Origin of the sequence: Marinobacter sp. EhC06 (genome assembly GCF_001650915.1) — a bacterium.
Classification (GTDB): Bacteria; Pseudomonadota; Gammaproteobacteria; order Pseudomonadales; family Oleiphilaceae; genus Marinobacter.
Genome location: NZ_LXYO01000003.1, coordinates 111889 through 169559, shown reverse-complemented (window position 1 = coordinate 169559; position 57671 = coordinate 111889). Strand labels below are relative to the sequence as shown.

The following is a 57671-nucleotide window of genomic DNA, read 5'->3' as shown; positions in this document are numbered from 1 at the left end:
GGGAATGCAACGCTCACAGTGGATCGCGCTGATCCTGATTCCGGCGCTGACCTTGGTTTTATTGCTGACACCGTTAGCCGGCTGGTTCGATGGGAAGCAGCTAATCACATCTATTCTGGTCATGACCGGCCTTGTGCTGTTCGCAACCGGAGCGCTCCCGGAGTTTGTCTCTGCCTTATTGGTGCTGACCCTCGCAATGCTATTGTCCCTGGCGCCCGCCGACGTGGTGTTTTCGGGGCTCACCTCTACCGCCTGCTGGTTAATCGTTTCCGGCCTGGTGATTGGTATCGCCATAACCGAAACCGGGCTTGCGCGGCGCATCTCCGACTTTTTCACGCAACATCTGGATACGAGCTACACCCGATTGATCGCCGGCACTGTGCTCATCGGTATTGTGCTGGGGTTTGTCATGCCCTCTTCGATCGGCCGTATTGTCCTTTTTATACCAATTGCTCTGGTCATCGCCGAAAATTGCGGCTTTGTACCCGGGAGTAACGGCCACAAAGCCGTGGGGTTGGCAGCTGCTTTCGGCAGCCACTTGCCGACGTTCGCCATCCTGCCGGCAAACATGCCCAATATGATCATGATCGGTTCTGCAGAAAACATTCACGGCTGGAGCCCGCTGTTCGGCGAGTATTTGTTGCTGCACTTCCCGGTGCTCGGATTACTCAAGAGCATTTTGCTGATTATAGTGATTGTTTGGCTATATCCGGATACACCACAGCGCAGTAAACAGACCAACCCCGTCCGTGATTTCGAATTCAAAGAAACCCGATTATTGTTGATCATGGCAGCAACCCTGGGGCTCTGGTTTACCGACTCACTGCACCAGATGTCGGCAGCCTGGATCGGACTGGCTGCAGCCACACTGCTACTCATCCCAGTAATTGGTATGGTGTCCACACAGAGCTTCAACCAGAAGGTGAACATCAGTTCCATCTTGGTGGTTGCCGGGTTACTTGGTATTGCCGGTTTGATCAACCACCAGAACATCAGCGGTGTCATCGGTGCTCATATGCTTTCCTGGTTGCCCCTGGATACCGGCCAGGATTTCAGCAACTTCATCGTCCTGTCACTTGTCGCGACGGCCACCGGGATGATGACAACTCTGGCCGGTATTCCCGCCACCCTGACGCCGTTGGCCGAACCTCTCAGCCAACTGACCGGCTTCAGCCTGGAAGCCGTACTGATGACCCAAGTTCTTGGCTTTTCGACGATCGTGTTTACTTACCAGTCGGTTCCTTTGATGATGGCCATGCCGCTGGCCGGAATCCCCATGAGGCACGCTGCCCGGCTCTGTCTCGTTCTGGCCGCTCTTTCCGTTTTGATCCTGTTTCCGCTTGATTACTTCTGGTGGCAGTTTCTGAAGTGGATTTAAGGTTATACTAGGGCCGGGCCACAACGAACACAGCCTTAGATTCTGCATCTTCACCCACTCCTTGATATGGGTCCGTCAGCCCGAAACCCGTATGTCCTCAAGATGTCGGCCATGAGTGGTCAGCACTATATCTCGTCCGGCTTCAGCGAGTTCCGCCGATGGCACCCATCATGAGAATAGTGAAAGAAGACATTGGTACCTCTTCGCGAAGCCCGATTACAGGAGACACGAAATATTAACAGAAAAAAGAACCGTCCGTGGTTAGAGTTCGTCGACTAATTCCGTCAACTAATGCAGCCACAACCGTTGTTTGTGGCTGGTGGAGACAACGTTAGAGTTCTGGATTTTGGAGTTGCTGACACCGGCGATAAAGCGGCCAGACCAATTTGCCAATCACTTTCAGGGACAGACCACTCCGGGGCCGGATGCAACAGGCCATTACCCGCCTCTGGACAAGCGCTTCGTCATCAATATGCGCATTACTCATCGACCGATTATCATATTCACCCTTTACCACTTGGATCTGGCAGACTCCACAGCCACCACGACGACACCCAACCGAGGTACCGGGGTACCGTTTTTCCCTGCTCCCATCATGCACTCAAGCACCTTTCGTCGAGCGTCACAGGTGAAATCAAGATTCAGCTCGTCAAGACGTATCCAATAGGACATACCAACTTCCTCCACCTGTTATTGCCATTGTTGGCTTACCGCACTGTGAGGGTTGGGATCATCAGGTCATCACCGTCAGAAAACTCTCCCGCGGTATATTGTCCTGCGAAAACTGGAGAGGTCCCATGTGGGAGGTATCCCAGGTCAGGGTTGGAGTATCCGGGTAATGCACGTAGCCACCGGAGAAAACCTCGTTGCGGTTCCCTGAAGGATCGAAATAGTAGATCGTGTTTCCGCGGGTAACACCATGGCGATTGGGCCCCACATCCACGGGAATGCGATATTTGCCGATCAGGTCTGCCGCGTGAATGACATCCGTCTCCGATTCGAGCAGGAATGATACGTGATGGAATCGACCGGGCTCTGGCTGAGACACAAACGCCACGTCGTGGGGTTTGGTGGAGCAGGTTAGAAACAGCGCGAGCGAATCACGGCTGTCTTCATCCTCAACCCGTTCACTCAGATCGAAATCGAAAACTTCCTGAAATAAACGACTACTTTCGTCGATATTCGGCCCACCAAGCAAGCAATGATCCAGTCGATTAATACGGAACCCCCGGATCACTCCTTCATCTGGCATAACGCCCGGATTACGAGTTCCCAACGTGTTGCCGACCTGTTCTTTCTCGGCATATAGATGCATTTTGTGGCCGGAGGGCAATATAAATTCGAGCCTGCGGCCACTTTTTGGGTAAACTCCGGCAGCAATGTGTGTCACCTCAAGGCCGAACGCTTCAATCTTCGGTTCCAGATCGGTTAGGGTCTTGTCGTCATAGACTTTGAACGCGACATAATCCAATCCTGCCTCATCGGCTTCACGGAGAATCACCGAGTGGTGGTCGTGCTCATCCCACGCCTTGCAATAAATTTTTCGATCCTTGTCGTCATACATAACCTCTATGAGGCCCGTACGTTCTACATAATGAGCGCGGGCCGCATCCAGATCGAGGACACGTATACCTACCTCTCCGAGTCGAAGAACTCCCCTGAGTGCCATGTTTCACCTCTCGTAATGAGTGTTGGTAGATTCGGTGACAAATAAAGCCTGAAACCAGGCCCTCAACTTGCCACCGCTTTCAGCAAGCCTCGTCCCTTAGCCATAGTCATCGCGGTATCGTCGATCATGTCTTCCTGACCACCAATCATCTTCTTACGCCCCAGCTCGACCAGAATGTCACGTGCCGGAACACCGTAACGCTCTGCTGCGCGTTTGGCTGGCAGCAGGAAGGTGGAGTATACGCCGGCGTAACCCAGCGCCAGGGATTCACGGTCAATCCGGACAATGTGATCCATCATCGGCACAATGATTTCCTCAGCTATGTCGGCCAGTTTGAAGACGTTGACGCCAGTTTTGATGCCCATCCGTTCGCATACCGCGGCAAACACCTCCAGTGGCGTGTTTCCTGCACCAGCGCCAAGACCGGCCACCGATCCATCGATGCGTGTCGCTCCGGCGTCAATGGCTGCAATGGAGTTCGCGATACCCATGCCAAGGTTGTGATGACCATGGAAGCCAATCTCGGTTTCGGGTTTGAGCGCATCCCGAAGTGCTTGTATCCGGTCTTTTACATCTGCCGGCAACATATAGCCGGCGGAATCCGTGAGGTATACGGTATGGGCACCGTAGGACTCCATCAGTTTTGCTTGCTCAGCGAGCCCCTTGGCGTCATTGAGGTGAGCCATCATCAGGAAGCCCGTGGTATCCATTCCCAGCTCCCGGGCACAGGCAATGTGCTGCGGGGAGGTATCGGCTTCTGTGCAGTGCGTCGCCACATGAACACTTCTGGCGCCAGCCTTATAGGCCGACTTGAGTTCCTTCATGGTGCCCAGGCCCGGAATTAGCAGGACCGACACTTTGGCCTGTTTCATCCGTGACGCCACCGCACTGATATATTCTTCGTTGCTGGCTATGGCAAATCCGTGTTGCAGGGAATTTCCACCCAGACCAGCACCGTGGGTCACCTGCAGGTATGGCACACCCGCGTCGTCCAGAGAGGTCGCGACCTTCACCATCTGATCGACGGAAATCTGCTCGCGCTTGGCGTGCATGCCATCACGCAGGCACATGTCATGCAGGATTACCTTCCGGCTCCTTCTGTCACCAGAGATCATTGAGTCTGTCATTACGCCACCTCCACAGGCTGAGGGTTAAATGTACCGGCCAGAATCTCCTGGGCAAACATTTCCGCCGTCCGGGTCGCAGCAGCGGTCATGATATCGAGGTTCCCGGCGTACTTGGGCAGGTAATCCCCCAGCCCCTCTACTTCCATAAATACAGTAACGCGCTTACCGTCGAACGCAGGGCCATTTACCAACCGGTAACCCGGCACGTATTTCTGAACTTCCTTGATCGTTGCCAACACCGATGCGGTAATCGATTCCTGATCCGGCTCCTCGTCGGTGATGCAGGAAATCGTGTTACGCATGATCATGGGGGGATCTGCCGGGTTGATGATCGCCAGGGCCTTGCCCCGCCGGGCACCACCCACCTTGGTAATGGCATCGGAGGTGGTGTAGGTAAACTCGTCAAGATTGGCCCGGGTACCGGAGCCAATGGAAAGGGACGACAAGGTGGCCACTATCTCTGCGTAATCGACCGTCTGAACATTGGACACCGCCCAGACGATGGGGATAGTCGCCTGACCCGCACAGGAGATCATATTTACATTCATTTCATACTTGTCGGCATGTTCCCTGAGATTGACAGGTGGTACGCACAGCGGGCCAATAGCCGCGGGTGTCAGGTCAATCATCAGCACTCCAAGCGCATTCAGTTTTCGACTGTTCTCCGCGTGGACATAAGCACTGGTCGCATCAAAGGCGATCTGGATTCCATCCGCCTCGACATGGGGCAGAAGCCCATCAACGCCCTCAGCTGTGGTCTTCAGTCCCATTTCCTGGGCGCGCATCAGGCCCTCAGATTCCGGATCAATGCCGACCATCCAGACCGGTTCCAGGTACTCACTGCGCTGGATCTTGTAGATCAGGTCGGTACCAATGTTACCGGACCCGATTAGTGCACATTTGATTTTCTGCATGGATTAATCCTCCACCTCTTTCTGGCCAGCCAAGCCGGCCTGCTGAGTTTTAAGGGCTGGTGCGACACCTGCTACGTAAAACTCGGCACCACGATGTTCAGTGATAAGAACCCGTACGGATTCTGCCGGAACACCCAGGCTGGATATCACGGCGCTAGTAATAGCTTTCGCGGCACTGGACTTCTGCTCCGTGGTGCGACCTTCCATCAAGTGCATCTCGATAATGGGCATATCCTGCTCCTGTTGTTATTCGCCGAACCGCACGGAGACGCTGCCGAGGTCTTGGTAACGGGCAATTACATGGTCGCCCGGTGCTACGGCAACGGCTTCGGTGATACCGCCGCTCATGACAAAGCTGCCTGCTGGGAGAGTCTCCCCCAAGTCGTGGAGGATATTCACCAGCATGGCGACAGCTTCCGCCGGGTGACCGAGCACAGCGGCTGACGCACCCATCCCGACAATCTCACCATTCTTTTCCATCACTACTCCGAGCGCGCGAAGGTCGAGATCCTTCGGGTACCGAGGGCGGCCACCGCCAACAAACCGGGCGGACGACCCGTTATCAGCAATCACACTTTCGAGGTCGAACTTGAAGCCGGAAAATCGCGAGTCGATGATTTCAATCGCTGGTAACACATAATCTGTCGCATCAAGAACATCCTGTGCGGTGATTCCAGGACCAGCGAGGTCCTTACCAGTCACGAAGGCCACTTCACATTCCACCCGCGGATGCACCAGATCAGAGGTAGATACCACCGAATTTTCGGGTCGGGCCATCCGGTCCGTCAGGAAGCCAATGGATGGAACGTTCACGCCCATCTGTTCCATTTTTGCCTTGGACGTCAGACCCGCTTTCCAGCCAACCAGCGTGTGCCCGCTCTCAATGAAGCGCCGCCGCAACTCTGATTGGACGGCATATCCGTCATCAATAGTCATACCGGGATATTCGTTGGTCAGTTTGGGTATGGCGTAAGCGCGGGTCTGAGCCCCTTCTACCCGCTCGCAAAGGCGCACAATATCTTCCCGAGTCAGTGTGATGCTCATACTGCGCTCCTCCCTTCAAAGCGGACCTTGCAACTTCCTACACCACCAATCGTGCACACCAACTCATCCCCGTCAGTAACCTGCACCAGGTTGGATTGAGAGCCTGATAAAATGACTTCACCGGCCTTGAAGGGAATCCCCAGTTCGCCCAAAGTGTTGGCGAGCCATGCCACAGCGTTGGCAGGGGAACCCTGAACTGCTGCCCCTACACCGGTCGAATAAAGCTCACCATTTTTCTCCAGCACCATACCCGCGAGGGTGATGTCAACTTCACGTGGATCCACTTTGCATGAACTAATCACGTAAACCCCACAAGAGGCGTTGTCAGCTACCGTGTCCTGGATCTTGATCTTCCAGTCGCGAATACGTGAGTCGACGATTTCAAAGCAGGGAGCCACATAATCGGTCGCACGGATCACGTCCATGGCTGTGATGCCAGGCCCCTTCAAGTCCTCTTTCAGCACGAACGCCAGCTCTGCTTCGGCCTTTGGCTGAATCAAGTCGTCAAGAGCAATGACATCACCTTCCTGGTAAACCATTTTTGAGGTCAACTGCCCAAAATCCGGTTGAAACACACCCAAAAAATCCTGCACGGCTTTGCTGGTCACACCGATTTTCTTACCAACCACCGTTTCGCCTGCATCCAAACGTCGCTGGATGAATCGCAGCTGGATTCTGTAGGCATCCTCAAGACTGATGTCCGGATCTCGCTCAGTGAAAGGCGCGATGGTCCTGCGTTCGACAAACGCCTGATAGAGCTCGTCGCCGTATTGATCAATTATATTCTGGTCCATATCAGCCTCACATTTTGATGCAAACGTTGCGCATCTCGGTGTAGAACTCCAAGGAGTGCACACCACCTTCACGACCGATGCCCGAAGTTTTGGCACCTCCAAAGGCGGTTCTCAGATCCCGGAGGAACCAGCTATTAACCCAAGTAATCCCAACATCGACTTTGGCCGCAACGCGATGCGCGCGTGTGAGGTTGTCAGTCCAGATCGTGGTGGATAGTCCGTAATCGGAAGCATTAGCTAACTCGATGACTTCCTCTTCGGTGTCAAAGGGCCGGATATGACAGCAAGGGCCGAAGATCTCTTCCTGAATTACAGCGGACGACTCCTGAAGATCCGTCCAGATTGTCGGTTGAACCCAGGCACCTTCGGCAAGCTCACCAGGCATTTCCGGAACACCACCGCCAGTTACAATCGTGGCTCCATCTTCTTTAGCCTTGGCGTAATAGGATAAAACCTTCTGCCGATGCTCTTGGCTGATCAGCGGCCCGTAATTCACACCATTGTCGGTGGGTCGGCCAAACTTGACGTTTTCAACCTTTTCTTTGAGGGCGGCTACGAAACGATCAAAAGCTGGACGCTCGACATAGACCCGCTCAGTCCCAAGACATACCTGACCGGTATTGAGGAATGCCGACCGGAAAATGCCGTCAATTGCCTTATCAAAATCACAGTCGGCGAACACGATTCCGGCATTTTTACCACCCATCTCAAACGACACGTCCCGAATGCCATCCGATGCGGCCTTCATGATCGCCGAACCGGTTCGTGTTTCGCCGGTGAAGGTGATGGCATCAACGTCCTTGTGGCGGGTCAGAAACTCGCCGGCGGAGTCTGGACCAAATCCGTTAATGACGTTGTAGACGCCTTTGGGGATGCCTACCTTGTTCATTACCTCACCCAGCAGCGTTGCGGTCAGAGGAGATTCTTCCGAAGGCTTAACCACTACGGTATTCCCACATGCCAGGGCGGGGCCAACTTTCCAGGTCATCAGCAGAAATGGGGCGTTCCAGGGCGCCACTACGCCAATCACCCCCTTGGGAACGCGAACACCATAGTTCAGGGCACCACGACCGTCCGGAGTGTCCATGTGAAAACTCTCAGTCGGTACGTTCTTGATAATGTCCGCAAAGACCTTGAAGTTTGCGGCGCCGCGCGGGATGAATACTTGGCTCATAACGTGCTGAGGCTGCCCCGTGTCGGCCATCTCGGCGTCGACAAAATCGTCGAAGCGGCGAGTGATTTCATCGGCCACCTGGTAAAGCAGATCCACCCGTTCATTAGTGGCCAGCTTGCCCCACTCTCCGGTCAGTGCACGCTTTGCCGCAGTTACAGCCTGATCTACCTCTGGCTGCCCGGCCTCCGCAATCGATGCTATGACTCGGTTGTCGACAGGGGACCGCTTTTCAAACCGCCTGCCAACGCTAGAAGCGACAAATTCGCCGTTTATGAAGTTATCTATCTGGCGCATATTGGTTCCTGCTTGGCTTCTGCTTCCTATGGTAGTCTTCAGCGCCCTTGATAGGCGTTTTACTGTAGAGTTGTCCAAGTATAGGAATGCAAATTCATACCGTCTAATACCATTTGATAGTTCCGTGGTTACTGTTTTGGTATGAAAAGAAAGGTTCATCGCCATAGGAAAGCACCGCTATTTTGCTCTTCGTAACAGAACGACCTGTCAGCCGTAGCTGATCTCGGGCTTCGCTTCGTCAAACTTATACTCGATGCTTTTGACAAGGCGACGCCCGAACTCTGAGCTAAAATAACGTCGAAAACGCTTTTCTTGCCCCTGAAGTGGGTTTCATGCCGCAATAGAGCTCCCAACTTATTGAACTACCCGTTTTTTGGTCACCCAACCCCCGAGTTCATGCCATTCTGGCCGATAAGCGGAACTTGGCCTTGTTGTCGGCCTTGCAGGCTCTACTCGACTGGGGACTGACCTTAGCGGATGCTGATTGCCTGGAAGACGCCGTGCCGAAGCCCCGGCGGGTGTCGAGTGAAGATGCTACGGCGTTGCGGAGCGCTCGGCGCCAGTTTTTTAAGCCGGTGGCCGGTCCCGGCAGCAAGGGTGTCTATCAGGGCGACAGTACGTTGAAGGCCTCCTGTCTCTGAAGAAGCGGCAAGTTACCTGTCTCAGTGGAAGGAAAAGCGCCTTAGCTGGCCTCGGAATCCGCGTGATGTTGCCTATTGATCTGGTGCAAACCTGGCTAATGTGAGCTGACGCTTGTCTATATGATTAGCTTGCGATTTACTGTTACTGAATTGTCAATAGCAGGACAGTGATATGGACCCACAAACCTCTCGAGATCAGTTTCCTTTCGCCAATGCCCGGGTAGCAAGGCGCTGGCGCAAGTTGCTGGATGAGCGCCTGAAAGACCTGGGGGTTACCCAGGCTCGCTGGTTCACCATGATCTGCCTGCAGCGTGGTGGTGGAGGATTGACCCAGCGGGAGTTAGCCCACTTGATGACTATCGAGAATCCGACATTGGTCCGCCTGCTTGACAGCCTTGAGGAGCAGGGCCTGATTGAACGCCGGCATAGTGAGCGTGATCGGCGCGCCAGGCTGCTTTATCTTACCAATGCCGGTGAGCGCTTTATGAGCGATCTGAATGAGCGGGCGAATGTGTTGCGGGACGAGATGCTGATAGGCCTCGAAGACGAGGACCCGGAAGTCGTCCTGCGTGTTTTTGAGCAGGTTATGGAAAACGCGACCAGGAGGTGAAGCATGCTACCTAAGGATATCGTTGTCTTTCTTGAAGAGGCTCGACCCTATGACCGACGACTGGCGATCGCCGCTGACATCGCCGCGTGCTGGAATGCCTGTCTGATAGCGGTGTTTGTGGCAACGCCACTGAGAGCGATGCCTCATGCGTACGCTGTGGCCGGCCCTGCCATGCGCACCTTGCTCGATCAGCATCGCGTGCGTGTTCGGGACGCAGAGACTCAGGTCAGGGATCGCTTTGAGGCAATGGTTCGCGCAAGGGGCATTAGCGCAGAGTGGCGCTTGTCCGAGAGCGAGTTAGCGGAGGAATTAATGCTACACGCGCGCTATGCAGGGCTGGCGTTGGTCCCTCCCTTCGAAAGCTCCCCCGAACCTTCCATGACGGTCAGGATGGCCGAGCATGTTATCTTCGGCTCGGGACGCCCGACTATACTCATTCCGGACGAATGGGCGGCCGGACGGATTGGACGACGTGTCGTTGTCGGCTGGAACGCTAGCCGGGAGGCAACACGAGCGGTCGGCGATGCGTTACCCTTTCTGGCCCAGGCCGAAGCAGTGAAGGTGGTTTGTGTCTGCGATGAACCGGATGGCGAGCTGGAGTGTAGAGAGGATTTCGGCGCGGACCTGTGTCGCCACCTCGCGCGTTATGGCGTACAGGTAACACTGGAACAAGTCGACGGTGGTAAGGTCGGCCCAGTGTTACTCGAACAGGCGCGGGCGTTCAATGCCGACATGCTAGTGATAGGCGCCTATGGCCATACGCGGCTCACCCGACTGGTGCTGGGTAGCGCTACTCGAACTGTACTCTGTCAAGCGTCAATCCCTGTGCTGGTGTCGCGTTGACCATAAACGAGCGCGCTGGCGGGCTATTGACGGAGCCCTTCGGACGCTCTCTGCCGCCGAGACGTTGAACTGGTCTTCGTTTGCACGAACTCTCTGGCAATCGAACCGGAATCTGGTCAGTGACAGTCAGTGGTCACTGGCGAGTAACCTTCCGGTTCGAAGACGGAGATGCCGAGATTGTGAACTACGAGGATTATCACTGAGGTACCGCCAATGTTAATGCACAACCCTCCGCACCCGGGTGAAGTATTGCGAGAGCTTTGTCTTGAGCCTCTTGGCCTCTCTGTCACCGCAGCATCAGAGGCATTGGGCGTTAGCCGCAAAACACTGAGTGCCGTGTTGAATGGCAAAGCCGGTATAAGTCCCGAAATGGCAATCCGTCTCTCTATTGCTTTCGATACTTCGGCAGAAAGCTGGCTGAATCAGCAGTCTCAATATGAACTCTGGCACGCCGAACAACATCGCAAAGAACTTAACGTGAAGAGGCTTGTTGCGGCCTGAAGCAGCACTGCCATCCCAGTCAGCGCCGGTCATGGCGCTTTGCCAACTCACGTCGGCCAGAGACGTAGTATAGAGCAAACCCAGCAGCCTGTCGGACTTCACACCCCTACAAGCAGGGTTTCCGAGGGTCGGTTTACTTTCACCAAGTGGTCCAGCTCGGTGATATTCGCTTCCACCTGCGACCGGTCGGGCACATTCTCGGGGCGGCCTGCGTCATCATTGAGGCGGAAGGTAAGCATATCGGCTTTCCGGCGACCACGGTATATCCCACAGGGGATCATCCTGGAGATTTCACCCGGAGATTTGTTTGTCGACAAAAATGATGTGGGTCAGCCTAATTGCTGTGGTTCGTGCGTAAGGTACAGCTTCAGATGTGGGTCTACAAAGATCTCGCTCAGTCTCAATTCAATGATCAAGAATGAGTGAGCCAACTGGCGTGGAGCAATCCAAGACGTGAAAAAGTTCATTAAAGCAAGTATTCGAGGCATCGCCGCTGCGATTGTCATTGGGCTGGGCGTTTGGGCTTGGTGGCATTTTCAACCGCAGGACTTGCCAGACGGGTTCGCCGCCGGAAACGGCCGGATCGAGGCGGTCGAGATCGATATCGCGGCCAGGACCGCAGGCCGGATCCGGGAGATCCTGGTCAACGAGGGTGACTTCGTCCGCGCCGGCCAGGTCTTGGCGAAAATGGACACGGCCGTCCTGGAGGCGCAGCTCCGGGAGGCCGAGGCGCAGTTGCAACGGGCGCTCATCGGCATCGAGACCGCGCAAAGCCTGGTGACCCAGCGTGAGGCCGAGAGGCAGGCCGCCGAGGCGTTTATAGCCCAGAGGAAGGCCGAGCTCGACGCCGCGCAAAAACGGCTTGTCCGCACCCGGGAGCTCGCCTCAAAAAATGCCGCCTCCGAGGCGCAGCTCGATGACGACCGTGCCGCGGCCGCGGCGGCGAAGGCAGCGGTCGGTGCCGCGGAGGCGCAGGCGGCGGCCGCGCAAGCCGCCATAGGGCGGGCCAAGTCGGATGTCATTGCCGCGGAGGCCTCGGTGGAAGCGGCGCGGGCCACCCTCCAGCGCATTCAGGCGGATATCGACGACAGCGTGCTGAAATCGCCGCGTGACGGGCGCGTCCAGTACCGCGTCGCTCAGCCCGGCGAGGTTCTCTCCCCGGGCGGCGTGGTGCTGAACATGGTCGATCTCACCGATGTGTACATGACCTTCTTCCTGCCGACGGAACAGGCCGGGCGGGTCGCGCTCGGGTCCGAGGCGCGGCTCGTGCTCGACGCCGCTCCACAATACGTGGTCCCGGTCGAAATCTCCTTCGTCGCGGACGTCGCACAGTTCACGCCCAAGACGGTGGAGACGCAAGAAGAGCGCCAGAAGCTGATGTTCCGCATCAAGGCGCGGATTGCCCCGGACCTGCTCAGAGAGCACCTCCTCCAGGTCAAGACCGGCCTGCCGGGCATGGCCTATGTGCGGCTCGACCCGCGGGTGGATTGGCCGCCTGAACTGCAGACGAGACTGCCGCAATGAGCCGGGAGGAGCATGCACAGATCGAGGATGGCGGGGGGGCTGCCGCGCCGGTTGCCCGCCTGCGGGATGTGTCCCTGCGCTACGGCAAGGCGCGTGCCCTCGACGAGGTCACTATCGACATCCCGGCGAACTGCATGGCCGGGTTGATCGGCCCGGACGGGGTCGGCAAGTCAAGTCTGCTGGCGCTGATCGCAGGCGCCCGCGCGGTCCAGACGGGACAGGTCGCAGTGCTCGGCGGCGATATGGCCGATGCGCGCCATCGCCGCCGAGTCGGCCCGCGTATCGCCTACATGCCGCAGGGCCTGGGACGGAACCTCTATCCGACACTCACGGTATTCGAGAACCTCGACTTCTTCGGGCGCCTGTTCGGGCATGACGGCGGCGAACGGGAGCGCCGCATCGAGGCGCTGACCGGGGCCACCGGGCTTAAACCGTTTCTCGATCGGGCGGCGGGCAAGCTATCCGGGGGGATGAAGCAGAAGCTCGGCCTCTGCTGCGCGCTGATCCACGATCCGGACCTGCTCATCCTCGACGAGCCGACCACCGGTGTCGACCCCCTCTCACGCCGCCAGTTCTGGGGGTTGATCGCCGGCATCCGTCGTTCCCGGCCCGGCATGAGTGTGCTGGTGGCCACGGCCTATATGGAGGAGGCGGCACGTTTCGACTGGCTGGCGGCGATGTACGGGGGGCGGGTGCTGGCCAGCGACACGCCCGAAGGCCTGCTGCACAGCACGGGGGCGGAGTCGCTGGAGGCAGCCTTCATCCGGCTGCTACCGGAAGACAAGCGCCGGGATTATCGGGCGGTCGAGATTCCGCCGCGGCCGGAAGACGATGGCGATACCGCCATCGAGGCCCGGGATCTGACCATGCGCTTCGGCGAGTTCACCGCGGTCGATCATGTGAACCTGCGTGTCCCACGGGGTGAGATCTTCGGTTTTCTCGGCTCCAACGGCTGCGGCAAGACCACGACCATGAAGATGCTGACCGGCCTCCTGCCGCCGAGCGAAGGCCGGGCCTGGCTGTTCGGACAGGAGGTGGACCCGCACGACCTCGCGACCCGGCGCCGCGTCGGCTACATGTCGCAGTTCTTCTCGCTCTACACCGAGCTGACGGTGCGGCAGAACCTGGAGCTGCATGCCCGGCTGTTCCACGTGCCCGCTGCCGAGGTTTTAGGGCGCGTGCACGAAATGGTTGAACGCTTCGATCTGGCGGCTGTGATCGACAGCCTGCCGGGCCGGCTGCCCCTCGGCCACCGGCAGCGCCTGTCGCTGGCGGTCGCCATGATCCACAAACCCGAGATGCTGATCCTCGACGAGCCCACCTCGGGGGTCGACCCGGTGGCGCGCGACGCCTTCTGGCGCAGGCTGGTCGAGCTGTCGCGCCGTGACGGGGTGACCATCTTCATCTCCACCCACTTCATGAACGAGGCCGAGCGCTGCGACCGCATCTCGCTGATGCATGCGGGCCGGGTGCTGGTCACCGACACGCCGGCGAATATCGTGCAGCAGCGGGGCGCGGAGACCCTGGAAGAGGCATTCGTGGCGCATCTGGAGGAGGCGTCGGGGGAAAACGAAGCTAACGCGGGGCAAACAGCGTCCCTCGATACGGTTAACGCGTCGGCAGGCCATGGCGAATCCCAAGGCTGGCGGCGCATGTTCGATCCCCGGCGAATGATCAGCCACGCCCGGCGCGAAGGGTTAGAGCTGCGCCGCGATCCCATCCGGCTGACGCTGGCGCTGCTCGGCAGCGTCATCCTGATGTTCGTGATGGGCTATGGGATCAGCCTCGATGTTGAGGATCTCTCCTTTGCGGTGCTGGATCGCGACCAGACCACCGTCAGCCGCGACTATACGCTCAACCTCAGCGGCTCCCGGTACTTCGTCGAGCGGCCGCCGATCACCGGTTATGCCGATCTTGACCGGCGAATGCGCGAAGGCGACATCAGTCTGGCGATCGAGATCCCGCCGGGCTTCGCGCGCGACATCGCCCGGGGCCGGCGGGTCGAGATCGGCGCCTGGATAGACGGCGCCATGCCGACACGGGGCGAGACCGTCCGCGGCTATGTGCAGGGAATTCACGCCCACTGGCTGGCGACCAAGGCGCGCGAGGCCGGCTACGGCGAGGCTTTGGCGGGGCTCGTCAATATCGAGACCCGGTTCCGCTATAACCCGGACGTCAAGAGCCTGGTGGCGATGGTACCGGCGGTGATCCCGCTGCTGCTCATGCTGATCCCGGCCATGCTCGCGGCGCTCAGCGTGGTGCGCGAGAAGGAGCTCGGCTCGATCACCAACTTCTACGTCACGCCGACCACGCGGCTCGAGTTCCTACTCGGCAAGCAGTTCCCTTACGTGGTCCTGTCCTTCCTGAGCTTCCTGCTGCTCACGCTGCTCGCGGTGACCGTCTTCGGCGTGCCGCTGAAGGGCAGCTTCCTGACGTTGGCGGTGGGTGCGCTGCTCTATGTTGGTGCCGCCACAGCCGTGGGGCTGCTGATCTCCACCTTCATGCGCAGCCAGATCGCCGCGATCTTCGGCACGGCGGTGCTCACCATCCTGCCGGCGGCGAACTTCTCCGGCATGATCGACCCGGTCTCGTCCCTGGAAGGGATGGGCCGGCTGATCGGCGAGGTCTATCCGACCACGCATTTCCTGACGATCGCGCGCGGCACCTTCTCGAAGGCCCTCAACTTCTCCGACCTGCATGGCGCCTTTCTCCCGCTGGCGCTGGCCGTGCCGGTCCTGATCGGGCTGTCCGCCGCGCTGCTCAAGAAGCAGGAGCGATAGTCCATGCGCCTTGCCAATATTTGCCATCTCGGTGTCAAGGAGTTGCGCAGCCTTGTCCGCGACCCGATCATGCTGGTGTTGATTGTCTACGCCTTCACCCTGTCGGTCTACACGGCGGCCACGGCCATGCCGGAGACCCTCAACAAGGCGCCGATCGCGGTGGTGAACGAGGATCGCTCGCCGCTGTCATGGCGCATCGTCAGCGCCTTTTACCCGCCGTACTTTGTTCTCCCCGAGGTGATCGACCAGGCCGAGATGGACGCCCGCATGGATGCCGGCCTCGATACCTTCGCCCTTGACATCCCGCCGAACTTCCAGCGTGACCTGCTGGCAGGGCGGCGGCCCACGGTCCAGCTCAACGTCGATGCCACGCGCATGAGCCAGGCATTTACCGGCAGCGGCTATATCCAGACCATCGTCACCGACGAGGTGCGCGCCTTCGCGCAGCGTTATCGCGAGGTTCCGGAGTTGCCGGTCGATCTGGCGCTGCGGATGCGCTTCAATCCCCAGCTCAACAAGTCGTGGTTCGGCGCCATCATGCAGGTCATCAATAACGTGACCATGCTCTCCATCGTCCTCACCGGCGCGGCGCTGATCCGCGAGCGCGAGCACGGCACCGTCGAGCATCTACTGGTCATGCCGGTCACGCCTTTCGAGATCATGAGCAGCAAGGTATGGGCGATGGCGCTGGTCGTCCTTGCCGCCACCGCCTTCGCGCTCACCGCCGTCGTGCAGGGTTGGCTGTCCGTGCCGATCGGAGGCTCGCTCGCGTTGTTCCTGGTCGGGACCGCGCTGCATCTGTTCGCGACCACCTCGATGGGCATCTTCCTGGGCACCGTCGCCCGGTCCATGCCGCAGTTCGCCCTGCTGCTCATGCTGGTGCTGCTGCCGCTGCAAATGCTCTCCGGGGGCTCGACGCCGCGCGAGAGCATGCCGGAGGCTGTCCAGTACATCATGCTCGCCGCGCCCAACACCCACTTTGTAATGCTGGCCCAGGCCATTCTCTATCGTGGCGCGGGCCTCGCCACCGTGTGGCCGCAATTCCTGGCCATCACCGTTATCGGGAGTACCCTTTTTGGCTTGGCTCTGACCCGCTTCCGGCGAACACTCAGCACCATGGCCTGACGGACCTGATGCATGGCAGCGTGGAGTTGCGCCGGGCACACTCCGACTAGAGCCAGTTATTCAGCATAATCCCCACGCCAAACCGCTCGATACGCTCGTTATAATCAATCAGACTCTCCCCATACCCGTTGTAGTACTGGAAAAAGCCCTTCAGCGTATCCCCCATCGGGAAACTGTACCCGAACTCCACCGACGTCCGATTGGTAGAACGCATATTGTTCAAAAGCTTCAGCGAGAACGTGCGGTCCTCTGTCAGCTTGTAAACCGCGTGGTAACTACCATGTCCGAGATACTTCTCGATATCCGAGTTGTCGTCATCGCTGCCACTCTCCGGCAGCCGGAACCAGGGGTTAACCATAAACAGCCAGCGGTCATAGCTGTAAGCCGCGGTGCCCATGATCCGGTTCCAGCTGCGCGACCGGGGCTCTGATTGACCGTTAGACTGGTGATTGAAGCCCAGAGACACCGCACTCAGAGTGCCAGGCCCAATATCCCAATCGAGCCGGTGGCGGAAGAAAATCTCGGGCTCGTAGTTGGTTTCACGGAAGGGAGCGGAGTCTTTGGTGTTGTACACCTGCCAGTAGGACTGCTGGGTATAGCCAAACCAGAAGGTGGTTCGATCATCAAAAATGCCAGTCAGCAGTGGAATCTTGAAACTGATCTGATATTTCGCCTCTTCCTCTTCCAGAGCGAAGTCATAGCCGGCGGGGCCCAGTCTCGGGCTGGTGGGCCTTGGGTTAGGGTCGTCCACATAGGTGAATGGCAGGATGTAGTTGGGGCGGTGGGTCACAAAACTGCCGGTGAATGAAAAAATTGCCTTCTCCGCGGTCAGGTAATTATCCACCAGGGCTGCCATCAGACCGGTCTCTGAGTCGTCCTCAAGAGCATCGCTGACGATCTGCTCCCGCCGGGCATCATCAGCCACCGGAATAGCGGCTTCCTCATCAGCCTGCTGTAACGTGTCTTCGTCCGCCGCTTTTCTGGCGGCAATGGGGTCATTCTGGGCGTCATAGCAGGCAAGTCGCTGGATGCCGTCCCGGATCAACGCACAGTTAACGGTTTCTTTCTGTTCATCCGGTGCAGCCTGAGCTGCCACCGTGGGGCTGGCCGTCGCGAACATCAGCGTAAGCGCCCAGGCTGCTGAAAAACCGTAAGGATATCTTTTCATCGCGTCTTCTCAATTGGCAGCGGTCAGGCTGATCCAGGTGTTGGCAATGCTGCAAATCCGGACCCCAGCAGGCTCAATGCCAGCAGAAGAAAAATCAGCTTGTGCCGGATGTTAGCTTAACCGCTGGCTGACACAACCCAGCACAGGTACATAACGTCTGTTTCTTCGCCGTGAAGCAGGCTGCGAGCCTGGTGCATTTCCGGATCGCGTTTTCTGGCCCGGTTTTTCGTGGACGGCGATGCGGCAAGCAGCGCCGCGTCCACCACGGTGCCTTCGCGTAGCATCAGCCCCTGCCCAGCCAGATGAGCGTTGATCGCCTCAAACAGCTTGCCGGTGAGCCCTTCGCGCTCCAGCAGTCGGCGACACTTGAGCAAGGTGGCCGCATCCGGTGCTGACTCCCGGCCAAGGTCAATGCCAACGAAGCGCCGGATCGCCTGATTGTCGTAAATCGCATCCTCGATGCCTTGATCCGAGAAGCCAAAGCACTGTTGGGGCCACTAACATACAGCCGCAACATCCGTCCCAGGCCCATGGGTGGGCGCCCCCGGCCCACCGCCTTTGGGGTAAAACGCTTCCAGTTACGCTTCCAGCGCATCCCACGGAGGCCTGCACGGTCCCCAGTTTGAGCGAACCGGCAATGTGCATCATGTCATCCCAGTGCTGTTCGATCTTGTATTGACGCAACTGCGGGCCAGCTCATCAAAGAGTTCGACAACATGGGTGTGGCTATCCGGTTCCTCGACGATGGGATCAGCACCGAGGGGATCATGGGCAAGATGGTAGTCACCATCCTGTCGGCCGTGGCCCAGGCCGAGCGTCAGCGCATACTGGAACGCACCAACGAGGGCCGCCTGGAGGCCAAGGCCAAGGCCAAGGGGGTCAAATTTGGCCGTAAACCCACGGTGGACAAGGATAAAGTCCGTGCCCTGCACAGCCAGGGAGTGGGGGCTACGGAGATGGCCGGTCAACAGTCTATAAAATACTGGCATCTGACCAAACGCAGTGATTTTGCTAATGTCCACAGCAGCTTGACTGTATCGCATTTGAGATACACAATAGAGTTACGTATGACAATCGGAGAATTCATCATGGCTCACACTTCAATGCTGCACGTTCGTGTGGACGACGAGCTGAAGGCTGATGCAGCGGAAAAGCTTGCCAGCTTCGGCTTGACGGTATCAGATGCCGTCCGCATCCTTCTAACCCGCGTAACCAAAGAGGGCGGATTGCCCGTTGGGTTAACGGCTGATCCGGAAGCCCATGACGCCTGGTTCCGCGATAAAGTGAAAGAGGCCCTGGCTGATGCCCGACCTACCGTTCCTCATCAACAGGTAATGGATGAGGCACAAGCGTTGATCGACAGAAAGCGTCGCCGTGCCTGAACTGGAATGGCTGGAACTGGCTCGTACCGATCTGCTAGGGATTGTCGATTACATCTCTGATGACAATCCCGATGCAGCACAGCGCGTAAAAGATGATATCGAGATGAAAGCTGAAAAGCTGCCGGAGTTCCCCAAAATAGGCCGCCCTGGTCGGGTTGAAGGGACCCGGGAACTCGTCGCCTGGTCGAACTATATCCTCGTGTACCAGGAGGATGCCTTGACGGTACGAATACTGCGCGTGTTACATGCTGCGCAGCAGTGGCCGCCAACCGATTAACACCTGAATCAAGGGCTTTCTCCTCGGCCTAGCCGGCGAAGACCTTGATGAAGACCCTGCGACATATTCCTTGACAACTACCGGTCCGCAACGGCCACCAGCAGGCTGCATGGCGCGTGGGCGAGCAGCGAAGCGCCGACGGAGCCGTGCCACCACCGGGCCAGCGCGCTCTGTTTGCGGTGACCGACCACGACCAGATCCGCGCCGACCTCGTGCGCCATTCGGCCGATCTCCTCGGCGGGGTTGCCCGCGGCGAGGCGCGTGTCGACGGAAAGCCCCGCCCGCCGCAGCGATTCCGCGCCCTCCGTCAGCACGTGGCGCACTTCCTGATATTCTCGCTCCGGCAGGTCTGAGGGGGCCGCCGCTTCAGCGAGCGCGACACCCAGTTCATGGGCGACGACGGCGAGGAGATAGACACGAGCCTGGCAAAGCGAAGCCAGCTCGGCCCCCTGATCCAGCGCCTCACGGCCTTGCCGGCTGCCGTCATAGGCCAGGAGGATCGTCCGGTACATCGTGGTGCTCCTTTCTGTGATCGGGATGGAACGCCTTTCCCGGTCCTCTGCTCTAGACAGTGCAGCCTTCGGGGCCTACATCCCTCGCTATTTGATACATAGCTATCTATTGATTATAGTACAGCTACATAATGATGCAGGCAATGAGATGACGAAGCCCCTCGACGATCAGGAACAATTCGGCCTTCGCCTCGGGCTGGTCGCCCGGCTGTGGCGCGCCGAAATCGACCGGCGGCTGGCCACCTTTGGCCTCACCGAGTCCCGCTGGTTGACCCTGTTACATCTCTCTCGCCTGCCCCAGGCGGCAACCCAGCGTGAATTGGCCGAGGCGGTCGGGGTGCGGGGGCCGACCCTGGTACGCACGCTGGACCGGCTGGAAACCGAGGGGCTGATCGAACGCCGGACAGAAGCTAGCGACCGCCGCACCAAATCGGTTCACCTGCGCGCGGAGGCCGCCCCTGTTCTGGAACGCATCGAAGCAACCGCAGCGGCGGTGCGCGCGCAAATTTTCTCCGACCTCTCCCAAGCCGAGGTAACGACTTGCCTGAAGGTCTTGGAGCAGATCGCCGGCAAGCTGGGCGGCACGCCAAGGGCGATGCGGCTTGCGGACGAAGACCGATGAGGGGTAGGCCGTGGACCAGTATGTGACCCGTCTCGAACGCCAGGGCGACGATCCGGAAACCGATCTGCGTACAGTCCCCGACAAGGAGACGGAGGCTGGGTCAGAGGCGGTTTCACCTCCTGCCCGCACCCGGCCATGGCGACGGTATGGCGCGATTCTGGCGACGCTGATCGTTCTCGGAGGAGGCGGCTGGTGGTTGTATCAGCAGTTCACCCATGTCTTTGTGACGGACGCCCGTGTCGCCGCCGACATTGTTGCCGTGAGCAGCCGGGTTCCCGGTTGGGTGACGGCGCTCGAAGTGACCGAGGGGGATGCCGCGCAGAGAGGCAGGGTTTTGATCCGGATCGACGACCGGGAAAGCCGCCTCCGCGTCGAGGAGCTTGCCGCGCAACTCGCCGGGATTGCCCGCCGCCGCGAGGAAATCGAAGCGCGCATCGCTCTCACCGACCGTCAGACGCAAAGTCGTATTACCGCCAAACAGGCAGCGGTGAGGGCGGCGGAGGCCGCGTTGGCAGGAGCGACGGCGCAACGCGATCTTGCCAGACAGGACAATGACCGGGCGGAGAAGCTGGCGCCGAGCGGCGCCATCAACCGTGCGCGCCTGGACCAGACGCGGGCGGCGCTGGAGACGGCAAAACAACAGGCGTTGAGCGTCCAGGCGGACTTGGAAAATGCCCGCGCCGCCCTTGCCGAGGCTGAAGCCGCGCGCGGGGAACTCACGGTGCTCCGCACCCAGCTCGCCGAACTCGGCCCGGAGGAACAGCGGCTGCGTGCACAAAAGGCCCGGGCGGCGCTCGACCTCGAAGACCGCACCCTCGTCATGCCATTCGACGGCGTTGTGGACCGGGTCTTCGTGGACAAGGGCGAATACGTCACCCCCGGCCAGCGCTTGCTGATGGTGCATGACCCGCAGTGGGTGCGCGTCGAGGCGAACGTCAAAGAGACCGACATCCGCTTCTTCCGGCCGGGAAAGACCGTGGCGATCACTGTCGATGCCCTGCCGGGGCGGCTCTTTGAGGGCAGGGTCACGCGCGTCGGGCAGTCCGCCACCAGCGAGTTCGCCCTGCTGCCCAACCCCAACCCGAGCGGCAATTTCACCAAGATCACCCAGCGCCTGCCAGTGCGCATCGCGGTGCAGCAGGACGGCGGCGAACTCAAGCCGGGTATGATGGTGGAGCTGGAGGCGAGAGCCGATGACTAGCGCGCCCCGGCCGGACAGTATCGAGGGGCTATTCGCCCGCTTCGGCCCGTCCTATCGCTGGCTGGTCACAGCGACGGTCATGATGGGCACGATCGCCACTATCCTGACCGCCACCATCGTCAATGTAGCCCTGCCGGATATCATGGGCGCTTTCGGCATGGGCCAGGACAAGGCGCAACTTCTCTCCACCGGCTTCCTCGCCGCGATGACCGGGACCATGCTGCTGAATGCCTGGATGGTCGAGACCCTCGGCCAGCGCGCGACCTTTGTGCTGGCGCTAACAGTCTTTATCGCCGCCTCTGCCATGGGCGGGCTCGCCCCCGCCGAGGGCGTGCTGATCCTGGCCCGCGTCCTGCAAGGCGGCGCGGCCGGCATCCTCCAGCCGCTCGCCATGCAGACGATCTTCCTGGTCTTCCCGCCGGAGAAACGCGGGTCGGCGATGGGAATTTACGGCATTGGTGTGGTGCTGGCCCCGGCGCTCGGGCCGACGTTAGGCGGTATCATGGTCGACAGCTTCAGTTGGCGGTATGTGTTCTTCATGGCCGTACCGTTCTGCCTCATCGGCCTGTTCCTGGCCACGATCTTCATGCCGGGGCGCGCAGCCTCCGGTCCGCCGCGCCGGTTTGACTGGATCGGCTTCGGACTGATGACCGTGTTCCTGGTCACCTTGCTGAACGGATTGTCGAACGGGCAACGCTACGGGTGGATGTCCGATCCCATCCTGCGCGATCTCGTGATCGCCTCTGTCGCGGGCGTCGGATTCATTGTCTGGGAACTTCGTACCCCCGCGCCCATGCTCAATCTCGAGCTCTTCACGAACCGGGTCTATGCCGGCGCGTCCGTGGTGGCCTTCATTTTCGGGGCGGGAATCTACGGTTCGACCTTCTTGATTCCGCTGTTCGTGCAGACGATCCAGGGCTACACGCCGACGCGCTCGGGCCTGCTGCTGATGCCGGCGGGTCTGATTCTGGCCCTGGTCTTCCCCATTGCGGGGCGGCTGACCGACAAGACGCCCGCCTATGCCACGATCATGTTCGGGCTCGCGGTTTTCGCGTTGTCATCGTTTCTGATGACCGGCGTGGATACCAATACCTCGTTCTGGCTGTTCGCCTGGTGGATCATGCTGGGGCGTATCGGCCTTGGTTTCATTATGCCGAGCCTGAACGCCGGCGCCCTCAAGGCGCTACCCATGACGCTACTCGGTCAGGGCTCCGGCGCAATCAACTTCGTGCGCCAACTCGGCGGGGCGTTTGGCGTCAACCTTCTTTCCATCGCTCTGGAACGGCGGTCTCAGCTCTACGTTGACAGCTTCACGGCGGCGCAGCATGCAGGCAACAGCGCGGCGGCCGATATGCTGCGCGAAGTAACCGGCTTGCTTGCACAGGCTGGCGTGCCGGAGGCGATACGCCAGGCCGGGGCGATGAACTATCTTGGCCGCGTGATCTACAGCCAGGGCAACATGCTGGGGTACCGGGACAGCTTCTTTATCGTCGGCGCGATCTTCCTGGCCGCCCTTGTTCCGGCGCTGATGATGCGCCGGAGGTCCACGCCTCCGGTGCTGCAGGCAAGTGAGGCCATGCGTCACCCGCCATCGTCGCAGAACGCGATCCAGCAGAGTCGGTGACGCACGTGTCAAGGGGCCACCTCACGAAACGGAAAATAGCGTACGCTAAGCCTCTCGCGGCGTTCGGAGCGGGCCACACCGGGCAATGACAGCCGGGAAGCGCTAGAGGGGTATGACCAGTGGCAGGAGGAAAGGGCCACTTGAAATATATAGATGCCTAATGTTTATACTATAAAGTTGTTTCACCCGATTCTGACCAACCAACCATGAGATACGCCCATGAAAATCGTTAAAGTTCAGGACATCATTGGTACCGAGCGTGAAGTCAGCGACAAGCAGTGGACCAGCCGCCGCCTGCTGCTCAAGAAGGACGGAATGGGATTTTCCTTCCACGAAACCATCATCAAGGCAGGCTCCGAGCACACTTTCTGGTACAAGCACCACCTGGAAGCCGTTTACTGCGTTGCCGGTAACGGGCGCATCAAGGACCTCGCCACGGGTGAAGTTCACGAGATTACCGACGGTACCCTCTACGCCCTGGACAACCACGACAAGCACACCCTGTACGGTGGCACCGAGGACATGCGCCTGATCTGCGCCTTCAACCCGCCGGTGACCGGCCAGGAAGTCCATGACGAGGACGGCGCCTACCTGTCGGACAGCAGCGATAACTGATCCGTCCTGATAGGGCGGCTGATCCGACCGCTGGCACACCCATGCCGGCGAGTCCCGATCTTGGTGGCGCCACCACTGACACGTTTGTCCGGCCTGCGCCTGGGCACCTGTACATAATGAGACGGGCTATGACCACCGCATGGCTGCGGCTAGCATGTGAAGGCGCTATCGGAAGCAACCAAGTAAGTTAAACAGAGTTTCCACAGAGGAGGTAGCCCACCGCAATAGAGGAGGGGACCATACAGAGGTCCAAATGTACACTTTATTAATATCGGGTTGATCAACGGAGCAAATCCCTTGCTCTGATGTACTGGTGTCCATCTTGCAAAACTACAACGAAAACGCCGTCAGTGATGGCGTTGATATAACGCCCCACCACGTCACCGGCGAAACTTCAGAATGTTTGGGACGGCTGCTCATTGGTGATGATGAGCCGCGGTTGCTTAACAGTTTATGCTCGATATTGCGTGACAAGGGGTTCGAGGCTGACGGTGCCGAGGATGGCGACGCCGTCTGCCAGCGATTACGAGAGAATGCCTACGATCTGGTTTTGTTGGATATCCGCATGCCTGGAAAGAGCGGTTTAGAGATCATGGCCTGGTTGAAAGAAACCGGCGTTGACGCTCCGGTCATCATTATCAGCGCGCATTCCGACTATCGCATCGTCAGGCAAGCATTCAAGCTGGGTGCCTGTGATTATCTAAGAAAACCCTACGATGTAGATGAATTAATTCGGGCTGTCGGCGGCACGGTTTTAGAACGACGGCAGGCCCGTTCTCAGGCGGCTACGGGTTGGTCTAAGCCCCTAACGGACGAGTTTTTTAAACACACACTTGATCATCTTCCGGATCTGGTTTTTTCACTGGATGAGCGCAAGTGCATCAACTATCTGAATCATCACTCCGAGAGTCTCTTGGGATTACCGACAGAGGAGCTGATTGGCCAACCGTTTTCTCAGCTCGTTCATGAGGGTGACATCGCTAAGCTTCCACTGCTATTTGGTAAGAACGAGGTGGGAGAGCGAGTAACCCAAGAGATCAAGCTTAAAACCTACCATGGAGGGATCGGTTACCTGGATTGTGACATTAAAGTTGTCTCTCCGCGTGAGGCGAACACCACGCTAACTTATGCAAAGCCCCCTCCAGCGAGACCTCCTTTTTTGGGCATTGTGCGGGACATCACGGAGCACAAACGGACACTGGCATTGATGGAGTTTCATGCTTCTCACGATACACTGACCGGACTGCCGAATAGGAGCCTGTTTATGGACCGACTTACCTTGGCTGTCAGTCAGGCGAGCCGTAATGGGCAGAAGCTTGCCGTGCTGTTTATCGACCTGAACGATTTCAAAGCAGTAAACGATACCTACGGGCATGGGGTTGGCGATGAGCTGTTGCAAAGAGTCGCCGCCGGTCTGACACAGTGTCTGCGAGAGGGGGATACCCTTGCCCGCTATGGTGGTGATGAATTTACGGTCTTGTTGCCCTCGCTTGACGAAAAAAAGGACGCCGCAACAGTCGCACGCAAACTTCTGAGCTCGCTCGAAACCCCTTTTCCGTTTGAGGGCACCGACCTTCGTGTCTCTATCGGAACCAGCATCGGGATTGCAATCTACCCTGAAGACGGGGCGGGGGCGGAAACGCTGGTAGAGCGGGCGGACATGGCCATGTATGCCGTGAAACAGAGGAAAAAGAACGACTTTTATTTTTACAGCTAAGCATGATGGACAACAAAAGACCGGACAACACCTCGCCCTAAACCCGTCATCCAAACCACTCGGGCTCCCCCAATGAAAAACACCTGAGACTTGAGCGACAATAGCCTTGCAGTAGGCTTTAAAACATAGTCTGGAGGAATTTCAAGAAACTCTGTTCACCTCGTCGGAATTGTTGCCAGCGCTCAAGCGATCCAACAGCTCATTCTTCACGCTCAGCTCGGTTTCAAGCTGCTGCACCTTCGCTTTCAACTGGTCGTTCACGCGCTGCTGCTTTTCAAAGGCAGCCTTTCGTTGGCGTAACGCCACGACTTGCTGCTCTAGCCGCACTGTTTTGTCGGCCAGACGACGATTTTCGCGCTCCCGCTCGCCCAATTGCTGGGTCAACCGATCCGACTGCTTTCGAACTTCAGTCACCTCCGTGAACAGTCGGCTGATCTCCCGAGTGGCCTGGGTCTGCTCGTCGCGTTTCACGGCCAGGGCTTGTTGCAGGTGGCGTTGCTCTTCCTGGACTTGCTGGACCTGCTGCTCATGCCGCCGCTGATCCTGCTCGCGCTGCTCTTTCACGGAACCGCGATAATGCTCCAGCGCCTGCCGGGCATGGTTGTGTTTTTCTTCGAGTGAATTCACCTGGCGTTGCTTGTCCTGAACCTGCTCAGTCACACTTTCAATGCGCTGGGCCTGCGCGCGGTTATCGCCTTCGAGTTTCGAGAGCGCCTCACGCAGCCCAAGGACCTCCGCCTGTAAATCATCCCGCGCCTGAGCCAACACGGTATTTTGCGCCTGGTGTTGCCTGGTCTCAGCGGTCTGTGCCGTCAAGGCTTCCTGCAGGCCGGCCACCTCGGCCTGTTGGCGCTGTTCGGCCTGCTCAATGGTTTCCTGCGCGTCCTGACGTAATTGCCGAGCCAGTTGGCCTACCAAGTCGGTAACGTGGCTGCTCAGAAGCGCTTCGTCGTCCAGACGGGTGCTTTCACGCGCCTCGATCGCTTTCAGGTGGTTGCTGATGGTGGTCTTTGAGCCGGTGTTGCCCAGCTCGGCTCGTATGGCGTCGATGGAGGGGTGAACATTGCGAGCCAGAAGACGTTTACGGGCGTCCTCAACCAGGGGTTGGGTGATGCCGCCTCGGGCCATGATGGTGTCCTCATGTTTATTTTGTACTGTGTCACGTATTATGTAATTACGTACTATATACACCAGAACGGTCGTTGGAAAGCACAGCTTTACAGACATGTGATAATCCAGCGTTATCCATTGTGATGCCCGTTTCAGCGGCTATACTGACTCACGACCGGTACGATATGGCCCCAGAGAAGGCCGCACGGCAGGAGACCGCACATGCACACTCAAGCCAATCCTCTGGATCAGGTGTTTGCCTTCCGGGCGTTTGATTTTCGCAACCGGTTTCCCGACCCATTACCGAGCTTTCGTGCGGCCCTTGGATGCCTGCAAAGTGAAGACGCCTATTTGCCGGACGTTGACGCAGAGATCAGGGCCTACCTCAAAGACGGGCGCTCGATCGCGATTCCAAACAGTTTCTTCTGGGTGGAGCACAAGCAGTTCGGATCATTGGCTGAAGCACAGAGCTGGGTTCAGGCTCGTCAGGAGAAAGCAGCCACAGGGTCTGCGCTGGACAGGCTGTCTGGCTCACTAATCGCCAACCCCGACGATCCACTCGAACAACAGGTGCGTGATGCCATGGCCAAGACGTTCACAACGATGGTTTCAAAGGCGGACAACGATGCCGTGTGCGAGTCAGTCGAGCGTTGGTTAACAGAAGCGATAGCCGCATTACCGACATCGAACGAGGCGGGTGGGCCCAGTGACGATTGACCGGTACGTCCGGGCGGCGACCCGCGACAACACCCGCCGCAGCTACCGATCCGCCGTCGAGCATTTTGAGGTGACCTGGGGCGGTTTTCTACCGGCAACCGCCGATAGTGTCGCTCGCTATCTGGCCGATCATGCCGAACGGCTGTCGGCCGCTACCCTGAAGCAGCGCCTGGCGGCGCTAGCTCGCTGGCATCGGGATCAGGGGTTCCCAGACCCGACCAAAGCCCCGTTGGTACGCGCGGTATTGAAGGGCATTCGCGAAGAGCATCCGTACCGGCAAAAACAGGCCAAGCCCCTGGCCATCACCCAGCTCCAGCAACTGGATCAGTGGCTGTCCCGACAGATCGCGCAGGCCCGTCAGCACGACGCACGGCGTCTCGGAGTCTGGTTGCGTAACCGGGCCATGGTCCTGCTCGGGTTCTGGCGCGCCTTTCGCAGTGACGAACTCTGCCGATTGACCATTGAAGACATCACCTTGGCCCCCGGTGCCGGTATGTCCCTGTACCTTCGGAGAAGCAAGGGGGACCGTCAGGCCGAAGGGCGTCTGTACAAGGTGCCCGCTCTAAGGCAGTGCTGTCCGGTCGAGGCCTGTCAGGATTGGCTGGATTTTCTGAGCCAACCCAGCGGTGCCCTGTTCAGGGCGATTGATCGCTGGGGGAACCTGTCGGACGTATCATTGCACCCGAACAGCGTCGTGCCGCTGCTGCGCCAGCTCTTGTCTGACGCGGGCATTGACGCGGTGGAAGCATTCAGCAGCCATTCACTACGACGCGGGTTTGCCACCTGGGCCAGCGCGTCGGGCTGGGAAATCAAAGCGCTGATGGAATACGTCGGTTGGCGGGATACCCAAACGGCCTTGCGATACATTGAGGCCAAGTCACCGTTCGAGCAGGCCCTGATGCAGATTCCAACTGAAATGGCGTCACCGGTTGGCCAGCCGCGCCTGCCTAACGCATCCCAACCGCGCTTACGAACCTTGACCGTCCAGCTTACTCTGGAGCCACAGCGCCCGCGCAGCCGCAAACACCACCAGGCCCGCACGGTGATCGAAGCCCATTGCCTGAAACCGTTCGAGGTGGAACACCAGACCGATGGACACTACCGCATCGAGGTTCCTGCAACGTCGGATGAGCATCTGGACGAAACGATGGACGACCTGATCGATGAGATACACCGTATAGCGTCCGACAAAGCCTGCTGGGTGGAGACACTGATTACCGACCCGGCCACCGGGCAGACATGGGATTGAGTCGATCATGAGTGCGATCCAGGATACGGCTTATCCACGATTTCGGTCGGATATCCCACAACACGAACTTGATACCGTTTACACGCCCGCGCCTAACGAGCAACGCTGGGCTCGTCGACGTGCTAAGCAACTTCAACAACGCTTCTTTTTGCTGTTGCACCTGAAGGCTTATCAGAAACAGGGCTTTTTCTGCGCGACGGTTGATTTGCCTTCCGACTTGAGTGGCTACATCGCTAAACGCCTCGGCCTTCAAAAACGACCGACCAAGATCCAGCAGAGGCAGTATGATCAATCCAGTGCCCGTGATCGCCACATCAATTGGATTCGGGCCTATGTCGGCAGCCGAGTCTTGAACGATGAAGACCGCCTCTGGCTCGCAAATCAAGCCATATATGCCGCCGAGTCCCGCGAGGTGCTGGCTGATGTTATCAACATCCTCCTCGAAGAGCTGGTGCGTCACCGTTTTGAGATTCCCGGCTTCACAGTGCTTTTGCGGCTTGCCAAGGATGCCCGGGCCACCGTGAACGACCGCTGTTACCGATCCATCGTCAGCGAACTGACCGACGACACAAAGGCACTGGTCAATGACTTGCTGGTCTCACCACCGGGGATCGAGATCAGCGGTTGGCAGCGTCTGAAGCGAGAAATTCGCAAGCCGACCAACAAAGAGATCCGGTCCTACCTGCAACACCTCAAGTGGCTCAGGGATATCGTCGAGCGATTACCGAGTGTCCAACACATTCCCGTGACCAAACGGCGGCAGTTCGCCAATGAAGCAAGAGCGCTGGACGTGGCGAGAATGGCCCGCATCCCCGCACGCAAACGCTATGCCCTGGCGGTCGTCCTGATCCGGCAACAGTATGCCCAGGCACTGGACGATACCGCCGAGCTTCTGATCAAGCTGATGAGGCAACTGGAAACCACTGCCCAGCAAAACCTGCTGACCTATCAAATGGAGCAGACCCAGCGCACGGATCGACTGGTGTCCTGCTTTAAAGACGTGCTAACCGCCATGGAAGCCGAGCCCAACCCGTGGCAGTCACTTCAGGCCGTGGTCGGCGACAAGCGCCAGGAGTGGCTGGACGAATGCGAGGAACATCTGGCCTACGCGGGCAATAACTACCTCCCTTTCATGTTGCGACCGTTTCGCGCCAAACGCAGCCTGCTGTACAACTGTCTGGACATTCTGACGTTTCAAAGCACCTCCAGCGACACCTTGTCGATTCAACTGATTGATCTGCTCAGAAAAACCCGTTCGCTGAAAGCCGAGACGCTGGATTTGCGCGTCCATGCGCCGGATCTTATCGAAAACATTCAGCAGACCAAGTGGACGCTCGATAAGTGGCGACGTCTGATTTTCATCCGTCCGGACAGCCTGACGGTTCACCGTAAGTATTTTGAATTGGCCGTTTTGAATCTGGTGAAACAGGAACTGAAGTCAGCGGACCTGGCGGTTGTTCACGGAGATCGGTTCGACGACCATCGGGATCAACTGGTGAGCTGGTCGGGTTACGAACAGGAACTTGACCAGTACGGGTTGGAAGTAGAGCTTCCCATGGAACCGAAGGCGCTGATTAGCCACCTCAAGGATCAGCTGACTCAGGTGAGCCGCTCGGTGGACGCCGCCTTCCCGGACAACACACACGCCACCATTGAAGACGGCCGCATTGTCATCAAGCGGAATCAGAAGCAGGGGCTGCCGACGAATTGGCAGGCCCTTGATGACGACATCACACGTCGGCTTGGCACCCGCAGCATCGTCGACGTTCTGGTGGATGCGGAGCGTTGGCTTGGGCTACACCGGGAATTCGGGCCACTGTCAGGCTATGAGGGGCGCGTTGAAGACCCCCGGTTACGCTTCATCGCGACGCTTTTCTGCTACGGCTGCAATCTGGGGCCCTCCCAAACCGCCGACTCCATCAAGCAACTGAACCGTCGCCAGATAGCCTGGCTCAACCTTAACCACGTGACCGAAGACAGGCTGGACCGTGCTATCGTCAAGGTCATCAACGCGTACAAGAAATACGAACTGCCTGGATACTGGGGGACAGGGCGGCGAGCCGCCGCCGATGGAACCAAATGGAATCTTTACGAGCAAAACCTGCTTAGCGAGTACCACATCCGCTATGGCGGCTACGGCGGTATCGGTTACTACCACGTCTCGGACACCTACATCGCGCTGTTCAGTCATTTCATCCCCTGTGGCGTTCACGAGGCGGTGTACATCCTCGACGGACTGCTGGAAAACCAGAGCGATATTCAGCCGGATACCTTGCACGGTGATACCCAAGCCCAGAGCTATCCCGTGTTCGGACTGGCGTACCTACTAGGTATCAAGCTGATGCCGCGTATCCGGAACCTCAAGGATCTGAACTTTTACCGGCCTGACCGGCGATTCCGCTACGCCCATATCGAAGAACTGTTCAACGGCCATATCGACTGGGCGCGAATTGAACGGCATCTGCCGGATATGTTGCGTGTGGCCGTGTCCATCAAACTGGGCAAAATCACGGCATCAACCATTCTGAGGCGGTTGGGAACCTACAGTCGCAAGAACAAGCTGTATTTTGCCTTCCGGGAGCTGGGAAAGGTCGTGCGCACCGGCTTCCTGCTCAATTACATCGACGACGTGGAGCTGCGCCAGACCATTCACGCCGCAACCAACAAGAACGAGCAGTTTAACGGGTTTGCAAAATGGAGCTTCTTTGGTGGCTCGGGCGTTATTGCCGCCAACCTCCGGCATGAACAGCAAAAAGTGGTGAAGTACAACCACTTGGTGGCGAATATGCTCATCCTGCATAACGTCGAAGCCCTCAGCCGGGTACTGCGCGACATGGCCGCAGAAGGGATTGCCATCACAGAGGATATTCTGAAAGCGTTATCACCGTACCGAACTCGCCATATCAATCGTTTCGGGGATTACACGCTGGATCTGAAGCGACCGGTGGGGCAGCAGCTATTTGATTTGAAACTGGCTGAACTTGCCTCTCAGGGAGCGTCCAAAGCTCGGCCGAGCGTTGAGGATGGAACTGAATAAATAATCTGACCTAAAGATTTCTTATTTCAATGGCTTGGGCGTGTTTCTGGGGAATTTTTCACGTTTGTCTGCCAACCCTCTTACTCGCCAACCGCAATTGATTCTTTAAGTGCCCCAAAATTAGGCCGGATGCATCAAGTTTGTGCGAAGTCGTTACCCTGGCCCGGTTTCAGTACCGCTCATCGTCAGAAAAGTCCGGGGGTTGCGGAGGGTCTGCGTAGATGGACGTAGAAGCTTCTAATCAACGGGGCCGGTTCTCCTTTGGTTCTCCAAACCGGCCCGTTACATAAGCTTTATTGCCAACCTGAATGTTCGCTTTGCGACCTTTCCGTACACCCCTTTTTCTTCCATTTGTAGCGGGCGCTGGCCAAAGGTACCGAGCGCCGTTTAAATTACCAACAGGCGAATGACATCCAAGGCTTTCTGTTACCAGTCCTTACTTGCTATTCCAGGCTCGTCCATCTTCGTCCGTCAGTGGTTTTTGAGAGGTTTGAAAAATTGTAATCCGGTAGGTCCAGCGACCGTCTTTAGTCCGAGCCTTGTCTTTATCCTTCTCTTTTACCAGATATCCGGCCCGCTCCAACTCCCGAAAAATTCTATGTTGAACGAATTTCCCGATATCAAATTTCCGCCTAATTTGGGCGGCTCTGATAATCCAGTCTTCGGGCAAGGATAACAGAAACACGAGGACTCCCAGTGCTTCTGGCGTTAGTCGAGGATCCTGCAATGTCGCGTTGGGAATGCATGCGTAGTGTGAGGTCAGTTTGTCTTTTTTAATAGCCATCAGTGGTGTAACTCCAAAAGTTTCAGGTAATAGTCCAACTGCTTCGAAAGCAATTGAGCCGTTTTCGCTAGGAAGGTGGAATAAACATCCCAACCGTTCAGGGACTAAGATAACGATTTGCAAATTGGGGCACTGACAACACACCTGCACAAAACTAGCAGCGTTCTGCAGGCAAAATGTTTGTGATGTGTTAAAGGGCGGGGACTACTGATGGATGAGAAGATCTCATCGAGCCGACGGAGGCGGTGAGCTGAAAATCACCAAAAAAATGAAAATACAACTTATTGATTGGAAAGGGTTTTGCAATGCCCGAATGAGCGTAGAGTGTTTGTGTGGAAAGCTCTTTAAGTATATGTAATTAATGAAAAAATTTGGTTCAAAAAGTTCGTCCTGCAACTCCGTGTACGCCGGTTCGATTCCGACCCGCGCCTCCATTATTTCCCAATACTCCAGTACCTTTCAGACTCAAGCCAAGGTTTGCGTTCTGTTCATCCCGCTTTCCATCGTCTGGCGTAATCCTAGCCTCATATGCTTCAATGATCAGTAACTCGTCAAGCCAGCCAACAAGGCAGGTTTACATACCTCGGCGCCTGGTCAACAACAATGAGCACAGACGATAAGATGGTCAAACGCCGGCGCTCTGCTCTACGTGGCCGTCAACTGGAACCGGCGGTACTGTCGGAGCTGCGGGATCTGATCGGTGACGAACGTGTCGATTCGTCATTGCGCGACCGCGATCGCCTTATCGAGCACCTGCATGCATTGCAGGACGCGGACGGTTACCTCTCCATGGCTCGCCTTCGGGCCCTTGCGGCTTTCATGAACCTGCCCATGGCCGCCGTCTATGAAACGGCCACGTTCTACGCCCATTTCGACGTCATTCATGATGAACAAGCCCCACCGCCTGAGATAACTCTTCGGGTGTGTGACTCGCTTTCGTGCCAACTGGCGGGCGCAGGGGCACTGCACGAGGCACTGGCTGATGGGCATGACCCGAGCCAGGTGCGTGTAGTCCACGCCCCTTGCATGGGGCGCTGCGATACAGCACCCGTGGTGGCCGTGGGACACCATCATGTATGCAACGCCACTGTTCAGACGGTCGGCGCGGCAGTCGAACAAAAGCAGGTTCAACCCGACGAAATCCATTGGCAAAAGCTGGCCGATTACCGCTCTGTAGGTGGTTACCAGTTGCTGAAGGAATGCCGCGACGGTCAGGTTACTGTCGAGTCCCTCGCGGACGAACTTCAGCAGGCAGGCCTGCGCGGACTCGGCGGCGCTGGATTTCCAACCTACCGAAAATGGCAGGCCGTGCGGGCCGAGCCCGGGCCACGCTACGCGGTGATCAATGCCGACGAGGGTGAACCGGGCACCTTCAAGGATCGCTATTACCTGGAACGTGAACCCCACGTTTTCCTGGAAGGCGCGCTGGTTAGCGCCTGGGCGGTTGAGGCGCAGGCTCTCTACATCTACCTGCGGGATGAATATCCTGGCCTCCTCGGTGTGCTGAAAGCCGCCGTTGCCGAGCTGGAAGCTTCCGGCCTCGTAGAACCCGGTTTCGTGATCCTGCGCCGGGGAGCGGGTGCCTACATCTGCGGCGAGGAATCCGCCCTGATCGAATCCCTAGAGGGTAAACCCGGCAAGCCACGGCATCGGCCACCGTTCGTGGCGCAGAAGGGACTGTTCGACCAGCCCACACTGGTCAACAACGTCGAGACGGTTTACTGGATTCCGCGAATTCACGCCCAGGGCGCCGACTGGTTTGCCAGCCAGGGGAGACATGGTCGCAAGGGGCTTCGCAGTTTTTCAGTCTCGGGCAGGGTCGCCAGGCCCGGTGTGCATGTGGCACCTGCAGGCATCACCCTGAATGAGTTGATCGAGGAATACTGCGGCGGCATGGCGCAAGGGCATGGTCTTTTGGCCTATCTGCCCGGTGGCGCGTCCGGCGGCATACTGCCGGCCAGCAAAGCCGATATTCCCCTGGATTTCGACACCCTGCAGGAACACGGCTGTTTTATCGGCTCCGCTGCCGTGATTGTTCTGTCTGATCAGGACGATTTGCAGGCCGCAGCCGCCAACCTGTTGGGCTTCTTCGCGGATGAGTCCTGCGGGCAGTGTACCCCCTGCCGCGTGGGCACCGAAAAAATGCTCACCCTGCTGGAACGCAAAGCCTGGGATGAGGATACCCTGCAACAGCTGGCCAGCGTGATGGCCGATGCGTCCATCTGTGGTCTGGGCCAGGCCGCACCCAATCCGGTACTGAGCCTGCTGCGGGACTTCCGCAGCGAACTCGCCAGCAGCAACCTGATCGCGAAAGGTTAGGGGAGGCCTCCATGAGCGATTCCAGCAAAAGCTTCACCCTGACACTGGACGACGTGGAAGTGCAGGCCTACCCCGGCGAAACCCTGTGGCAGGTGGCCAAGCGCGCCGGCGAGACCATCCCGCACTTGTGCTTCAAAGACGCCCCGGGTTACCGCGCGGATGGCAATTGCCGCGCCTGCATGGTGGAAGTGGAGGGTGAGCGGGTGCTCGCCGCAAGCTGTATCCGCGACGCCAAGCCCGGCATGGTGGTGCGAAGTGCCGGTTCCACCAGAGCCCAGGAAGCCAGGAAAGGAGTCCTGGAATTGCTGCTGGCCGATCAACCTACACGAGAGAGTAGTCCCGATCGTTCAAGCCATCTGTGGGACACGGCGGATCAACTGGCCATTGATGCAGCTGCCGTGCGCCAACGCCTCCCGGCCCATTCAGAGCGACAAGAACCCACAGTTCACCATGTCGCGCCGCGGTCGGATTCTCTGGCCCACGCCCGGGGCCATGACGCCACTCACTCTGCCATGAACGTGAATCTGGACGCCTGCATCACCTGCGGTTTGTGCGAGCGAGCCTGCCGCGAGGTGCAGGGCAACGACGTGATTGGGCTGGCGCATCGCGGTGCCGCGTCCAAGGTAGTGTTCGATTTCGATGATCCCATGGGCGACAGCACCTGCGTTGCCTGTGGCGAGTGCGTGCAGGCCTGCCCGACGGGCGCGCTCATGCCCGCCACCCTGATCGATGCCCAGGGCCGCGGAGACTCCGCCACGGCCGACCGAACTGTGGACTCCGTTTGCCCCTATTGCGGCGTGGGCTGCCAACTGACCTATCACGTGAAAGACGAGCCCGCTCCTGCAGAATCAGAAACAGGCGAACAACGAGGACGCATCCTGTTTGTTGAAGGCAAAGATGGCCCCTCAAACCAGGGCCGGCTCTGCGTGAAAGGTCGTTTTGGCTTCGATTACCCCTCCCACCCGGCGCGGCTCACCCGTCCGCTAATTCGGCGGGGGGGCGTTCCCAAGGGCCTCGATCCGGACTTTGATCCGGCCAATCCGTTAACGCACTTTCGAGAGGCAAGCTGGGAGGAGGCACTGGATCTCGCAGCAAGCGGACTGACCCAACTAAAAGCGCAACACGGGCCGCATGCGCTCGCCGGCTTCGGCAGCGCCAAGTGCTCCAACGAAGAAGCCTGGCTGTTCCAGAAGCTGGTGCGCACGGGTTTCGGTTCCAACCACGTTGACCATTGCACCCGGCTTTGCCACGCCAGCTCCGTGGCCGCGTTGATGGAGTGCCTGGGCTCTGGCGCCGTGACCGCTTCCTTCATGCAGGCCCTTGAGGCCGATGTGGTCATCCTCACCGGCTGCAACCCGGCGGTAAACCACCCGGTGGCTGCCACCTACTTCAAGCAGGCGGCACGAAACGGCACCAAGCTGATCATCATCGACCCCCGGGGCCAGGCGCTGGATGCTTATGCGTGGCGCAGCCTGCGTTTCTCGCCGGGTGGCGACGTGTCACTGTTTAACGCCATGCTCAATGTGATTATCAGCGAAGGGCTCTTTGATCAGGCCTACATTGATGCTCATACCGAAGGCTTCGAAGCATTGGCAGCGAGCGTTGAAGGCATGACCCCGGAGGTGATGAGCCCGGTTTGCAGCGTGGAGCCCGACACCATTCGTGAAGTGGCCCGAGCCTACGCCAAGGCTGATAGAGCGATGATTTTCTGGGGCATGGGCATCTCCCAACACGTGCACGGCACCGACAACGCCCGATGCCTGATTTCCCTGGCGCTCACATGCGGCCACACCGGCCGGCCCGGCACTGGTCTGCACCCGTTGCGGGGACAGAACAACGTGCAGGGCGCCTCCGATGCCGGCTTGATCCCCATGGTACTGCCCGATTACCAACCGGTGGGGGATGCCCAGCTGCGCGCTGCTTTTGAAGAGCTCTGGAGCACAGAACTGGACTCGAAGCCGGGACTCACCGTGGTGGAGATTATGGACGCCATCAAGGCGGGCACCATCAAGGGCATGTACATCCTCGGCGAAAACCCCGCGATGTCCGACCCGGACCTTACTCACGCCCGGGCCGCGCTCGCTGCCCTGGAGCACCTGGTGGTGCAGGACCTGTTCGTTACAGAGACCGCCCAGTTTGCCGACGTGATCCTGCCTGCCGCCGCCTGGTCGGAAAAATCAGGCACCGTCACCAACACCAACCGCCAGGTGCAGATGGGCCGTGCCGCACTGGCGCCGCCGGGAGAGGCAAAGCCTGACTGGTGGGTTGTTCAGGAAATCGCCCGGCGTTTCGGGCTGGGTTGGAACTACGCCGGCCCCGAGCAAGTGTTTGAAGAAATGAAGCAGGGCATGCACTCACTGGATCATATCTCATGGTCTCGCCTGGAGCGCGAGGGGTCCGTCACCTATCCATGCCCCGGGGATGACGCCCCGGGCCAGGACGTTGTCTTCTCCGATGCCTTCCCACGCGCAGGGGGCCGTGCCAGGTTCTCACCGGCCAGCCCACTGCCACCGGATGAGCCCGTGGATGAGGCCTATCCCATTGTGCTGACCACCGGGCGATTGCTTGAGCACTGGCATACCGGCGCCATGACCCGTCGCAGCCGGGTGCTGGATGAGCGGGAGCCGGAAGCGGCCGCCTACCTGGCACCAGCGGAGTTGGATCGCATGGGCGTCACCTCGGGTAATGACATTCAAATTGCCACCCGGCGCGGCACCATCACCCTGACGGCCCGGGCCGATCAGACCATGCCCGAAGGCATGGTGTTCGTCCCCTTTGCCTTTGTAGAGGCGGCCGCAAACGTGCTCACCAACCCGGCCCTGGACCCGTTCGGAAAGATCCCGGAGTTCAAGTATGCGGCCTGCAGGTTGAGCCCGGCGTAGCTTCCCAGGCAAACAGACTTCTCCAGAACGACGTTCATTGTCGCGTCGCGTCTGTAAAACAGGCGCGGGTAGTCTAGAATAACGCCAAAATTTCCAGATCTTTCAGGTAGATAAAATGCCAAAGTTTTTGCATACGGCAGACTGGCAGATGGGCCGGGCCTTCACCCGTTTCGAGACCGAAGACGGTGCAGCCCTGGTCGAGGCCCGGTTCGAGGCTATTGAAACGCTTGCTCAACTGGCCAACGAACATCAGTGCGATGCGGTATTGGTGGCCGGTGACGTCTTCGATGCGCAAACGGTCTCTGACAGAACCATTCGCAGGGTATTCAACGCCACAAAGGGGTTTGCCGGCCCGTGGGTCATGCTGCCGGGCAACCACGACGCTGCGCTGGCAGAGAGCGTCTGGACACGAGCGCGACGCCTGGGTGCGGTGCCTGAAAACGTCCATCTGGCGCTTCAGCCCGGCGTGATTGATCTGGAAGCCCAGGGCCTCAGCATCCTCTGCGCGCCTCTGACTCAGCGCCATACCTACGGCGATCTGACCGAGCCATTCAGCGGCTACGAAACACCTGAAGGTTTTCTCAGAGTCGGCCTGGCCCACGGCAGTGTACAGGGCCTGTTGCCAGACGAGATTGATTCCACCAACCCCATCGCGCCGAACCGGGCGAAAGCCAGCAGGCTCGATTACCTCGCCCTGGGCGACTGGCACGGCACCAAACAGATTGATGAACGCACCTGGTACAGCGGAACGCCCGAGCCGGAACGGTTTCGGAATAACGAAGCGGGGAATGCCCTGATCGTTGAAGTGTCCGAGCCCGGGGCAACTCCGACAGTAACTTCACTCCCAACGGGGCGGTATCAGTGGCACCAGTGGCGGGAAACCCTGGCCGTCCAGTCTGATCTTGAGCAGCTGCTGGAGCGTTTGAACGCCTTGCCCGAATCCGCCGTTGTTGATCTGCGCCTCGAAGGCTCGGTGACCCTGGCCGGCGAAGAAACCCTGTTGAAGGCTTTGTCGGTTGCCGAAGCGCGATTCCGCAGCCTTCGCTGCGAGCGAAGCGGCCTTCAGCTTGCACCTACCGATGAAGACATCGCGGCCCTGAAAGCGGATGGTTACGTGGGCGAGGTGGTTGAAAGCCTGCGAGAGCGGCAGGAAGGGGCGCAGGACGATGTCGCCCGGGATGCCCTGGCTATCCTGGCGGGCCTGCTCAGGGAGCGGGAACAGGAGGTGGGGCAATGAAGTTGCAGCGAATGCGCATCGAACAGCTGCGCCAGTTCCGCAAACCCTTTGTTCTGGACAACCTGCAACCCGGCCTCAACCTGATTCACGGCCCCAACGAGTCCGGCAAAAGCACCCTGGTACGTGCCATCCGCGCCGCGTTTTTCGAGCGCTATCGCTCAACTGCCGTGGACGACCTGCGCCCCTGGGGCGATTCCGCCGCGGCGCCCACCGTTGAACTGGATTTCGAGCACGAGGGCCGTTCTTGGCATCTCACCAAGAGCTTCCTGCAGCGCAAACGCTGTGACCTGAAAGTCGGCACCGAAACCTACAGCGAAGACGACGCCGAAGAAAAGCTGGCTGAATTACTGGGCTACCAGTACCCGAAACGTGGCGCCAGCAAAGCCGAACACTGGGGCATACCGGGACTGCTGTGGGTGGAGCAGGGCACCGGGCAGGACATCGAACAGGCCATAGAGCATGCCGGTGATCATCTGAAGTCCGCCCTCAATTCCATGGTCGGAGAGGTGGCCAGCTCCGGGGGCGACGACCTGATCGAGACGGTTCGCAGCCAGCGGGACATTCTGCTGACCGGAACCGGCAAGCCCCGGGGCGATTACCTGAAACTGGAAAAAGACCGCGCCCAATACGAACTTGAAATTGAAGAGTTGAAGGAGCGGGTACACAAATACCAGGAGCAGGTCGACCGGCTTGGCAAACTCACCCACGACTTTGATCAGGCCGAGGCCGAGCGCCCCTGGGAAGACGCTCAACGCCATCTGGAGGAAGCCCGGGCGCGCTATCAGCAGGTGGAGCGGCTGGAGCAGCAACAGAACCAGGAGAAAGCCACGCTCAACCAGCTGCAGCAAAACCACCGCCTGTTGCAGCAGAACAAAGAGCATCTGGAAGGGCTCAGTCGTCAGTTGGAGAGCCGAAAGGCAGAGCTGGATCGCGCCGAGCACGACCTCTCCGTGGCTCAAGCACAAACGCCGGCCGTCACAGGCCGTTTAACCGAAGCCAGAACCGCCTACGAGCAAGCGGAAAAGCAACGGAAACTGGCGGGCCTGCTGCAAACCCGGCAGCGGCTGGAACAGGACCTGAAACGGCTGGAACAGCAACAACGAGTGATCAGCCAGAACCTCGCCAAAGCCAGGGAATACCAACAGCAGCTAGAACAAGCCAGGCAGCAGGCCAGGGAAAACCGGATCGATCCAGAGTTGGTCAAAAAACTGCGAGCGACCGGGAGTCAGCTCAACGAAGAAACCATTCGTTCAGAGACCATCGCCACCCGGCTGAGCTGGCAGCTGGACGCCGACGCATCACTGACGCTGAACAACGAACCGCTTGTCGGGCAAGGCGAACAGCAGCTTCTGGAAGAATCGACACTGGTTATTCCCGGCGTGGGTACCCTGGGCATAACACCCGGCGGGGAAGAGCTGGCCAGCACGCGGAGGAAGCTCAAGGCGCTGGAGGAGAACCTGGCGGAACAGCTGAAGACCCTTGGTGTAGCCTCCGTGGAGCAGGCAGAGGAACGTCTTTCTGCCTATGAAAACGCCGGAAGAGCCCAGAAGCATGCCGAGGATTTGCTGAAATCCGTGGCACCGGCCGGCATTGAGCAACTTGTCTCCGAGCAGAACGAGGCAGAAAGCGAACTGGAGAAAGCCAAAAGCCAACTGGAAGCCACCCCCAAACCGAATCCGAAAGAGGACGTGCCTGCCTTGGAAGAAGCGGAGGCGGCGTTCGCCCGGGCTGGCAGTGCACTGGACAAAGCCGAATCCGATGATCGTGCGCACCAGTCCAGGATGTCTGCCCTGAAGCAGGCCCGGGACAACGCCAAAACCGAATGGCAGCGGCTGGCGGATGAAGAAAAAAGCCCGGAACGCCAGGAGCAACTTCGCCAGATAACCACCCACCTGGCGAACCTCGAAAAGCAGCAGGCCGAACTGCAAGCCAGCCTCGAACGCCGCGAGCGGGAAATCCGCGAAGCCCGCCCGGAGTTTCTAAAACAGGACATCGAGCGCTACCAGAACGCGGTCAACCAGCTGCGCCAGACTCAAGAGAACCGGGGCCGCGAACTGCGCGATATCAAAGTCAGGCTGGAAGCCTGGGGCGCGGAAGGGTTGGAAGAACAGCTCAATGAGAAAGAGGCAGAATACGATCAGTGCAACCGCCGCTATCAGGAACTGCACCGCCGCGCCCAGGCGCTGGACCTCCTGCTTAATTTGCTCATGGAAAAACGCCAAGCCCTGACACGCCGCCTGCAGGCGCCCCTGCAAAAGCACCTCAATCACTTTCTCTCTGTGCTTTTCCCGGAAGCCTCGCTGGAAGTCGACGAACAGCTACGGCCGGGCACCTTCAGCCGGGGCACCGAACTGGGACAGATCACCGAACTGAGCTTTGGCGCCCGCGAACAGATGGGCCTCATCAGCCGCCTGGCCTACGCAGATCTGCTGCGGGAAGCAGGAAGGCCAACGCTGGTGATACTGGACGACACCCTGGTGCACAGTGACAGCGACCGCCTGGAAGACATGAAGCGCATCCTGTTCGATGCGGCCAGCCGGCATCAGATATTGCTGTTTACCTGTCATCCGGAGAAATGGCAGGACTTGGGGGTGCCGCCGGTGGATATTGAGGCTTCGAAGGAGCTGAGCGCCTAGCTGGTATGTTCATAATGGATTATGTGGACCGGTGCACTTGAGTTTGGTTAATGTGCAAATAGATCGAAAGCAAATGGTTTTCTTACGAGAAAGGGGAGTTTAACCAAAATGGATTCGCTGGAAGAGTTGCGCCTGAAACTGAAGCAATTTGCTGAAGAACGCGATTGGCGCCAGTTCCACTCACCGAAAAACCTGACCATGGCCCTCTGTGGTGAGGCGGGTGAGTTGTCAGAACAATTCCAGTGGCTTAGCGAAGACGACTCGAAAAACCTCAGTGAAAAACGTTTGGCAGCAGTTAAAGACGAGATTGCGGACATCCAGCTGTACCTTGTTCTACTGGCAGATTCTTTGGGCGTCGATATTGCTAAAGAATCCGCCCGAAAAATAGAGGCAAATGCCGTCAAATATCCTGTTGCTAAAGCTAAAGGCAGGTCTAGTAAATATAACGAGTTGTAGGGGTTATTCGTGATCGTCTATTCGGCTTCCAAGGCGGAATTTGTTGAACATGTGAAGTTCAATCAGATCGAGAAGGTTATTGAGGAAGAGGTCTGGAGAAAGCTCAAGCGAAGAACCCCAAAATCCGAAATTGAGTCATGGAAGAACTCGCTTCAGTACATGTTTAACGCGTTGCTGGATCAAGGTATACCGCCGTCAGCCGGTGTTGCAATTGAGTATACGATTCCACTCACCAGTCGCCGAGTTGATTTTATCCTTACGGGGAAAGATTCTTCGCGCAATGACACCGCAATCATCGTCGAACTGAAGCAGTGGTCCGAAGCAGAGGTTACCGATAAAGACGCAATTGTCCGAACGTTTCTGAACGGGTCTATCCGAGAAGTTAACCATCCGTCCTACCAAGCGTGGTCGTATTCAGCCCTGATTGAGGATTACAACGAAACAGTCCGAGAGGAGCGCATCAGCCTTCAACCCTGCGCCTATCTCCACAATATGGATAGTGGCGAGGCTATTAACGACGCCCGCTATGCTGAGCACACTGAAAGAGCGCCGGTTTATATTTCGAGCGATGCGAAAAAGCTGTCGGAGTTCCTCAGGCGCAATATCCGGTATGGCGACAGCGATAACATCCTGTACCGGATCGAACATGGTGTAATTAAACCGTCGAAAGGACTTGCTGATTGCCTTGCCTCGATGCTTCGTGGCAACAGGGAATTCATTTTGCTTGATGAGCAAAAACTGGTTTACGAGACTGCGTTGGATCTTGCCGAAAAAGGCCGCGAAAAACCAAAACAGACCTTTATTGTGAAGGGTGGACCGGGCACCGGGAAATCGGTTGTTGCAATTAACCTTATCGTTGAAGCAACCAATAGAGAGATGCTGACCCAGTTTGTTAGCAAGAATGCAGCACCCCGGGAAGTCTTCAAAGCTCGTCTGACAGGCACAATGCGCAAAACCAACATCGACAACCTTTTTCGCGGTTCTGGTGGTTATACAGATACCGAGAACAACTATTTCGATATGTTGGTGGTTGATGAAGCCCACAGATTAAATGAAAAATCTGGCCTATACGGCAATCTGGGCGAGAACCAGATAAAGGAACTCATAACTAGCGCCAAAACCACCGTTTTCTTCATTGATGAAGACCAGCGCGTCACTCTTGCGGATATCGGTACGGTCGAAGAAATCCGTCACTTTGCCGGGCAATTGGGGGCAGAAGTCACTGTCTTGGAGTTAAGTTCACAGTTCCGCTGCAATGGCTCTGATGGTTATCTGGCCTGGGTTGATCATGTCCTTCGAATCCGGGAAACGGCAAATACTTCGCTGGAAGGCATTGACTACGATTTTCGGGTCTTTGACGATCCGAACGAGCTGCGAAGTGTCATTGAACGGAGAAATCGCCGGGCCAATAAGGCGCGGTTGGTGGCTGGATACTGCTGGGACTGGAATAGCAAAAAGGATCCAGAGAGGTTTGATATTGAACTACCTGAGCATGATTTCAGAGCAAGATGGAATCTGGACAAACACGGGTCAAAATGGTTAATCGCCGAGGATTCGATAAGTGAGATTGGTTGTATCCACACATGCCAGGGGTTAGAGCTTGATTACGTAGGCGTGATTATCGGGGAGGATTTTGTAATCCGTGACGGCATTGCGGTCACGAACGCCGCCGCTCGCTCAAGATCCGACCGATCTGTACGTGGTTACAAAAAGAGGCTCAAAGAGGATCGGGAGAGTGCCCTCGCGGATGCCGACATGATCATCAAGAACACATACCGTACGTTGATGACGCGGGGTATGAAAGGGTGCTTCATCTACTCTGCGGATGCAGAAACTAGGGAACACTTCCGTAGCTTTGCGGAAACCCAGCTCATGGAGCAGACCGATAGCGTCACAACGCAGCGCCTGCCCTATGAAGTAGTTGATTTTGAATCAGCGATCCCATACGACGGATTTGTTCCCGTGTTCGACCTGCAGGCGGCAGCCGGCGAATTCAGCGGCTTCCAGTCATCGGCTGATGAATTTCAATGGGTAAAGCTGCCCGAGCACTTTGCAACCAGACCCGGCCAATTTGTCGCTCAGGTTGTTGGTGAGTCCATGAATAAACGTATACCGAATGGCGCATGGTGTCTCTTCAATGAAAACCCAGGGGGGACTCGAAATGGCAAGATAGTGTTGGTGCAACATCGGGCCATTGAAGATCCTGACAACGGGAGTTGCCTCACCGTTAAACTTTATCGCAGCGAAAAAACGATGTCCGGCGATGAACTCGTTAACGAAAGAGTGATATTGAAGCCTGTTACCAGCGCTCATGGATATCGAGATATTGTTATTGAAGACGATGATCTTCACGACTTGAGGGTCGTTGGAGAGTTTGTTGCGGTATTGGCCTGAGATCAGAGATTCAAAAAAAATACTCCTGCATCTTGAAGGGAAGTTCTTGAGTAGATCTCCCAAGTTTGTTGGCGACGACCTGTCCGCCTGGTAGCCTGGTCTAGATCGACTTCAGGCTAATTAGTCGCAAGGGAACTATTTAATGCAGGATACGCTGAGTTATTACGACGGCAATGCCGATGACTTTGTGGAGTCTACATTTGAGGTCAGTATGGAAGACCTTTATCGAGAGTTCTTGCCACAAGTTCCTGAAGGTGGACACATTCTCGATGCCGGCTGTGGTTCGGGTCGAGATGCTTTGTTTTTCAAAAAGCATGGCTACCGCGTTTCTGCTTTCGATGGCTCAAAAGCCATTACCACTCTTGCCCGCCAAAAGACTGGATTGCCAATTCAGCACAGGTCCTTTTCAGACGTTCAAGAAACCATTACGTATGACGGCATTTGGGCCTGTGCCAGCCTTTTGCATTTGCCTCTCGTTGAAGTGCCCAGAGCTATTGAACGATTATGGAATGCCCTGAAACCGGGTGGCGTTTTCTACATGAGTTTCAAGATCGGCCAGGGGGAACGTGACCACAATGGCCGACACTTTACAGATGCTGACGAGTCGATTGCCGAGCAATGGATTCAGGGCCTGACGGACTTTGAAGCTTGCCAGATGTGGCGCACTGATGATCAGCGTCCTGATAGGGACGAGCAGTGGTTGAACATCCTTCTGACCAAGGCGCCGGCTTCCCACAAAAAGCTGACAACTGGCGGGAAAGAGCATCATTTTCTACCAAAGCTTTGCCAAGCAATTAAAGCTGCCGATCAAGTGGATATGGCGGTAGCTTTTGTTAAAACCACCGGTTTAAACCTCTTGTTCGCGGATTTGGTGACCGCGCTGCAACGAACTCCTTATCCGACTCGCATCCGCATTCTCACCAGTGATTATTTGGACATTACCGACACAGAGGCCCTTCGAAAGCTTGTCCTATTGCATGATCATGGCGCTCAGGTGCGCGTCTTTCAGAGCAAAGGGAGTAGCTTTCATTTGAAGGCTTATCTATTCGCTGGCCATGTTGAAAATCAACAAATGTGGGGCAGAGCGTTTATCGGCTCTAGCAATATCAGCCGACAGGCGCTTCAGGACGGTGTGGAATGGAATTATCAGGTGGATTTCCCGCCCGACTCTGGGTACCTTGAGGCCGCCAGCAGGTTCGAGGAACTGTTTCAGCACCCAAATGTTGTGCCTCTTACTGACAACTGGATCGATGACTACGAGAAACGGAGGAAGCCACCAGAACAGTCACTGGAGCCGGGCAGTGATGAGAAACAGGAAGTTCCGACACCTAATGATGTGCAACATGAAGCACTAGAGGCACTCGATCTAACTCGCGTGGAGGGTTATAGACGAGGCTTGGTCGTTTTAGCGACGGGTCTGGGCAAAACCTGGCTATCTGCCTTTGACGCCGTTCAAATGGGTGCCAGGAGGATCCTTTTTGTCGCCCATCGCGAGGAGATTCTTTATCAGGCGGCTGAAACCTATTTGCGGATCAAGCCGAATAGCCGCGTTGGCTTTTACATGGGTAAGCAGCGCGATCGGACGGTGGATATCCTTTGTGCTTCGGTACAGACACTCGGCAAAGAAACCCATCTCGAACGATTCGATCCACGCCATTTCGATTACATCGTTGTCGATGAATTCCATCATGCCGCCGCGCCTGTTTATCATCGGCTTCTGAATTATTTCGCACCCCAGTTTCTGCTGGGATTAACGGCGACGCCAGATCGAACGGACCGCTCCGATATCTTGTCGTTATGCGATGACAATCTGGTATTCGAGTATCCGTTGTTCGAGGGTGTAAAGGGTCAATTCCTGGTGCCGTTTCACTACTACGGCATCTACGACGAGACTGTCGATTACACCGAGATCCCCTGGCGTAATGGAAAGTTCGATCCAAATCTGCTCGCAAATAAACTGGCTACATACGGACGTGCCAAACACGTGCACAGGGAATGGGGTGAAAAGAAGCAAAGCCGGACTTTGGCGTTTTGTGTTTCGCGGGTCCATGCCGATTTCATGGCAGAACAATTCTCTAAAAAGGGCGTAAGGTCTGCAGCCGTCCACGGTGAATCAGAGATGTCCCGTGGCGAGGCCTTGGAGCAGTTGGAGAACGGTCAACTCGATGTGATTTTTTCTGTTGACCTGTTCAACGAGGGTGTCGATCTGCCCGCCATCGATACGGTCCTGCTCTTACGCCCAACGGAATCCAAGATCCTTTTCCTCCAGCAGATCGGCCGGGGCCTGCGAAAAAGCGTGTCCACTGGAAAAGACAGGCTTGTGATTCTGGATTTTGTGGGTAACCACCAGAGTTTTCTGCATAAACCTCAGGCGCTGATTGGTCAGGCGATGAATCACCGTCAGTTGGCTGAGTTTGCGAGGAAAGCTGAAAAGAACCAACTGGATCTGCCAGACGGATGTTTTATCAATTACGATCTGCAGATAATCGATTTCCTGAAAGGTCTTGATCACCAGGGCGCTGAGAAAGACTACCAAGTATTGAAAGATACATTGGGCCGTCGCCCAACACTTACAGAGTACTACCATTTCGGTGCCAGTATCGCTAAAACTCGCAAACTGCACGGAAGCTGGTTTGGATTGGTTCGGGATATGGAGGATCTCACCGAGATTGAGACAGAACTCTTGTCCAGGCACGAAAGCTTTTTGCTGGAAGTGGAAACGACGGCAATGAGCAAATCATTCAAAATGATATTGCTAGACGCGTTCCAGCAGTTAGGCGGATGGCGTAGTCCGCCAAAGCTCTCGGAACTAGCGCAAACATCCTGGGAAACATTGAAACGCCGTCCCAGGCTTTATCAAGAAATTGCTGCCTCAGTGAGGGACGTGGATGGCTCCTCGACTCAATGGCAACAATACTGGAAGAAAAATCCGGTCGATCATTGGACCAATAAGTCCCCAGCTATTTTTGAGATCGAGAGCGATCAGTTTAAGCCTTTAATAGATTTGGAAGGTGAACAGATACCGGCTTTCGAGGAGATGGTGCAGGAGTTAATTGATTATCGCCTGGCTTCCTATGAAGCGCGGCAGTCTTCCAAACAGGAGCAGCAATCTGTTGAGAATGTTGTCCCGATCACTCCTTCTAGAACGGAACTGCCTTACTTCCCATCCCTAAAGATCGCTTGTGGCCATTTCAGGAACAGTAACGCCGAAGAACCGGAGTACAGGTCCATCGGGTTGGGGCACGGGCGAATAGAGCCAAATCGTCATTTTATTGCTCGAGCATTGGGTAACTCCATGAACGGTGGGAAGCAGCCGATTCACGATGGGGATTATCTGCTGCTTGAACAGATCAATCCCAATCAAGCTGGATCGATCACGGGTAAAACGCTGGCAATTGAGCGGCTGGATGATACAGGCGACACGCAATACCTTCTTCGTACCGTTCGTAAATCCCCCGTTGGGGAGTATCGGCTCGAAGCCGCTAACCCAGAGTATGAAGATATTATTGTCACTCCCGAACTGATTGAACAGTTTCGAACATTCGCACGCTTTTGCGAGGTTATAGATCCATTGGAAATGGCCCTTGGCCAGGAAATCCCGAGAGAAGAGATTCCGAAGTTATTCGGAGCGACGTTTAATCCCGGCAATTGGCAGAGCGGGCACGTCTTTCTGAAAGACGCCAATGCTCATGTTTTGCTTGTGACGTTAAACAAACAGGGTAAAGGCGTTCAGCACCGCTATGTTGATCATTGGATTGATGAGCAAACATTTCATTGGCAGAGCCAGAACTCAACGACACCTCAGAGCAAGCGTGGTCGGGAACTGATCGAACACAAAAAGCTTGGACTCTCCGTACACCTGTTTGTTCGTGAGAACAAGCTACGTAATGGCAAAGCGGCGCCATTTACTTATTTTGGACCCGTCGAGTATCAGAGCCATGAAGGAAGCAACCCAATGAGCGTGATTTTCAGATTAAATTCGACGGATTAAGACTGTCATGACCCAATCGCCTCTTTCCAAACCCCTCAAACTCCCCTGCGGAGCAATCCTGCCCAATCGCATTGCCAAAGCCGCCATGACCGAAGGCCTGGCAGACGATCAACTCCACGCCACCCACCGCCATGAAACCCTATACCGCCGCTGGTCGGAAGGCGGAGCAGGGCTGTTAATCACCGGCAACGTTATGATTGATCACCGGGTGCTGGAGCGGCCGGGTAACGTGGCGATTGATCCCGCGCCGGCTGAAGGCGAACCGGAGGCTATGGCGCAGTTGCGTGCCTGGGCCGAGGCGGGCACCCGTAACGGAAACCATTTGTGGATGCAGATATCCCATGCCGGTCGCCAGTCGCCGCGTTACGTGACCACTCGTCCAATGGGGCCTTCTGCGGTGCAGCTATCGCTGATGGGTAACTATGCCCGTCCACGGGCGCTTACGGAGCCGGAGATCCTCGATTTTATCCAGCGCTTTGCCAACGTGGCGCGGATAGCCAAGGAGGCGGGCTTCACCGGCGTTCAGGTGCACGGGGCCCATGGGTATTTGTTGTCGTCGTTTCTGTCGCCGGTCACCAATCAGCGCACCGATCGTTGGGGTGGGTCGTTAGAAAATCGCGCCCGTTTCCTGCTGGAGGTGGTGCGGGCGACTCGCGCTGCTGTGGGGCCGGAGTTTCCGGTGGCGGTAAAGCTGAATTCAGATGATTTCCGCAAGGGCGGTTTTACGCTCGATGAGTCTGTGAAGGTGGTTCGCTGGCTCAATGAGGAGGGGATTGATCTGCTGGAGGTGTCTGGCGGCACCTACGAACAGCCACGGCTGCTTGGGTACAGCGGTGATGCCGACACGGCGAGCGAGGGGCCGGCCATGCGGGAAAGCACTCGCAAGCGGGAGGCGTACTTCCTGGATTACGCCCAGAAGATTCGCGAGGTGTGCGATTGCCCGCTGATGGTCACCGGTGGATTTCGGTCGCGGGCGTTCATGGAAGAGGTGGTCGCAAATGGCGAGACCGACGTGATTGGCCTGGGCCGACCGCTCTGTACGGACCCGGCTACGCCGAGGGATCTGCTTGAAGGGCGCATCGACAAAACGGTCTGCCATGAGGATGACATCAAACTCGCCCAGAGCGGGCTCTTCTCACCGGCCAGTCCTTTGATGCCGTTCAAGGTGATTAACGTTCTAGGTGGCCAGGCGTGGTACTACCAGCAGATTTTCCGGCTGGCGGATGACGAACAGGCCGATCCGGACCTGGGTATCCTCAAGGCCATCGGCGCTTACGTAAAGGATGAACTAAGCAGGGCCCGGCGGATAAAGAAGGCTCGCTCTACCGCAAGATGATTCTCTGGATCGAGCGGGGAATAAACCGGGTAATGAATTCGCCGGCGTAGGTCTGAGGTGTCACGAGGTATCGAGGTTTGGGTCTGGTCGCCTCGGCAGCTGTGACTATCTTTTTGGCGACATCCGATGCACTGGCTGTAAACGGCTTGAAGCTGGCATCCGGCGCAAGCGCTGCTTTCATGGCTTCATACTTTTCCCGGTGTATCTCGCTTGCTTGCCCAAGCACCGGCTGCAAGGCGGCCAGAGCATGTTCTCTGAACCGGGTCTTCACGGGGCCCGGGAGCACCAGTGAGATACTCTCCAGGCTTTCGCTGCCCTGTTCATCAAACCAGAAGCTCTCGTGGGCCGTGTTCATTGCGGATTTGGCGGCACAGTAGGCGCCTTTCATTTTCTGGGGCGTCAGTGAGAGAACGGAGCTTACGGCAATGACCCTCAGGGGTGTTCCATGTTGCTCGCAGAGCCGCAGGCACACGGCCGCCAGTTTGATGGGGCCAAATACGTGGGTGCTGAATTGCTTTTGCCACATGGATTCGGACAGGTCGCAAAGCGCGCCGAACTGCCCGTAGCCGGAGTTGTTAACCAGAATGACTTGCTCCGCCTCAGCAATTTCAGCGTCCAGAGCGCCGGCCAGGCCTTCAATCTGCTCGAAGGATGTAAGATCCAGCGCCATCTCCCGATCTGCGGACTCCACGCCGGTTGGTTGTCTTGAGAGGGCGATAACCCGGTAGCCTTTTTGGGCGAACAGGGTGCAGGCCTCATGGCCAATGCCTGCGCTGGCGCCGGTTATCAGGGCGAGTTTGGTCATTGTAAACTCCGCATGGTCGTCTTGTGCCGGGAATCCCGATTCTTTTGAGCATCGTAATGCTCTCATACCCGGCGGTTAAGGCATACGCTGAACAAAAGGAAACTGATGGTGTTTCAAAGCAAACGAAAGCAGGAACTGCAGGCCGCTCTGGAAAAGCTGGAGGCTGCCGAGAACCGGGTGTCTGAACTGGAGGCCGATTGGCAGGCGATTCAGCGGTCGGTGGCGGTTGCGGTGATGAGCGGCGATGGACTGTTTGAGTCGGTCAGCGATGTCTTTCTGGAGTTGCTTGGCTACCAGGAGCAACAGCTGATCGGAAAGCATCATCGGGTACTCTGCAAGCCTGAGGATGCGAGTGGTGAGGCGTACATCCGGTTCTGGCGTGAATTGGTTACAGGCCAGGTGCAACAGGGCCGATTCCTGAATCTCGGTGCAGATGGGCAGCCGGTCTGGCTGGAAGCCAGCTATTTACCGGTTCTGTCCGATAAGGGCATCGTAAAACGCATCATCATGATCGCCAGCGGTACTACTGAAGCCTTGCCAGCTTAGCTACGGAATAGCCGCCAAGTCAGCTTTCACAGACGAAAATCCGTCGTCTTTGTTAAGTCGCACAGTGCCGTGAAAGAGGCCAATACCGTCATCGTGACAGACAACCTCGCCATCAGACTGCTTGCCAATGACCTGGTCACCGAGTGGCTGCCAATGGAAGTCAGGGTTCTGGCAGTTTTCTTCGTATTATTGCGAATCTGCTATTGAGCTTTAAAGTAGAGCTTAACAAAGCTTCCGGGAAAGGAATTGATGGACGATTTCGTAGTTGAGGCCACTAGTCGTAAAGCAGGGGCTGATAGTCAATTTTCAAGGATGGAGAAGTAGCATGAGTGAAGGAAGCGATACCCCGATCGTTATCTATGAGAGTGCCGATCGGGCAGTAGAAGTTCGCCTGGATGCTAATCAAGAAACTGTCTGGCTTAGCCTGCAGCAGCTTGCAGATGTTTTTAGTCGCGATAAATCAGTAATTTCTCGGCATTTGAAGAACATATTCCGCGACGCGGAGCTGGACCGGGAGGCAGTTGTTGCAAAAAATGCAACAACTGCCGCGGATGGCAAAACCTATCAGGTTGAGTATTTTAATCTGGATGCGATTATTTCTGTGGGCTATCGCGTTAATTCCAGTCAAGCAACGCGTTTCCGCCAGTGGGCCACCCGTATTCTACGTGAGCACCTCACTCAGGGCTGGACCATCAATCGGCACCGTTTTGAAGAAAACGCCCAGGAATTGGAAGCGGCTTTGAGACTGGTTCGTAAGGCTGCCCAGAGTCCTGCGTTCGACACAGACAGCGGTCGTGGATTGGTCGACATCGTCAGCCGCTATGCCCAGACCTTTCTTCTTTTGCAACGTTATGACGAAGGGCTGCTAACCGATCCGCAGTCTCAGGCCGGTGGCACTTTGCCATCGCTGAAGGAGGCTCGATCAGGCCTGGATGGCTTGAAGAGCGAGTTAATGTCGAGGGGCGAAGCGACCGAGTTGTTCGCGCGTGACCGGGGTGATGGCCTAGCTTCGCTATTGGGCAACCTGGACCAGTCTGTTTTCGGCGAGCCCGCTTATCCCAGTGTGGAGGCAAAGGCGGCACATCTGTTGTATTTTGTGATCAAGAATCACCCGTTTTCCGATGGCAACAAACGCAGCGCGGCCTTTCTGTTTGTGGATTTCCTGCACCGCAATAGTCGGCTTTTTAACAACAGTGGTGAGCCGGTAATCAATGATGTCGGTCTGGCCGCCTTGACATTGTTAGTGGCCGAATCCGAACCTGCGAACAAAAACACTATGATCCGACTGATCATGAATATGCTGGCCGGGGAGAACGATTGAACGATTACCTCCAGAAAATCCTCCGTGGCCAGCCCATTAATTATGAAGCTTTCTTGAAGAAGTTGCCCGAGGCTTTTCGACGTCGCCATAGAGAATTGTTCGCGACGGAAAAGGTCAAAGGCAACCGCTGGCTTGTCTTCATCCTGGATGAAGCCGCTTTCAAGGAGCTGCAGGCTGTTGCGCAAACGCCGGTAAGCCGGGTAGACGCCGCGAAAAAGGGCAACTCTCACCGCCATGGCACAGAGGTCAGTTTTCTTCTCGTTTACCATGAGGGGTTGTCGCACAGCAGGCCCGACACTGTCGTTGTTGGAACGGAGTCCGTGGATATGGGGTTTCAGCAAGCTCGGTCGGTGCTGGTGGTAGAGAATGAGCGTAATTTTTATCAGTATGCGCAGATGCTCGATTTCGCCAGTGAAGTACTGGGCAACTCTCTTGAGCTAGCGGAGTGTGACGTGATGTTGGGAGGTGGCAACCGAATTACCCGGGGCGCGATTCTTGACTGGCTGCAGGGCTACGAAGAAGTATTCTGTGCATTCGATTATGATGCGGGTGGTCTGCAAATGTTCTCGACAATCGCAGCCTCTCTTGGTGACAAAGCCAGGTTTGTTCAGCCCCGCGACTGGCAACCCTGGTTGGGTCGGTTTCGCAACACACCGGACAGTACCGAACGATTTACAAGAGCGATATCGCTGGCGGAAGGGCTCGGCTTTGATAGCCTGGCAGAAGCCTTTCGATTGACCGGCAAATTCATGGAACAGGAGATGATTCTGGATGAGTGACTCCCAGGGGAGCCCAGGCAATTTCAATTTTGGTATCCGTCGTCTGGTACTGGTGGATTCCGCCGGCTTCTGTTACGTAGAAATTCCGGTGGACAACCACGGTCTGATCCTGGGCCCGGGCAATCTTGGAAAATCCAGCCTTCTAAACAGTCTGCGTCTGTTTCTGCTGCCGGAAAACACCTTTAAGAACAGCCGCAAGAAATTTGCCTTCCGTAATGCCAGTGCCGGTAGCTTTTACACCAACGAGGAAAGCTACCAGCATTATTTTCCCAGCCAGTTCAGTTTCCTGATCATGGAAGCCGAGAACCCGGCCGGTGTGCATTGCCAGATTCTGTATCGGGACAGCGCGAGCCAGCTCAGTTATGGCCGGGCCTTTGTGCCGGTAAGCTACGATCAGCTGCGGCCACTGTTCTGGGATGGCGATGATGAGGACGGCATTGGCCGGGCGGTGCCGGAGTTGTCGTTCAGCCGCTTGTCCGAAAAGCTGAAAAAGCTCTCCAAAGAAACCCGGCTTGTGAATGACCCGGGCAAACTCAAACAGATGCTGTACAGCAGCGAGCTGATGAATGCGGATGCTGTGCGTTATTCGGTACTGCCTCTGGGTGAGTCTGATGAACGCCGGGTTCAGTCCCTGCGCACACTGATCCTGCTGCTGTTTGAGATGAAGGCGGACGATCAGGCCATGTCCAATGCGGTGGCCAGCATCATCGAGGCAGACAAGAAGTTCGCCGACGATGCCTTCGATTTCAACATCGACGACTTTCTGAATCGTCACGATCAGCTCAAGCAGCAGCAAACCCAGCTTAACCGGATCGAGAAAGAGCGTTCGCGGTTTGAAAAGCTCGAAAAAGATTACCAGGCCTACCAGACGCTGCTTCGAAGCCAGCACGATTTTGCCGCGTTTCGGGATGGTGTGAGCCATGCCCTGCAGGATATTGGCGCCAGGCGCAAAGCCGCGGTGGAGGCTTTTAATGAGCAGAACGAGACGCTGCGCCATGTGCTGCAGGCTCTGAAAAAGCTGGAACAGGATGCCAGCGGCTTGAAGGGCGAGGTACGCTCTGCCGATCGGCGTATCAAGCAGGCCGAGCAGAACCAGAAAGATGGCGACCTCTTGTTGTCCCAGTATGGAGAGATGACCCTTCAGGAAATCGAGGATATCCAGAAGGAAGAGCTTGAGAGCAGGAAAGGCCACCTGGCCGCATTGAAAAGCGCCGCCCAGGCGGAAATTCGGCTGGAGCAGATCCAGAAGAAGAAACAGGAGCTGGAGCGCAAGCTGGAATCCCTGCAGGAACGGGAAAGCAAGCAACATTGGCAGCTGCAGAACCAGTTGGACGAGGCCACCGCTGCACCCCTTCGGGCCGTGGACCCCCGTTTGGTCATGGCCAGCCCGGGCCGGGATCTGGATGCCGACAGCAAGGCCGCCATTGAGGCTTTCGCCCGCCTGTTCGTGCCCAATGATAAAGGCTTTGACTGGTTCGATACGGAATACCAGGCACAGCCCGCCAGGCAAACAGACTTCGCCGAGCAGCGCCGGCATGTGGAAGGCGAACTTCATGGCCTGGAAAAGGAGCGGGCTGAGCTGGCGGACAATGCCAATCAGGAACATGATCGGCCCCGGTTGATTGAGCGCACCGAGAAAGAGATCCGCGCCATCGAGAAAGATCTGGAAACGCTTCAGCGTTACGCGGCGGCCGCGACCACCCTTCAGGACGCCACTGAGGAGAAGCAGGCGGCCGAAGAACAGTTGGCCAAATTGGAAGAACAGGCCCGGCTGGAGCAGGAAAAGCAGGATGCGGTGCAGCAGAAAGCCGCCAAGGCCAGAGCCGAGAAAGAGCGGATCGAAGAAAGGGAGCGGGAACTGGCGGGTCTCAGCCGGAGCGTTGGCACCGTGGAGCACCGGTTCCCGCACCTGAAAACAGTGGAAGCGGAAAAGCCGTTGGACATCGAACAGGTGTCCGTCGCGGCCTTTGACGACCTGCAAACCCAGCTGGACGACCTGGAAGAGCGTCGGCGTAGCATTCTCGACCACCTTCGCCAGTTCGTGTATCTCGGCATCCACGAAGATACCGAAGGCGAACTGCAGAAAGACAGCCCGGCGTCGTCAGTTATTCGGGAAACCTTCAAGAGCCTCTCGGACCTTTTTGCCGGCATGGCTGAGCGCTGGAACGTGCTGGAGCAACAGGTTGGCATCCACAATGAAACCGTGGCCAGTTACCGGCAGGCGCTGAAATCCAACCACGAGCACATTGCCCGTTTCGAAGCGCAGCTGAATCGCGAGCTGGATGGCGTGCGCATCAACGATCTGGTGGAAATCCGGGTGGATATCCACACCGATCCGAAATTCCGCAACCTGGTGGAAGAAGCCAACAACATCGACCCGTATGGCAACCAGCTGCAGTCCGATGCGTTCTATGACCGTTTGCGGGTGTTCGTGGCGGACTTTTTCGGGGAGGGCGGCAGCAAGCGCCTGACCATGGACAAGGTGATCACCGGCATTTCCTATCGCACTCGCAAGGAAAACGCCGCGAGCCTGGATAAAAAAGGCCAGTCCACCTCTACCACCGCACTGATCAATCTGGAATTGGTGTACCGGCTGCTGAAACGGGTTCTGTACCCGGGTGTGCAGCTGTCGTTCCCCATGGTGCTGGATGAGCTGGCCAGCGTGGACATTAGCCAGATGCCCTCCCTGTTGGAACGGCTGCGCAAGCAAGGCTTCAACCTGTTCTCTGCGGCCACCCACAGTGCCAGCGCGGAAGTGATTTACCTGATTGGCCGGCACCTGGAAGTAGGGCAGATGCGCACCTCGAAGCCTTACAGTCCGCAGCGCACCCTGGTGTTCTGGGGTGGGGCGGAAGGCTTCACCAACGGCGAGGCCATGAGCCACTGGGCCGACCAGACCCAGGCCAGCTTGATGGAGCCGGTGGATGAGTAAACGCTTCAGCACCCTGGATACCACCCGGCTGTTGTTTGAGCACCCGAAGATTCTGTTCCGGATGATCGAGCGGATGGACAGGAACGAAGCCCGGTACATCCGCGAGAGCGATTTGGTGGCCGAGGTGATGGACTACACGCGCACCCTGGGCAATGCCGACCGGGATCGGGTGCGTTTGGCGCTTAATACCGACAATCTGTTCCGAAGCGGCCTGGTGATCGACATCATCAAGGCCGAAGGCGAGCGGCGCCTGGTGTTCCAGGATGCCCTGATCAACCTGATGCGCGCCTGTAACGCCTCGCTGTACCAGGAACTGACCGATGCCAAGCTACGCGGCCATCTGGTAACCCTGCGGGATGTGCGCAATCGGCTGGAAACCAGCAGCTTCAGCGACACGGACCCGGACTACACCGAACTGCGTGATGACCTGAACGAGCGGGTCAGTCAGCTGATTGGTTTGTTGCGCCAGAATGTCCTGCGCATGCAGACCATCAGTGCGCAGCTTGCGGACCTGTCCGGCGACGCCAGTCGAGCGCCGGAGAAATTCCTGGAGTTCCGCCAGAATTTGTTCGAGCAGATCGTGACCCTGTACGAGCGCCATATCAAGCCGACCCTGGTGTTCCTGAACCCGGATACCCGGCTGCCGGATGGCAGCAACCTGTTTGAGACCCTGGAGGCCATGGTTCGGCTGCTGGAAAGTCATGGTGATCACAGCCTGGCGGACCAGCTGTTCCGTTCCTCCATCAGCCTGAACGCCCTGTACAAACCCATCCAGGCGGTGGCCCAGGAGGTGGAGCACTTCCTGCGCAAGACTCGCCAGGGCATGGTCCAGTACAACGCCATGGAGCATTTCTACGGAAAGCTGCAGGAGCTCAAGGGCGAAACCGAGACCCTGAGCCTGAAGCGAAAATGGCTGGAAGGTGGCGATTTTGCCCGAAGCACCGGTTTCCTGGTGGGTTTGCGGGCCCAGCAGCGCCCGAAACACTACGCTTTCGGGGAATCGTCCAGCTACTACCAGCTGTTGTTCAGCGAACTGGATCTGCGTCTGAACGATCTTCGTCGAAAGGCCGAGGTGCCGGTTCTGCAGGAAGTGGAGGGCAGTGGTCGCCACACCCGAATCGACGTCCAGCGCATTAACCAGCTTTATCAATGGCTGGAAACGCTAGAGCTTCGGCCAACACTCGATCTGGTACGCGAGCTACACGGCCGTCTGGACGGCTTTATTCCGGGCTATCGCTTTCCGGATTTACTGGCGGCCCTGAATCGGCTGGTCAACTCACCGCCGGAGGGTTTGCAGGTGGTCACCACCAACCGTTTCCGTGTCCTGGATCAGTCATCAGACAGCGAGCAGTTTGTCTACCGCAAGCGTCGTCTGGAAACGACTGAAAGCAACGCCCCGGTCAATCAAGAAGAGCAACAGCATGCCTGACTTATCAGACGCGATGGATACCAACGAATCCGCCGATCAATCACAAACGTCGAGCAGCTTCGAACAGATCCTGCCGGCCCACAGCGCCGCGATCTACCGGGAATTCCAGGCCGGCCGGGTGATTGTGCGTGATGTGTGGGACAGCAACCGTTCCGAGCTGCGCGCCAACCCGCTT

Annotated in this window: 49 protein-coding genes and 3 pseudogenes (1 of these 52 running past the window's edge); 34 read left to right on the top strand and 18 right to left on the bottom strand. The window is 57.3% G+C overall.

The features are described from left to right. Positions 1-4: 4 nt before the first annotated feature. On the top strand, positions 5-1378 hold the full coding sequence (locus tag A8B84_RS03855) for an SLC13 family permease (RefSeq protein ID WP_064228044.1): 1374 nt from the start codon (positions 5-7) through the stop codon (positions 1376-1378). A gap of 331 nt (positions 1379-1709) precedes the next feature. Here the strand turns inward: A8B84_RS03855 and A8B84_RS21190 are convergent, their stop codons facing one another. The 9 genes from A8B84_RS21190 to A8B84_RS03820 all read right to left on the bottom strand — a co-directional run bounded on the left by A8B84_RS21190 (position 1710) and on the right by A8B84_RS03820 (position 8394). Continuing rightward, positions 1710-1895 carry a hypothetical protein gene (locus A8B84_RS21190; RefSeq protein WP_227512713.1) on the bottom strand — a complete coding sequence of 62 codons (186 nt, stop codon included), beginning with the start codon at positions 1893-1895 and terminating at the stop codon, positions 1710-1712. Further along, positions 1889-2050: a hypothetical protein gene (locus A8B84_RS21765; protein WP_227512712.1), complete on the bottom strand. Its 162-nt coding sequence runs from the start codon at positions 2048-2050 to the stop codon at positions 1889-1891. Before A8B84_RS21765 ends, A8B84_RS21190 begins: the two co-directional genes overlap by 7 nt. Before the next feature lie 61 nt (positions 2051-2111). Further along, positions 2112-3047 carry a catechol 2,3-dioxygenase gene (locus A8B84_RS03850; protein ID WP_064228043.1) on the bottom strand — a complete coding sequence of 312 codons (936 nt, stop codon included), beginning with the start codon at positions 3045-3047 and terminating at the stop codon, positions 2112-2114. 62 nt (positions 3048-3109) lie between these two features. Next, positions 3110-4174 carry a 4-hydroxy-2-oxovalerate aldolase gene (gene dmpG, locus A8B84_RS03845; RefSeq protein ID WP_227512711.1) on the bottom strand — a complete coding sequence of 355 codons (1065 nt, stop codon included), beginning with the start codon at positions 4172-4174 and terminating at the stop codon, positions 3110-3112. After that, a complete protein-coding gene (locus A8B84_RS03840; protein WP_064228042.1) occupies positions 4174-5088 on the bottom strand; it encodes an acetaldehyde dehydrogenase (acetylating) in 915 nt (304 codons plus the stop codon). Before A8B84_RS03840 ends, dmpG begins: the two co-directional genes overlap by 1 nt. A gap of 3 nt (positions 5089-5091) precedes the next feature. Further along, a complete protein-coding gene (locus A8B84_RS03835) occupies positions 5092-5319 on the bottom strand; it encodes a tautomerase family protein (protein WP_064228041.1) in 228 nt (75 codons plus the stop codon). Between the two features lie 15 nt (positions 5320-5334). Continuing rightward, on the bottom strand, positions 5335-6132 hold the full coding sequence (gene dmpH / locus A8B84_RS03830; protein WP_064228040.1) for a 2-oxo-3-hexenedioate decarboxylase: 798 nt from the start codon (positions 6130-6132) through the stop codon (positions 5335-5337). Continuing rightward, a complete protein-coding gene (gene dmpE / locus A8B84_RS03825) occupies positions 6129-6926 on the bottom strand; it encodes a 2-oxopent-4-enoate hydratase (protein WP_064228039.1) in 798 nt (265 codons plus the stop codon). Before dmpE ends, dmpH begins: the two co-directional genes overlap by 4 nt. Before the next feature lie 7 nt (positions 6927-6933). Next, on the bottom strand, positions 6934-8394 hold the full coding sequence (locus tag A8B84_RS03820; RefSeq protein ID WP_064228038.1) for a 2-hydroxymuconic semialdehyde dehydrogenase: 1461 nt from the start codon (positions 8392-8394) through the stop codon (positions 6934-6936). A gap of 813 nt (positions 8395-9207) precedes the next feature. Here A8B84_RS03820 and A8B84_RS03810 point away from each other — a divergent pair. From A8B84_RS03810 to A8B84_RS21180, 4 genes are all read left to right on the top strand, one after another. Beyond that, entirely contained in the window at positions 9208-9645 is a 438-nt protein-coding gene (locus tag A8B84_RS03810) for a MarR family transcriptional regulator (RefSeq protein WP_064228036.1), read from the top strand. A 3-nt stretch (positions 9646-9648) separates the two neighbouring features. Then, on the top strand, positions 9649-10488 hold the full coding sequence (locus A8B84_RS03805) for a universal stress protein (RefSeq protein WP_064228035.1): 840 nt from the start codon (positions 9649-9651) through the stop codon (positions 10486-10488). Between the two features lie 80 nt (positions 10489-10568). After that, positions 10569-10691: a type II toxin-antitoxin system RelE/ParE family toxin gene (locus A8B84_RS21185; RefSeq protein ID WP_082905064.1), complete on the top strand. Its 123-nt coding sequence runs from the start codon at positions 10569-10571 to the stop codon at positions 10689-10691. A 10-nt stretch (positions 10692-10701) separates the two neighbouring features. Next, positions 10702-10989, top strand: coding sequence for a HigA family addiction module antitoxin (locus A8B84_RS21180; RefSeq protein WP_075195112.1), 288 nt, complete (start codon positions 10702-10704; stop codon positions 10987-10989). A gap of 98 nt (positions 10990-11087) precedes the next feature. Here A8B84_RS21180 and A8B84_RS21570 read toward each other — a convergent pair whose 3' ends face one another. After that, positions 11088-11228: a hypothetical protein gene (locus A8B84_RS21570; protein ID WP_161487082.1), complete on the bottom strand. Its 141-nt coding sequence runs from the start codon at positions 11226-11228 to the stop codon at positions 11088-11090. Between the two features lie 214 nt (positions 11229-11442). Between A8B84_RS21570 and A8B84_RS03795 the strand changes: the two genes are divergently transcribed. The 3 genes from A8B84_RS03795 to A8B84_RS03785 are packed head-to-tail and all read left to right on the top strand — an operon-like array spanning position 11443 to position 16418. Beyond that, the gene (locus A8B84_RS03795) at positions 11443-12513 is read left to right on the top strand and encodes an HlyD family secretion protein (RefSeq protein ID WP_064228033.1); all 1071 of its coding nucleotides are present in this window, start codon (positions 11443-11445) and stop codon (positions 12511-12513) included. Beyond that, positions 12510-15293 (top strand): ribosome-associated ATPase/putative transporter RbbA, encoded by a 2784-nt coding sequence (gene rbbA / locus A8B84_RS03790; protein WP_064228032.1) that lies wholly within the window; start codon positions 12510-12512, stop codon positions 15291-15293. The genes A8B84_RS03795 and rbbA overlap by 4 nt, the downstream gene beginning before the upstream one ends. A gap of 3 nt (positions 15294-15296) precedes the next feature. Then, entirely contained in the window at positions 15297-16418 is a 1122-nt protein-coding gene (locus A8B84_RS03785) for an ABC transporter permease (protein ID WP_064228031.1), read from the top strand. Between the two features lie 46 nt (positions 16419-16464). Here A8B84_RS03785 and A8B84_RS03780 read toward each other — a convergent pair whose 3' ends face one another. From A8B84_RS03780 to A8B84_RS22090, 3 genes and pseudogenes are all read right to left on the bottom strand, one after another. Continuing rightward, the gene (locus tag A8B84_RS03780) at positions 16465-17538 is read right to left on the bottom strand and encodes a phospholipase A (RefSeq protein ID WP_064228058.1); all 1074 of its coding nucleotides are present in this window, start codon (positions 17536-17538) and stop codon (positions 16465-16467) included. A 230-nt stretch (positions 17539-17768) separates the two neighbouring features. Then, positions 17769-18181 (bottom strand): annotated as a pseudogene (locus A8B84_RS03775) (transposase); the annotation flags it as partial. 17 nt (positions 18182-18198) lie between these two features. Beyond that, positions 18199-18270, bottom strand: a pseudogene (locus A8B84_RS22090) (hypothetical protein); the annotation flags it as partial. Between the two features lie 8 nt (positions 18271-18278). Between A8B84_RS22090 and A8B84_RS21175 the strand changes: the two are divergent. The 3 genes and pseudogenes from A8B84_RS21175 to A8B84_RS03765 form a co-directional block, all read left to right on the top strand. Further along, positions 18279-18563: pseudogene (locus tag A8B84_RS21175) on the top strand (recombinase family protein); the annotation flags it as partial. After that, positions 18543-18968 carry a type II toxin-antitoxin system RelB/DinJ family antitoxin gene (locus tag A8B84_RS03770; RefSeq protein WP_413772185.1) on the top strand — a complete coding sequence of 142 codons (426 nt, stop codon included), beginning with the start codon at positions 18543-18545 and terminating at the stop codon, positions 18966-18968. The pseudogene A8B84_RS21175 and the gene A8B84_RS03770, both read left to right, overlap by 21 nt. After that, positions 18961-19245, top strand: coding sequence for a type II toxin-antitoxin system RelE/ParE family toxin (locus tag A8B84_RS03765; RefSeq protein ID WP_064228030.1), 285 nt, complete (start codon positions 18961-18963; stop codon positions 19243-19245). Before A8B84_RS03770 ends, A8B84_RS03765 begins: the two co-directional genes overlap by 8 nt. Positions 19246-19322: 77 nt before the next feature. Here A8B84_RS03765 and A8B84_RS03760 read toward each other — a convergent pair whose 3' ends face one another. Beyond that, positions 19323-19757, bottom strand: a complete 435-nt coding sequence (locus A8B84_RS03760; RefSeq protein WP_064228029.1) for a universal stress protein — start codon at positions 19755-19757, stop codon at positions 19323-19325. Between the two features lie 148 nt (positions 19758-19905). On the opposite strand from A8B84_RS03760, the gene slyA reads away from it, so the two are divergent. The 5 genes from slyA to A8B84_RS03735 all read left to right on the top strand — a co-directional run bounded on the left by slyA (position 19906) and on the right by A8B84_RS03735 (position 25536). Continuing rightward, complete coding sequence (gene slyA / locus A8B84_RS03755; RefSeq protein ID WP_064228028.1) at positions 19906-20379, top strand: transcriptional regulator SlyA; 474 nt, start codon at positions 19906-19908, stop codon at positions 20377-20379. Between the two features lie 10 nt (positions 20380-20389). After that, positions 20390-21580 (top strand): HlyD family secretion protein, encoded by a 1191-nt coding sequence (locus A8B84_RS03750; RefSeq protein ID WP_064228027.1) that lies wholly within the window; start codon positions 20390-20392, stop codon positions 21578-21580. Continuing rightward, a complete protein-coding gene (locus A8B84_RS03745) occupies positions 21573-23204 on the top strand; it encodes a DHA2 family efflux MFS transporter permease subunit (RefSeq protein ID WP_064228026.1) in 1632 nt (543 codons plus the stop codon). Before A8B84_RS03750 ends, A8B84_RS03745 begins: the two co-directional genes overlap by 8 nt. A gap of 219 nt (positions 23205-23423) precedes the next feature. Beyond that, complete coding sequence (locus A8B84_RS03740; protein WP_011784156.1) at positions 23424-23819, top strand: ectoine synthase; 396 nt, start codon at positions 23424-23426, stop codon at positions 23817-23819. A gap of 322 nt (positions 23820-24141) precedes the next feature. Further along, positions 24142-25536 carry a diguanylate cyclase domain-containing protein gene (locus A8B84_RS03735; protein WP_138103083.1) on the top strand — a complete coding sequence of 465 codons (1395 nt, stop codon included), beginning with the start codon at positions 24142-24144 and terminating at the stop codon, positions 25534-25536. A 141-nt stretch (positions 25537-25677) separates the two neighbouring features. Here the strand turns inward: A8B84_RS03735 and A8B84_RS03730 are convergent, their stop codons facing one another. Next, complete coding sequence (locus A8B84_RS03730; RefSeq protein ID WP_064228024.1) at positions 25678-26664, bottom strand: DNA-binding protein; 987 nt, start codon at positions 26662-26664, stop codon at positions 25678-25680. Positions 26665-26868: 204 nt separating this feature from the next. Here A8B84_RS03730 and A8B84_RS03725 point away from each other — a divergent pair, with 204 nt between their 5' ends. From A8B84_RS03725 to A8B84_RS03715, 3 genes are read left to right on the top strand one after another with little or no spacing between them, the layout of a single operon-like run. Continuing rightward, complete coding sequence (locus A8B84_RS03725) at positions 26869-27363, top strand: hypothetical protein (protein WP_064228023.1); 495 nt, start codon at positions 26869-26871, stop codon at positions 27361-27363. Next, complete coding sequence (locus tag A8B84_RS03720) at positions 27353-28612, top strand: site-specific integrase (RefSeq protein ID WP_064228022.1); 1260 nt, start codon at positions 27353-27355, stop codon at positions 28610-28612. The genes A8B84_RS03725 and A8B84_RS03720 overlap by 11 nt, the downstream gene beginning before the upstream one ends. Before the next feature lie 7 nt (positions 28613-28619). Beyond that, a complete protein-coding gene (locus tag A8B84_RS03715) occupies positions 28620-31649 on the top strand; it encodes a Tn3 family transposase (protein ID WP_064228021.1) in 3030 nt (1009 codons plus the stop codon). A gap of 436 nt (positions 31650-32085) precedes the next feature. On the opposite strand, the gene A8B84_RS03710 is transcribed toward A8B84_RS03715, so the two are convergent. After that, entirely contained in the window at positions 32086-32433 is a 348-nt protein-coding gene (locus A8B84_RS03710) for a helix-turn-helix domain-containing protein (protein WP_064228020.1), read from the bottom strand. 603 nt (positions 32434-33036) lie between these two features. Between A8B84_RS03710 and A8B84_RS03705 the strand changes: the two genes are divergently transcribed. The 8 genes from A8B84_RS03705 (at position 33037) to A8B84_RS03670 (ending at position 49684) form a co-directional block, all read left to right on the top strand. Continuing rightward, entirely contained in the window at positions 33037-34752 is a 1716-nt protein-coding gene (locus A8B84_RS03705; protein ID WP_064228019.1) for an NADH-ubiquinone oxidoreductase-F iron-sulfur binding region domain-containing protein, read from the top strand. 11 nt (positions 34753-34763) lie between these two features. Further along, entirely contained in the window at positions 34764-37634 is a 2871-nt protein-coding gene (gene fdhF / locus A8B84_RS03700) for a formate dehydrogenase subunit alpha (protein ID WP_064228018.1), read from the top strand. Positions 37635-37749: 115 nt separating this feature from the next. After that, the gene (locus tag A8B84_RS03695; protein ID WP_064228017.1) at positions 37750-38871 is read left to right on the top strand and encodes a metallophosphoesterase family protein; all 1122 of its coding nucleotides are present in this window, start codon (positions 37750-37752) and stop codon (positions 38869-38871) included. Then, a complete protein-coding gene (locus A8B84_RS03690) occupies positions 38868-41507 on the top strand; it encodes an AAA family ATPase (RefSeq protein ID WP_064228016.1) in 2640 nt (879 codons plus the stop codon). The genes A8B84_RS03695 and A8B84_RS03690 overlap by 4 nt, the downstream gene beginning before the upstream one ends. Positions 41508-41615: 108 nt before the next feature. Further along, positions 41616-41963 (top strand): nucleotide pyrophosphohydrolase, encoded by a 348-nt coding sequence (locus A8B84_RS03685; protein ID WP_064228015.1) that lies wholly within the window; start codon positions 41616-41618, stop codon positions 41961-41963. A 9-nt stretch (positions 41964-41972) separates the two neighbouring features. Beyond that, entirely contained in the window at positions 41973-44357 is a 2385-nt protein-coding gene (locus tag A8B84_RS03680; protein WP_064228014.1) for a DNA/RNA helicase domain-containing protein, read from the top strand. A 142-nt stretch (positions 44358-44499) separates the two neighbouring features. Beyond that, positions 44500-48348: a DUF3427 domain-containing protein gene (locus A8B84_RS03675; protein ID WP_064228013.1), complete on the top strand. Its 3849-nt coding sequence runs from the start codon at positions 44500-44502 to the stop codon at positions 48346-48348. Between the two features lie 7 nt (positions 48349-48355). Continuing rightward, positions 48356-49684, top strand: a complete 1329-nt coding sequence (locus A8B84_RS03670) for an NADH:flavin oxidoreductase/NADH oxidase family protein (RefSeq protein ID WP_064228012.1) — start codon at positions 48356-48358, stop codon at positions 49682-49684. Here the strand turns inward: A8B84_RS03670 and A8B84_RS03665 are convergent. Next, on the bottom strand, positions 49671-50489 hold the full coding sequence (locus A8B84_RS03665) for an SDR family NAD(P)-dependent oxidoreductase (protein ID WP_064228011.1): 819 nt from the start codon (positions 50487-50489) through the stop codon (positions 49671-49673). The genes A8B84_RS03670 and A8B84_RS03665 overlap by 14 nt on opposite strands. Positions 50490-50594: 105 nt before the next feature. Here A8B84_RS03665 and A8B84_RS03660 point away from each other — a divergent pair, with 105 nt between their 5' ends. Next, on the top strand, positions 50595-51035 hold the full coding sequence (locus A8B84_RS03660) for a PAS domain-containing protein (protein WP_064228010.1): 441 nt from the start codon (positions 50595-50597) through the stop codon (positions 51033-51035). On the opposite strand, the gene A8B84_RS22085 is transcribed toward A8B84_RS03660, so the two are convergent. Then, positions 51036-51164: a hypothetical protein gene (locus A8B84_RS22085; RefSeq protein ID WP_138103087.1), complete on the bottom strand. Its 129-nt coding sequence runs from the start codon at positions 51162-51164 to the stop codon at positions 51036-51038. Here A8B84_RS22085 and A8B84_RS21565 point away from each other — a divergent pair. From A8B84_RS21565 to A8B84_RS03635, 6 genes are all read left to right on the top strand, one after another. Next, positions 51105-51242 (top strand): hypothetical protein, encoded by a 138-nt coding sequence (locus A8B84_RS21565; protein WP_153637212.1) that lies wholly within the window; start codon positions 51105-51107, stop codon positions 51240-51242. The genes A8B84_RS22085 and A8B84_RS21565 overlap by 60 nt on opposite strands. A 118-nt stretch (positions 51243-51360) precedes the next feature. Then, positions 51361-52356 (top strand): virulence protein RhuM/Fic/DOC family protein, encoded by a 996-nt coding sequence (rhuM, locus tag A8B84_RS03655; RefSeq protein WP_064228009.1) that lies wholly within the window; start codon positions 51361-51363, stop codon positions 52354-52356. Beyond that, positions 52353-53135, top strand: coding sequence for a hypothetical protein (locus A8B84_RS03650; RefSeq protein WP_064228008.1), 783 nt, complete (start codon positions 52353-52355; stop codon positions 53133-53135). The genes rhuM and A8B84_RS03650 overlap by 4 nt, the downstream gene beginning before the upstream one ends. Beyond that, positions 53128-56067 carry a hypothetical protein gene (locus tag A8B84_RS03645; RefSeq protein WP_064228007.1) on the top strand — a complete coding sequence of 980 codons (2940 nt, stop codon included), beginning with the start codon at positions 53128-53130 and terminating at the stop codon, positions 56065-56067. The genes A8B84_RS03650 and A8B84_RS03645 overlap by 8 nt, the downstream gene beginning before the upstream one ends. After that, positions 56060-57496: a hypothetical protein gene (locus tag A8B84_RS03640; protein ID WP_064228006.1), complete on the top strand. Its 1437-nt coding sequence runs from the start codon at positions 56060-56062 to the stop codon at positions 57494-57496. Before A8B84_RS03645 ends, A8B84_RS03640 begins: the two co-directional genes overlap by 8 nt. Next, positions 57489-57671 carry the beginning of a condensin complex protein MksE gene (locus tag A8B84_RS03635; protein ID WP_227512710.1) on the top strand. It continues 444 nt past the right edge of the window, so only the first 183 of its 627 coding nucleotides appear in the window; the start codon lies at positions 57489-57491; its stop codon lies beyond the right edge, outside the window. The genes A8B84_RS03640 and A8B84_RS03635 overlap by 8 nt, the downstream gene beginning before the upstream one ends.

Coding starts and splice junctions, on each gene's coding strand:
- A8B84_RS03835 (WP_064228041.1), bottom strand. CDS start 5,319: ATGCCCATTATCGAGATGCACTTGATGGAAGGTCGCACCACGGAGCAG.
- A8B84_RS03855 (WP_064228044.1), top strand. CDS start 5: ATGCAACGCTCACAGTGGATCGCGCTGATCCTGATTCCGGCGCTGACC.
- A8B84_RS03785 (WP_064228031.1), top strand. CDS start 15,297: ATGCGCCTTGCCAATATTTGCCATCTCGGTGTCAAGGAGTTGCGCAGC.
- A8B84_RS21570 (WP_161487082.1), bottom strand. CDS start 11,228: ATGCTTACCTTCCGCCTCAATGATGACGCAGGCCGCCCCGAGAATGTG.
- A8B84_RS03780 (WP_064228058.1), bottom strand. CDS start 17,538: ATGTTCGCGACGGCCAGCCCCACGGTGGCAGCTCAGGCTGCACCGGAT.
- A8B84_RS03705 (WP_064228019.1), top strand. CDS start 33,037: ATGAGCACAGACGATAAGATGGTCAAACGCCGGCGCTCTGCTCTACGT.
- A8B84_RS03740 (WP_011784156.1), top strand. CDS start 23,424: ATGAAAATCGTTAAAGTTCAGGACATCATTGGTACCGAGCGTGAAGTC.
- rhuM (WP_064228009.1), top strand. CDS start 51,361: ATGAGTGAAGGAAGCGATACCCCGATCGTTATCTATGAGAGTGCCGAT.
- fdhF (WP_064228018.1), top strand. CDS start 34,764: ATGAGCGATTCCAGCAAAAGCTTCACCCTGACACTGGACGACGTGGAA.
- dmpG (WP_227512711.1), bottom strand. CDS start 4,174: ATGACAGACTCAATGATCTCTGGTGACAGAAGGAGCCGGAAGGTAATC.
- A8B84_RS03760 (WP_064228029.1), bottom strand. CDS start 19,757: ATGTACCGGACGATCCTCCTGGCCTATGACGGCAGCCGGCAAGGCCGT.
- A8B84_RS03670 (WP_064228012.1), top strand. CDS start 48,356: ATGACCCAATCGCCTCTTTCCAAACCCCTCAAACTCCCCTGCGGAGCA.
- A8B84_RS03685 (WP_064228015.1), top strand. CDS start 41,616: ATGGATTCGCTGGAAGAGTTGCGCCTGAAACTGAAGCAATTTGCTGAA.
- A8B84_RS21765 (WP_227512712.1), bottom strand. CDS start 2,050: ATGTCCTATTGGATACGTCTTGACGAGCTGAATCTTGATTTCACCTGT.
- dmpE (WP_064228039.1), bottom strand. CDS start 6,926: ATGGACCAGAATATAATTGATCAATACGGCGACGAGCTCTATCAGGCG.
- A8B84_RS03715 (WP_064228021.1), top strand. CDS start 28,620: ATGAGTGCGATCCAGGATACGGCTTATCCACGATTTCGGTCGGATATC.
- A8B84_RS03805 (WP_064228035.1), top strand. CDS start 9,649: ATGCTACCTAAGGATATCGTTGTCTTTCTTGAAGAGGCTCGACCCTAT.
- A8B84_RS03840 (WP_064228042.1), bottom strand. CDS start 5,088: ATGCAGAAAATCAAATGTGCACTAATCGGGTCCGGTAACATTGGTACC.
- A8B84_RS03810 (WP_064228036.1), top strand. CDS start 9,208: ATGGACCCACAAACCTCTCGAGATCAGTTTCCTTTCGCCAATGCCCGG.
- A8B84_RS03745 (WP_064228026.1), top strand. CDS start 21,573: ATGACTAGCGCGCCCCGGCCGGACAGTATCGAGGGGCTATTCGCCCGC.
- A8B84_RS03850 (WP_064228043.1), bottom strand. CDS start 3,047: ATGGCACTCAGGGGAGTTCTTCGACTCGGAGAGGTAGGTATACGTGTC.
- A8B84_RS03690 (WP_064228016.1), top strand. CDS start 38,868: ATGAAGTTGCAGCGAATGCGCATCGAACAGCTGCGCCAGTTCCGCAAA.
- dmpH (WP_064228040.1), bottom strand. CDS start 6,132: ATGAGCATCACACTGACTCGGGAAGATATTGTGCGCCTTTGCGAGCGG.
- A8B84_RS03640 (WP_064228006.1), top strand. CDS start 56,060: ATGAGTAAACGCTTCAGCACCCTGGATACCACCCGGCTGTTGTTTGAG.
- A8B84_RS03675 (WP_064228013.1), top strand. CDS start 44,500: ATGCAGGATACGCTGAGTTATTACGACGGCAATGCCGATGACTTTGTG.
- A8B84_RS21180 (WP_075195112.1), top strand. CDS start 10,702: ATGTTAATGCACAACCCTCCGCACCCGGGTGAAGTATTGCGAGAGCTT.
- A8B84_RS03725 (WP_064228023.1), top strand. CDS start 26,869: ATGCACACTCAAGCCAATCCTCTGGATCAGGTGTTTGCCTTCCGGGCG.
- A8B84_RS03770 (WP_413772185.1), top strand. CDS start 18,543: ATGGCCGGTCAACAGTCTATAAAATACTGGCATCTGACCAAACGCAGT.
- A8B84_RS03820 (WP_064228038.1), bottom strand. CDS start 8,394: ATGCGCCAGATAGATAACTTCATAAACGGCGAATTTGTCGCTTCTAGC.
- A8B84_RS03710 (WP_064228020.1), bottom strand. CDS start 32,433: ATGGCTATTAAAAAAGACAAACTGACCTCACACTACGCATGCATTCCC.
- A8B84_RS03645 (WP_064228007.1), top strand. CDS start 53,128: ATGAGTGACTCCCAGGGGAGCCCAGGCAATTTCAATTTTGGTATCCGT.
- A8B84_RS03730 (WP_064228024.1), bottom strand. CDS start 26,664: ATGGCCCGAGGCGGCATCACCCAACCCCTGGTTGAGGACGCCCGTAAA.
- slyA (WP_064228028.1), top strand. CDS start 19,906: ATGACGAAGCCCCTCGACGATCAGGAACAATTCGGCCTTCGCCTCGGG.
- rbbA (WP_064228032.1), top strand. CDS start 12,510: ATGAGCCGGGAGGAGCATGCACAGATCGAGGATGGCGGGGGGGCTGCC.
- A8B84_RS03660 (WP_064228010.1), top strand. CDS start 50,595: ATGGTGTTTCAAAGCAAACGAAAGCAGGAACTGCAGGCCGCTCTGGAA.
- A8B84_RS03665 (WP_064228011.1), bottom strand. CDS start 50,489: ATGACCAAACTCGCCCTGATAACCGGCGCCAGCGCAGGCATTGGCCAT.
- A8B84_RS03695 (WP_064228017.1), top strand. CDS start 37,750: ATGCCAAAGTTTTTGCATACGGCAGACTGGCAGATGGGCCGGGCCTTC.